At 30.3% G+C, this 57,671-nt stretch carries 51 protein-coding genes, 3 tRNA genes and 1 pseudogene (1 of these 55 running past the window's edge); 26 read left to right on the top strand and 29 right to left on the bottom strand.

Going from position 1 to position 57,671, the window contains the following annotated elements:
• From asnB to GQ540_RS01450, 5 genes are all read left to right on the top strand, one after another.
• On the top strand, positions 1-643 hold the 3' portion of the coding sequence (gene asnB, locus GQ540_RS01470) for an asparagine synthase B (protein ID WP_291796261.1). Its footprint begins 1,022 nt before the window's first position; only the last 643 of its 1,665 coding nucleotides appear in the window; the start codon falls outside the window, past its left edge; the stop codon is at positions 641-643.
• 279 nt (positions 644-922) lie between these two features.
• Positions 923-2,383 carry a DUF3360 family protein gene (locus GQ540_RS01465; protein WP_291796258.1) on the top strand — a complete coding sequence of 487 codons (1,461 nt, stop codon included), beginning with the start codon at positions 923-925 and terminating at the stop codon, positions 2,381-2,383.
• A gap of 166 nt (positions 2,384-2,549) precedes the next feature.
• On the top strand, positions 2,550-2,957 hold the full coding sequence (locus GQ540_RS01460; RefSeq protein WP_291796255.1) for a hypothetical protein: 408 nt from the start codon (positions 2,550-2,552) through the stop codon (positions 2,955-2,957).
• Between the two features lie 98 nt (positions 2,958-3,055).
• Positions 3,056-5,170 carry a DNA helicase RecQ gene (gene recQ / locus GQ540_RS01455; protein ID WP_291796252.1) on the top strand — a complete coding sequence of 705 codons (2,115 nt, stop codon included), beginning with the start codon at positions 3,056-3,058 and terminating at the stop codon, positions 5,168-5,170.
• A 118-nt stretch (positions 5,171-5,288) separates the two neighbouring features.
• Complete coding sequence (locus tag GQ540_RS01450) at positions 5,289-5,909, top strand: short-chain dehydrogenase (protein ID WP_291796249.1); 621 nt, start codon at positions 5,289-5,291, stop codon at positions 5,907-5,909.
• 7 nt (positions 5,910-5,916) lie between these two features.
• On the opposite strand, the gene GQ540_RS01445 is transcribed toward GQ540_RS01450, so the two are convergent.
• Complete coding sequence (locus GQ540_RS01445; RefSeq protein ID WP_291796246.1) at positions 5,917-6,357, bottom strand: Lrp/AsnC family transcriptional regulator; 441 nt, start codon at positions 6,355-6,357, stop codon at positions 5,917-5,919.
• Between the two features lie 143 nt (positions 6,358-6,500).
• On the opposite strand from GQ540_RS01445, the gene GQ540_RS01440 reads away from it, so the two are divergent.
• Complete coding sequence (locus tag GQ540_RS01440; RefSeq protein WP_291796243.1) at positions 6,501-6,872, top strand: hypothetical protein; 372 nt, start codon at positions 6,501-6,503, stop codon at positions 6,870-6,872.
• Between the two features lie 19 nt (positions 6,873-6,891).
• Here GQ540_RS01440 and GQ540_RS01435 read toward each other — a convergent pair whose 3' ends face one another.
• Positions 6,892-10,323 (bottom strand): methylmalonyl-CoA mutase family protein, encoded by a 3,432-nt coding sequence (locus tag GQ540_RS01435; protein ID WP_291796240.1) that lies wholly within the window; start codon positions 10,321-10,323, stop codon positions 6,892-6,894.
• Between the two features lie 141 nt (positions 10,324-10,464).
• Between GQ540_RS01435 and purU the strand changes: the two genes are divergently transcribed.
• The 5 genes and pseudogenes from purU (at position 10,465) to GQ540_RS01410 (ending at position 15,024) form a co-directional block, all read left to right on the top strand.
• Positions 10,465-11,319, top strand: coding sequence for a formyltetrahydrofolate deformylase (gene purU / locus GQ540_RS01430; protein WP_291796237.1), 855 nt, complete (start codon positions 10,465-10,467; stop codon positions 11,317-11,319).
• Between the two features lie 187 nt (positions 11,320-11,506).
• Positions 11,507-13,506 (top strand): annotated as a pseudogene (locus GQ540_RS01425) (urocanate hydratase).
• A gap of 18 nt (positions 13,507-13,524) precedes the next feature.
• On the top strand, positions 13,525-14,055 hold the full coding sequence (locus GQ540_RS01420; protein ID WP_291796234.1) for a DUF4136 domain-containing protein: 531 nt from the start codon (positions 13,525-13,527) through the stop codon (positions 14,053-14,055).
• Between the two features lie 64 nt (positions 14,056-14,119).
• Positions 14,120-14,290, top strand: coding sequence for a DUF5522 domain-containing protein (locus GQ540_RS01415; protein ID WP_291796230.1), 171 nt, complete (start codon positions 14,120-14,122; stop codon positions 14,288-14,290).
• A 32-nt stretch (positions 14,291-14,322) separates the two neighbouring features.
• Positions 14,323-15,024 carry a DUF4197 domain-containing protein gene (locus GQ540_RS01410; protein WP_291796227.1) on the top strand — a complete coding sequence of 234 codons (702 nt, stop codon included), beginning with the start codon at positions 14,323-14,325 and terminating at the stop codon, positions 15,022-15,024.
• Between the two features lie 135 nt (positions 15,025-15,159).
• Here the strand turns inward: GQ540_RS01410 and GQ540_RS01405 are convergent, their stop codons facing one another.
• From GQ540_RS01405 to GQ540_RS01380, 6 genes are all read right to left on the bottom strand, one after another.
• Complete coding sequence (locus tag GQ540_RS01405) at positions 15,160-15,732, bottom strand: peroxiredoxin (protein WP_291796224.1); 573 nt, start codon at positions 15,730-15,732, stop codon at positions 15,160-15,162.
• A 20-nt stretch (positions 15,733-15,752) separates the two neighbouring features.
• Entirely contained in the window at positions 15,753-17,810 is a 2,058-nt protein-coding gene (scpA, locus tag GQ540_RS01400) for a methylmalonyl-CoA mutase (RefSeq protein WP_291796221.1), read from the bottom strand.
• A complete protein-coding gene (locus tag GQ540_RS01395) occupies positions 17,800-19,155 on the bottom strand; it encodes a methylmalonyl-CoA mutase subunit beta (RefSeq protein WP_291796218.1) in 1,356 nt (451 codons plus the stop codon). Before GQ540_RS01395 ends, scpA begins: the two co-directional genes overlap by 11 nt.
• A 53-nt stretch (positions 19,156-19,208) precedes the next feature.
• Positions 19,209-19,526, bottom strand: coding sequence for a septum formation initiator family protein (locus GQ540_RS01390; RefSeq protein WP_291796214.1), 318 nt, complete (start codon positions 19,524-19,526; stop codon positions 19,209-19,211).
• Positions 19,527-19,529: 3 nt separating this feature from the next.
• On the bottom strand, positions 19,530-20,135 hold the full coding sequence (gene udk, locus GQ540_RS01385; RefSeq protein WP_291796211.1) for a uridine kinase: 606 nt from the start codon (positions 20,133-20,135) through the stop codon (positions 19,530-19,532).
• Positions 20,136-20,327: 192 nt separating this feature from the next.
• Positions 20,328-20,401, bottom strand: a tRNA-Thr gene (locus GQ540_RS01380).
• Between the two features lie 316 nt (positions 20,402-20,717).
• Here GQ540_RS01380 and GQ540_RS01375 point away from each other — a divergent pair.
• The 4 genes from GQ540_RS01375 (at position 20,718) to GQ540_RS01360 (ending at position 22,480) form a co-directional block, all read left to right on the top strand.
• A complete protein-coding gene (locus GQ540_RS01375) occupies positions 20,718-21,458 on the top strand; it encodes an ABC transporter permease (protein ID WP_291796208.1) in 741 nt (246 codons plus the stop codon).
• Complete coding sequence (locus GQ540_RS01370) at positions 21,459-22,226, top strand: ABC transporter ATP-binding protein (protein WP_291796205.1); 768 nt, start codon at positions 21,459-21,461, stop codon at positions 22,224-22,226.
• 62 nt (positions 22,227-22,288) lie between these two features.
• Positions 22,289-22,361, top strand: a tRNA-Lys gene (locus GQ540_RS01365).
• 38 nt (positions 22,362-22,399) lie between these two features.
• Positions 22,400-22,480: transfer RNA gene (locus GQ540_RS01360), tRNA-Tyr, on the top strand.
• A gap of 35 nt (positions 22,481-22,515) precedes the next feature.
• On the opposite strand, the gene GQ540_RS01355 is transcribed toward GQ540_RS01360, so the two are convergent.
• The 6 genes from GQ540_RS01355 to GQ540_RS01330 are packed head-to-tail and all read right to left on the bottom strand — an operon-like array spanning position 22,516 to position 28,898.
• Positions 22,516-23,934 carry a DUF389 domain-containing protein gene (locus GQ540_RS01355; RefSeq protein ID WP_291796202.1) on the bottom strand — a complete coding sequence of 473 codons (1,419 nt, stop codon included), beginning with the start codon at positions 23,932-23,934 and terminating at the stop codon, positions 22,516-22,518.
• 11 nt (positions 23,935-23,945) lie between these two features.
• Positions 23,946-25,022, bottom strand: coding sequence for a mannose-1-phosphate guanylyltransferase (locus GQ540_RS01350; RefSeq protein ID WP_291796200.1), 1,077 nt, complete (start codon positions 25,020-25,022; stop codon positions 23,946-23,948).
• Complete coding sequence (locus tag GQ540_RS01345) at positions 25,015-25,614, bottom strand: SprT-like domain-containing protein (protein WP_291796197.1); 600 nt, start codon at positions 25,612-25,614, stop codon at positions 25,015-25,017. Before GQ540_RS01345 ends, GQ540_RS01350 begins: the two co-directional genes overlap by 8 nt.
• Before the next feature lie 3 nt (positions 25,615-25,617).
• Positions 25,618-26,298, bottom strand: a complete 681-nt coding sequence (locus GQ540_RS01340) for an SDR family oxidoreductase (protein ID WP_291796194.1) — start codon at positions 26,296-26,298, stop codon at positions 25,618-25,620.
• Between the two features lie 4 nt (positions 26,299-26,302).
• Positions 26,303-27,823, bottom strand: coding sequence for a hypothetical protein (locus tag GQ540_RS01335; protein WP_291796192.1), 1,521 nt, complete (start codon positions 27,821-27,823; stop codon positions 26,303-26,305).
• 40 nt (positions 27,824-27,863) lie between these two features.
• Positions 27,864-28,898, bottom strand: coding sequence for a glutaminyl-peptide cyclotransferase (locus tag GQ540_RS01330; protein WP_291796190.1), 1,035 nt, complete (start codon positions 28,896-28,898; stop codon positions 27,864-27,866).
• A gap of 119 nt (positions 28,899-29,017) precedes the next feature.
• On the opposite strand from GQ540_RS01330, the gene GQ540_RS01325 reads away from it, so the two are divergent.
• Complete coding sequence (locus GQ540_RS01325) at positions 29,018-29,269, top strand: type B 50S ribosomal protein L31 (protein WP_291796188.1); 252 nt, start codon at positions 29,018-29,020, stop codon at positions 29,267-29,269.
• A 136-nt stretch (positions 29,270-29,405) separates the two neighbouring features.
• Here GQ540_RS01325 and GQ540_RS01320 read toward each other — a convergent pair whose 3' ends face one another.
• The 3 genes from GQ540_RS01320 to gcvP form a co-directional block, all read right to left on the bottom strand.
• Entirely contained in the window at positions 29,406-30,650 is a 1,245-nt protein-coding gene (locus GQ540_RS01320; protein ID WP_291796186.1) for a pyruvate dehydrogenase complex dihydrolipoamide acetyltransferase, read from the bottom strand.
• Positions 30,651-31,643, bottom strand: coding sequence for a pyruvate dehydrogenase (acetyl-transferring) E1 component subunit alpha (pdhA, locus tag GQ540_RS01315; RefSeq protein ID WP_291796183.1), 993 nt, complete (start codon positions 31,641-31,643; stop codon positions 30,651-30,653).
• 475 nt (positions 31,644-32,118) lie between these two features.
• Positions 32,119-34,968: an aminomethyl-transferring glycine dehydrogenase gene (gene gcvP, locus GQ540_RS01310; protein ID WP_291796180.1), complete on the bottom strand. Its 2,850-nt coding sequence runs from the start codon at positions 34,966-34,968 to the stop codon at positions 32,119-32,121.
• Between the two features lie 138 nt (positions 34,969-35,106).
• Between gcvP and GQ540_RS01305 the strand changes: the two genes are divergently transcribed.
• Together GQ540_RS01305 and GQ540_RS01300 are read left to right on the top strand one after the other, a co-directional pair.
• Complete coding sequence (locus tag GQ540_RS01305) at positions 35,107-35,946, top strand: hypothetical protein (RefSeq protein ID WP_291796177.1); 840 nt, start codon at positions 35,107-35,109, stop codon at positions 35,944-35,946.
• Between the two features lie 16 nt (positions 35,947-35,962).
• Entirely contained in the window at positions 35,963-36,772 is an 810-nt protein-coding gene (locus tag GQ540_RS01300; protein WP_291796173.1) for a bifunctional 2-polyprenyl-6-hydroxyphenol methylase/3-demethylubiquinol 3-O-methyltransferase UbiG, read from the top strand.
• A 49-nt stretch (positions 36,773-36,821) separates the two neighbouring features.
• Here GQ540_RS01300 and GQ540_RS01295 read toward each other — a convergent pair whose 3' ends face one another.
• Together GQ540_RS01295 and GQ540_RS01290 are read right to left on the bottom strand one after the other, a co-directional pair.
• On the bottom strand, positions 36,822-37,595 hold the full coding sequence (locus GQ540_RS01295) for a hypothetical protein (RefSeq protein ID WP_291796170.1): 774 nt from the start codon (positions 37,593-37,595) through the stop codon (positions 36,822-36,824).
• Position 37,596: 1 nt separating this feature from the next.
• Positions 37,597-38,691, bottom strand: a complete 1,095-nt coding sequence (locus tag GQ540_RS01290) for a Nif3-like dinuclear metal center hexameric protein (RefSeq protein WP_291796167.1) — start codon at positions 38,689-38,691, stop codon at positions 37,597-37,599.
• Between the two features lie 97 nt (positions 38,692-38,788).
• Here GQ540_RS01290 and lpxK point away from each other — a divergent pair, with 97 nt between their 5' ends.
• Complete coding sequence (gene lpxK, locus GQ540_RS01285; RefSeq protein WP_291796164.1) at positions 38,789-39,799, top strand: tetraacyldisaccharide 4'-kinase; 1,011 nt, start codon at positions 38,789-38,791, stop codon at positions 39,797-39,799.
• Positions 39,789-40,598 (top strand): purine-nucleoside phosphorylase, encoded by an 810-nt coding sequence (locus tag GQ540_RS01280; protein ID WP_291796161.1) that lies wholly within the window; start codon positions 39,789-39,791, stop codon positions 40,596-40,598. Before lpxK ends, GQ540_RS01280 begins: the two co-directional genes overlap by 11 nt.
• Positions 40,599-40,680: 82 nt before the next feature.
• Here GQ540_RS01280 and GQ540_RS01275 read toward each other — a convergent pair whose 3' ends face one another.
• From GQ540_RS01275 to GQ540_RS01260, 4 genes are read right to left on the bottom strand one after another with little or no spacing between them, the layout of a single operon-like run.
• Positions 40,681-41,577 (bottom strand): Ppx/GppA phosphatase family protein, encoded by an 897-nt coding sequence (locus GQ540_RS01275; RefSeq protein WP_291796282.1) that lies wholly within the window; start codon positions 41,575-41,577, stop codon positions 40,681-40,683.
• A gap of 5 nt (positions 41,578-41,582) precedes the next feature.
• Complete coding sequence (locus GQ540_RS01270) at positions 41,583-42,071, bottom strand: histidine phosphatase family protein (RefSeq protein WP_291796158.1); 489 nt, start codon at positions 42,069-42,071, stop codon at positions 41,583-41,585.
• Positions 42,072-42,102: 31 nt separating this feature from the next.
• Positions 42,103-42,750 carry a pyridoxamine 5'-phosphate oxidase gene (gene pdxH, locus GQ540_RS01265; protein ID WP_291796155.1) on the bottom strand — a complete coding sequence of 216 codons (648 nt, stop codon included), beginning with the start codon at positions 42,748-42,750 and terminating at the stop codon, positions 42,103-42,105.
• Positions 42,751-42,759: 9 nt separating this feature from the next.
• Positions 42,760-44,196, bottom strand: a complete 1,437-nt coding sequence (locus tag GQ540_RS01260) for a sodium:solute symporter (RefSeq protein ID WP_291796153.1) — start codon at positions 44,194-44,196, stop codon at positions 42,760-42,762.
• Between the two features lie 67 nt (positions 44,197-44,263).
• On the opposite strand from GQ540_RS01260, the gene recR reads away from it, so the two are divergent.
• Together recR and GQ540_RS01250 are read left to right on the top strand one after the other, a co-directional pair.
• Complete coding sequence (recR, locus tag GQ540_RS01255; RefSeq protein WP_291796150.1) at positions 44,264-44,875, top strand: recombination mediator RecR; 612 nt, start codon at positions 44,264-44,266, stop codon at positions 44,873-44,875.
• Positions 44,876-44,878: 3 nt separating this feature from the next.
• On the top strand, positions 44,879-45,982 hold the full coding sequence (locus tag GQ540_RS01250) for a glycosyltransferase family 2 protein (RefSeq protein WP_291796147.1): 1,104 nt from the start codon (positions 44,879-44,881) through the stop codon (positions 45,980-45,982).
• Here GQ540_RS01250 and GQ540_RS01245 read toward each other — a convergent pair.
• The 6 genes from GQ540_RS01245 to GQ540_RS01220 form a co-directional block, all read right to left on the bottom strand.
• Entirely contained in the window at positions 45,979-48,039 is a 2,061-nt protein-coding gene (locus tag GQ540_RS01245) for an acetate--CoA ligase family protein (protein WP_291796144.1), read from the bottom strand. The two genes, GQ540_RS01250 and GQ540_RS01245, sit on opposite strands and share 4 nt — an antisense overlap.
• 17 nt (positions 48,040-48,056) lie before the next feature.
• Positions 48,057-48,641: an indolepyruvate oxidoreductase subunit beta gene (locus tag GQ540_RS01240; RefSeq protein WP_291796141.1), complete on the bottom strand. Its 585-nt coding sequence runs from the start codon at positions 48,639-48,641 to the stop codon at positions 48,057-48,059.
• 10 nt (positions 48,642-48,651) lie between these two features.
• Entirely contained in the window at positions 48,652-50,268 is a 1,617-nt protein-coding gene (locus GQ540_RS01235; protein ID WP_291796139.1) for a thiamine pyrophosphate-dependent enzyme, read from the bottom strand.
• A 451-nt stretch (positions 50,269-50,719) separates the two neighbouring features.
• Positions 50,720-51,271, bottom strand: a complete 552-nt coding sequence (locus GQ540_RS01230) for a CopD family protein (protein ID WP_291796136.1) — start codon at positions 51,269-51,271, stop codon at positions 50,720-50,722.
• Positions 51,272-51,273: 2 nt separating this feature from the next.
• Positions 51,274-52,296, bottom strand: coding sequence for a ferrochelatase (gene hemH, locus GQ540_RS01225; protein ID WP_291796133.1), 1,023 nt, complete (start codon positions 52,294-52,296; stop codon positions 51,274-51,276).
• Between the two features lie 4 nt (positions 52,297-52,300).
• Entirely contained in the window at positions 52,301-53,014 is a 714-nt protein-coding gene (locus GQ540_RS01220; protein ID WP_291796130.1) for a helix-turn-helix transcriptional regulator, read from the bottom strand.
• A gap of 458 nt (positions 53,015-53,472) precedes the next feature.
• Between GQ540_RS01220 and hemA the strand changes: the two genes are divergently transcribed.
• The 4 genes from hemA to GQ540_RS01200 form a co-directional block, all read left to right on the top strand.
• A complete protein-coding gene (gene hemA / locus GQ540_RS01215; protein ID WP_291796128.1) occupies positions 53,473-54,738 on the top strand; it encodes a glutamyl-tRNA reductase in 1,266 nt (421 codons plus the stop codon).
• Positions 54,725-56,311: a hydroxymethylbilane synthase gene (gene hemC, locus GQ540_RS01210; protein ID WP_291796125.1), complete on the top strand. Its 1,587-nt coding sequence runs from the start codon at positions 54,725-54,727 to the stop codon at positions 56,309-56,311. Before hemA ends, hemC begins: the two co-directional genes overlap by 14 nt.
• A 12-nt stretch (positions 56,312-56,323) precedes the next feature.
• Complete coding sequence (gene hemB / locus GQ540_RS01205) at positions 56,324-57,289, top strand: porphobilinogen synthase (protein ID WP_291796122.1); 966 nt, start codon at positions 56,324-56,326, stop codon at positions 57,287-57,289.
• Between the two features lie 6 nt (positions 57,290-57,295).
• A partial coding sequence (locus GQ540_RS01200; RefSeq protein WP_291796119.1) for an aminotransferase class III-fold pyridoxal phosphate-dependent enzyme occupies positions 57,296-57,671 on the top strand: 376 nt, incomplete at its 3' end.

Raw genomic sequence — 57,671 nt, 5'->3', positions numbered from 1 at the left:
TGTAAAAATGGTGCTTTCAGGTGAAGGAGCTGATGAGTTATTTGGAGGTTATTTATATTTTCATAAAGCACCAAATGCTGAAGAATTTCACGAAGAAACAGTTCGTAAGCTAAGTAAATTACATATGTACGATTGTTTAAGAGCAAACAAAAGTTTAGCCGCTTGGGGAATTGAAGGGCGTGTTCCTTTTTTAGATAAAGAATTTATGGATGTAGCCATGAGAATTAATCCACAAGATAAAATGATTAATGGTGAGCGTATGGAGAAATGGGTGATAAGAAAAGCTTTTGAAAGCTATTTACCTGAAAGTGTTACTTGGAGACAAAAAGAACAATTTTCTGATGGTGTTGGATATAGCTGGATTGATACTTTAAAAGAAGTGGTTGATAAAGAGGTAACCGACGAACAATTGGCAAATGCCAACTATAAATTCCCAATTCAAACACCAACAAATAAAGAAGAATTTTATTATCGTTCAATTTTTAAAGAACATTTTCCTTCAGATACAGCAGCTTGGAGTGTGCCTCAAGAAGCATCTGTAGCATGTAGTACTAAAATTGCGTTAGAATGGGATGAAAGTTTTAAGAACATGAATGATCCATCGGGGAGAGCAATAGCCAATGTTCACGATGATGCGTATTAAAAAATACACTAACTAAAATTTAAATTAAAGAACATCCGGCGAAAGCCGGATGTTCTTGTTTTAAGTAAATAGTACAATCTGTTTTTAGGTATGTTTAATTATAAAAAATTAGCCTATTTAAGGTGTTAAATAAAAGAAATAAGCTTGAAACAGTTAAATTTCAATTCCATGTGTTTTTTTTATTACAATCTTTCTTTAAGTAGTATATTTGTCGCGCAAAATTATTCCCTCTTTAGGCGTTAAGAGTGAGAAGTAAATGTTAACATAAGGATACTATTAATGAGCGATAAAGAAGAAAATCAATCCTCTTACAAAGAAAAAAGGAAAAAGGCTAGTGAGTTTAAAACTAGGCAAGAATATTTAGAACATGAATTATCAATTATGAAATTTCGTCGTTGGCGGATTCATTTACCATTTAGAGATTTTCATGTTGAAATAGAGGATTTTGTGCCAGCTCTTGCTGCTACAATTGGTAAAGTTGTAATGGTTACTGCAATGGTTGCTGCATTTGCAACACAATTTGGACTATCTTCAGAATTTGTTGCCGAGAATGTTCGTTTTGAACTTCTTATTGCCGGCGGAATTTTTGTAATTCTATTTTCAGCAATCCTTAACCCAAGAGCTAATTTGGCAGGTACACACGGCCCTATGATTCCATTGATTCCTATTATTGCAGCAGCTGGTGGGCATCCGCTCGCTTTAGGAATTTTAATAGGTGTGTTTGGACTTGTGCTGAGTATTACTAAAGGAGGCTCTAAATTAATGACATTAACCGGAGTAGGTGTTAGAGGTGGTCTTCTTATATATCTAGGTGCTGTTGGACTTATTGATCAGATTACCAAACTAGAGAGTTGGGCGGAAAGTATTAATATTGGCACTATTTCATTTGCAGTTATTGGAGTTACCATACTTATATATGCATATTTAGCGCGTATAAATAAACGTTGGTTAGCTATTCCTTTATGTTCTGCACTTGCAGGGATTATTGCTTTTTCAATGGGAGCTGATTTCGAATTTTCTACGAAACCAGGTCTACCTAATATGAACCCGATGTGGTGGTGGGGTGAGAATACTGGTTGGCAGCTAGGTTGGCCAGATTTTGGGCACTTTGTAGCGGTTATCCCTTTTGCTATTCTTGCAGTAGCTATGTGGTCTCCAGATTATTTAGGACACCGTGTATTTCAGGAACTGAATTATCCTAAAAAAGCGAAAGATGTTCTAATGGATGTTGATGATACTATGACGGTAGCTTCTATTCGTCAAATGGTTGGAGCTTTTCTTGGAGGCGGTAATATAGCTTCATCTTGGGGTACTTATATGATTCCTGCGGCTATTGCAAAACGGCCTATTCCAGGAGGAGCAATACTTACGGCAATACTTTGCGTATTAGCAGCTGTTTTTGGTTATCCAATGGATTTAGCGATGTGGGAGCCTGTGCTAAGAATTGCATTAATTGTAGGTGTATTTTTACCTTTACTTGAAGCGGGAATGCAAATGGTTCGTAAGCATAAAGATTCATTAAGTGCTGGTACTTGTATTTTTGCTTGTGCTTTTGTAAACCCAGTATTTGGTTGGGCTTTAACGATGCTTCTAGATAATCTTGGACTGATTGGAGATCGTGAACGAGCGAAAGAATTAACATTAAAAGAAAGACTAATCATTCCTGGAGCTATGTTTATTGTATGTGTAGTTTCATTAGGTTTAGTAGGTCAACTTCCTGGGATACCAGGAATATTTTAAGTTCATTTAAGTTTAAATTGAAATAATTTTAGTGTAAGCACAATTTTCTTTGTTTTTAAGTTGTTTGAGGTTTCAAAAAAAAATGTATTTTAGCAATTGGTTCATTTTAAAATATCTCATGAACCTATTTTAATCTCGTATTTTAATCTAATCAATAAATAAAAAAATGAAAAAAGTAGTAGTAGTATTTGCAGTAATTTTTGCTGTTGTAGTAAGTTCTTGTAATTGTAATGATGATAAAAAGGCAGGGAAAGATGGTGTAACAACTGAAGCAGTTGCAAAAAAAGATTGTGACAAGAAATCTTGTAAAGGAGACAAACCTTGTTGTGCTGATAAAAGTGATGCAGAAAAAGCAGCTTGTAAAGCTGATTGTAAAAAAGCATGTTGTGCAGAAAAGAAAGAATGTGCAGCAGATTGTACAAAGCCTTGTTGTGCTGATAAAAGTGGTGCAGAAAAGAAAGAATGTGCAGCAGATTGTAAAAAAGCATGTTGTGCAGAAAAAAGCGAGGAAACTAAAATAGCTTGTGCGGCAGACTGTAAAAAAGAATGTTGTGCTGATAAAGCAACAATGTAAATAATTCAACATAAATTTGATTTTTTTAAAATCAAAACTTTATATTTAAAACCGTTCTATTTTTTAGAGCGGTTTTATTTTATCAAAATAATTAATTAATGCTATCAAAAGAAACACAAGAAAAATTATTTCCAACATTAAAAAAGTACTTTGGGTACGATACTTTTAGAGAACAACAGCAAGAAATTATTGAATCTGTGTTATCTAAAAAAGATAATTTAGTAATTATGCCAACAGGTGGTGGAAAATCTATGTGTTTTCAATTACCATCTTTACTTTTTGAGGGAATTACGTTGGTAATTTCACCTTTAATTGCATTAATGAAAGATCAGGTTGATGGAATGAACGCTAACGGGATTTCTGCAGATTTTTATAATAGTAGCCAAGAAAAAAGCGAACAACTAGCTATTTTTGATAAAGTAATACGTAAAGAAATAAAATTACTTTATGTTGCGCCTGAGAGTTTACAATTATTAGAGAATATTTTAAATGAAACTCATGTTAGTTGTATTGCTATAGATGAAGCGCATTGTATTTCTTCTTGGGGACACGATTTTCGTCCATCATATCAGCAATTAGGGTTTTTAAAAAAAATATTGCCAAATACACCAATTATTGCATTAACTGCAACAGCCGATAAAGCTACAAGGCAAGATATTATTCAACAGTTAAATATTACAAATGCCACACAATTTTTGTCGTCATTCGATAGGGCTAATATTGAGTTAGAAGTTCGGCCTGGAAATGATAGAATTGTTCAAGTGCTTAAATTTATTCGAGAAAAACCTGAGGAATCAGGTATTATTTATTGTTTGAGTAGAAAATCTACAGAGCAGTTGGCTTCAAAATTACAACAAAACGGAATTAAGGCAGCATCGTATCACGCAGGTTTAAGTTTTGAAGTACGAACACAAACTCAAGAGGATTTTATTTACGATAAAACTCAGGTAGTTTGTGCAACAGTAGCATTTGGAATGGGAATAGATAAATCAAATGTTCGTTGGGTAATTCATTATAATATGCCTAAAAATATTGAAGGTTATTATCAAGAAATTGGTCGTAGTGGTAGAGATGGAATTGAGTCAAAAGCATTGCTATTTCATAGTTATTCTGATGTGATTCAACTCCGTAAATTCACTGAAGGTGCAAGTAATAAAGAAGTTCAAATTGCAAAATTAGAACGTATGAAACAGTTTTCTGAAGCAACTACGTGTAGAAGGAAAATTTTATTGAGTTATTTTGGAGAATTGTTGGCTAAAAACTGTGGAAATTGTGATGTGTGTAAAAACCCACCAGAATTTTTTAACGGAACAGTAATTGCTCAAAAAGCACTTTCAGTAATTACTAGGTTAAAAGAAAAGGAAGGTGCAGGACTAGTGATTGACGTGTTAAGAGGCGCACATAATGCAATGGTTATTGATAGGGGATATGATAAATTAAAATCTCACGGTATTGGTAAAGATATTTCTTGGAGAGACTGGCAGCAATACATTATTCAGTTAACCAATCAAGGATATTGTGAAATTGCTTTTCATAAAAATAATGCCTTGCAATTAACCAATTTCTCTAAAAAAGTATTGTTTGAAAATGAAATAGTGAGTTTAACACGTCCAGTTGAAATTAAGGAACAAGTAAAAGCTCAAAAAGGAGCAACAACTAAAAAACCTAAAAAGGATACATTATTTGAACGATTGAGAAAACTACGTCAAGAAATTTCTTTAGCAGAAAATATACCAGCGTATTTGGTATTTAATGATGCAACATTAAAAGAAATGGAAAGAGCAAGACCAATGTGTGAAAGCGATTTATTAGAAATAAGTGGTGTTGGACAACGAAAATTAGAAGTTTATGGCGAAGACTTTATTGCTGAGATTGTTTCCTTTTCTAATGAGAAAATTGATAAACGTAAAAAAAATGATACTCATAAAGTAACTTTTGAATTGTATAAAGAAGGTTTAACCATTGATGAAATTGCTAAAAAAAGAAATTTAAAACCAACTACTATTTTTTCTCATTTGGCTAAATTATTTACAGATGGTGAGGATATTGATATTTATAATTTTGTTACAAAAGAAGAGGTTGAGACAGTTAGAAAAGCACAAGATAAATTAGAAAACCCACCAGCTTTAAAACCTTATTTTGAGTATTTAAACGAAAAAATGGAGTATTTTAAAATTCGTTTGGCACTAACAATTATTGATAAGGAGTCATAATCTTTTGCTATTTTGTTAAATTTTTCTAAAAAATGTTACTTGTGTAACAATTTGTTTCTTTTTAAAGTAAGAAAACAACTATTTTCGCAACTTAGTTAATAGAACTCCAAAAAAGTAAATGAATAATTCAAAAAAAAAATATAAGAAAAGCAAATTTGAACTGCTTCATCAATATTATTCGTATACGGGTTTTTATTCATTTCTTGGTACTAGTTTAAAAAAAGCATTGCTACCAATTTTTATTTTTATTTTAGTATTATTTTTATTTAATGAGTATGTTTACAATATTAACGATGGTTTACATGCTATAACAGCTACCTACGCAACTTCTCAAATACTCACCATATTTTTTGCTTCAGAAACTTTGTTAGGGTTAATTCCTCCAGAAATATTTATTGCTTGGTCTAAAAAAACGAATGACCCGATAGTTAATTTAATGTTGTTAGCAGGTTTGTCTTATGTTGGCGGTGTTTTATCTTATTTTATAGGAAAAACTGTTTTGAAAATGGATAAGGTTAAATGGTATTTTGAGAATAAAATGTCTAAACACTTAAAAAATACAAGTAAATGGGGAGGTTTTTTAATTGCTGTTGGAGCATTACTTCCAATACCTTTTTCAATAACTTGTTTAGCTGGCGGGATGATAAAATATCCACTAAGAGGAGTATTGCTATTTGGTTTATTGAGATTTGCACGTTTTGCAATCTATGGCGCTGCTATTTTTAATATTGTAAGTTAACTACGGGTTACTTTTCTACAATAGGGTTATTTTCAATTATATTAGATAAAACGATATGTGTACTAGTTTCTCCATAAGTTATCAGTTGGTCAATAAACTGTTCTAAATGCTTTTGATTGTTTAAAACAACCTCCATTACAATATTTTCATTTCCAGTTATTCTATAACAATTTATAACTTCATTAAAACTTTTTACTTTTTCAATAAATGGTTTTAGTCTACCCATAAAAGCGCGTAAAGTGATAATTGCTTTGAGTTGATGATCTGTTTCAAAATGTGAAACTTTAGCATGGTAACCCTCAATAATCCCAGCGTCTTCCATTTTTCGAATACGTTCTGCAACTGCAGGCGAAGTAATGCCAACTTTAGAGGCAATTGCAGTGTTAGATTGACGAGCATTTTGTTGCAAACAATTTAAAATTCCCCAATTGATACTGTCTATTTTCATTTTTTAAATATTTATCATATAAAATTATTAAATTATAAATGATTTTAACACTATAACTTTAAAAATTAAATATAAATTATCTATTTACTAATTAATTTTATAATATTATATATTGAAATATGTCTGTTTATAAAAATACAAACTTGAATCAATCAGTGATTTATCAAAAATCATTAGATATTTTTAAATTATCACGTCACGTAGCTACATATATTACAGGAGATAAAGATGTATTATCGATGCATAGATCTGGTAATAAATCAGATAATTATGCAGATAATTTAGTGATGAATGCTTATAGGTTGGTTCCTAAAATTGTTGAAGCTGAATGTGAAGAAAACCCTACGTTAAGAATTAAATATGCGAAAGCTATTCGGGTTTTTATTGACAGAATTTACAATGATTGCCTACAATTAAAATCTTTAAAAATAGACGGAACAGATTTTGTTGAATTACTTCAAACAGAATTAAAGAAATTACATAGAATTCATCGTCATTATGTAAAATCTATGTAGTAAATTTATTATTTCACCATTACATATTTCGTCTATACTGTCCTCCAACTTCAAATAAAGCATCAGTAATTTGTCCAATCGAACAAACTTTACAAGCTTCCATTAACTGTTCAAAAATGTTTTCGTTGTTGATAGATTTTTGTTTTAATAGTTCAACTTGTTCTGTAACTTTTTTGTTATTTCCTTTATTCAAATTTTCAATTACCGTAATTTGATATTGTTTTTCTTCTTCGGTTGCTCTAATTACCTCTTGTGGTAAAATAGTTGGTGAACCTTTACTGCTTAAAAATGTATTAACACCAATAATTGGAAACTCACCAGTATGTTTTAAGGTTTCATAATACAAACTTTCTTCTTGTATTTTACTTCGTTGATACATTGTTTCCATAGCTCCTAAAACACCGCCACGTTCAGTAATTCTATCAAATTCTACATAAATAGCTTCTTCAACTAAATCGGTTAATTCTTCAATAATAAATGATCCTTGAATTGGGTTTTCATTTTGAGTTAAACCTAACTCTTTATTAATAATTAGCTGAATTGCCATAGCTCTACGAACACTTTCTTCAGTTGGAGTTGTAATAGCTTCATCATACGCATTGGTATGTAAACTATTGCAGTTATCGTAAATTGCGTACAATGCTTGCAGCGTAGTTCTAATATCATTAAAGTCAATTTCTTGTGCGTGTAAGGAACGTCCAGAAGTTTGAATATGGTATTTTAACATTTGCGCTCTGCTATTTGCTCCGTACTTATTTTTTAGTGCTTTAGCCCAGATTTTACGAGCAACTCTACCAATTACAGCATATTCAGGATCAACACCGTTTGAAAAGAAAAACGATAAGTTTGGACCAAATTTATTAATATCCATTCCTCTTGATAAATAGTATTCAACATAAGTGAAACCATTTGCCAACGTAAATGCTAATTGAGAAATTGGATTTGCACCAGCCTCAGCAATATGATATCCTGAAATTGAAACCGAGTAAAAATTACGAACATTATTTGTAATGAAATATTCTTGAACATCGCCCATTAATCGTAAGGCAAATTCAGTTGAAAAAATACAGGTATTTTGAGCCTGATCTTCTTTTAAAATATCTGCTTGTACAGTTCCGCGAACTTTACAAATAGTTTCAGTTTTAATTTTTTGATACACTTCAGACGGTAAAACCTCATCACCCGTAACACCTAAAAGTAGCAATCCTAAACCATTATTTCCTTCAGGTAGTTTTCCTTGGTAAGCAGGTCTGGCAACACCTTTCTTGTTGTAAATTTCTTTTATTTGTTCTTCAATAGTATCTTCTAAACTATTTTCTATAATATATTTTTCACATTCTTGGTCAATAGCAGCATTCATAAAGAAACCAAGCATCATCGGTGCCGGACCGTTAATGGTCATAGACACTGAAGTCATAGGGTTTGTTAATTCAAATCCTGAATACAGTTTTTTAGCATCGTCTAAACAACAAATTGAAACTCCGGCATTACCAATTTTACCGTAAATATCTGGTCTACTATGTGGATCGTTTCCATATAAAGTAACCGAATCAAAAGCAGTAGATAAACGTTTCGCAGGCATTCCTAAACTTACATAATGAAAACGCCTGTTGGTGCGTTCTGGACCTCCTTCACCAGCAAACATTCTGGTAGGATCTTCACCTGTTCTTTTAAACGGAAAAAGACCAGCTGTGTAAGGAAATTCTCCGGGTACATTTTCTTCTAAAGACCATAATAAAATATCTCCCCAAGCTTCATATTTTGGTAATGCTATTTTTGGAATTTGAAGATGTGAAAGTGATTCGCTATGTGTTTTTATATTTATTTCTTTATTACGTACTTTATAGGAATACACATCTTTTTTATACGATTGTTTTTTTGTTTCCCAGTTTAAAATGAGTTGCCAATTGTGTGGATTTAAATCCATTTTAACTTTGTCAAATTCAGATAGTAACAATTCTAAAAAGTCTTTATTATTGTCAGTCTGAGCTTGTCGAAGACTTTCTTTATCTAATCCAAACTTCGACAGGCTCAGTTTGACACTAGAAACTGTTTCAATTGTTTTATAAATGCCATATAGCTTTTGAGCAACTTCTTTTTGAGATAAACTTGCTTTGCTGTACGCTCTATTATTTTCAGTAATTTCAGATAAATAACGTGTTCTGTTAGGAGGAATTATAAATTGCTTTTCACTCATTACATCAGAAATATCAAACTTACTATTGAAATTTGTTCCTGTTTTTTCGTCCAATTTATTCATTAAAACGTTGTACAATTCATTGGTGCCCGGATCATTAAATTGTGATGCAATTGTACCGTAAACAGGCATTGAATTAATATTGGTTTCCCATAAATTATGATTGCGTTGGTATTGCTTTTTTACATCTCGTAAAGCATCTAACGCACCACGTTTGTCAAATTTGTTTAATGCAATTACATCAGCAAAATCAATCATATCAATTTTTTCCAATTGTGTTGCTGCACCATATTCAGGAGTCATTACATACAATGAAACATCTGAATGATCTAAAATTTCGGTATCGCTTTGTCCAATACCAGAAGTTTCTAAAACTACCAAATCAAAACCGGCAACTTTTAAAATAGCAACAGCATCACTCACATGTTTTGACAATGCTAAATTTGATTGACGAGTGGCTAGTGAACGCATATAAACACGATTACTTTTAATCGAATTCATTCTAATTCTATCACCTAATAATGCACCTCCAGTTTTACGCTTTGAAGGGTCAACGGAAACAATTGCAATAGTTTTCTCAGGAAAATCAATTAAATAACGTCTAACTAATTCATCAACTGTTGAAGATTTTCCAGAACCACCAGTTCCAGTAATTCCTAAAACAGGAATAGCAGATTTTTTTGACTGATTTCTTATTTCTGAGATAAAACCGATATGTTTTTCAGAAAAATTCTCAGCAGCAGAAATTGATTTCGCTAATTGTATTGAATTTTTATTAGTTAACTCAGAAACTTTAAAATCTAGAACTTCTCCGGAAGGGAAATCAGATTGTTCAATCATATCATTTATCATTCCTTGTAAACCCATATATCTACCGTCATCAGGTGTGTAAATGCGAGTAACTCCATAATCCATTAACTCTTTAATTTCTTCAGGAAGAATTACACCTCCACCACCACCAAATATTTTAATGTGAGCTGCACCTTTTTCTTTTAGCAAGTCACACATATATTTAAAATACTCATTATGACCACCTTGGTAAGAAGTCATAGCAATAGCATTGGCATCTTCTTGTATAGCGCAGTTTACAACTTCTTCAACACTTCTATCATGACCTAAATGTATCACTTCAACACCTGTTGCTTGTATAATTCTTCGCATAATATTTATAGCAGCATCATGGCCATCAAAAAGTGAAGCGGCTGTTACAATTCTAACTTTATTTTTAGGCTTATAGGGTGTTATATTTTCCATTTCGTAAAATTATCTTCTAAATCACCTGCAATTTATGAATTTTTTAAAATTATTCACTAAAAATTAGTAATTAAGTAACTTTTCATACTTAAGTAATCTAAGCGCTTTTTTTGTATAATTTTGAAGTCTAATTTTTTTAAGATGAAACGGATAACTTTATTAATAAATTGCAATGATAGCAAAGGAATTATTGCTTCAATAACAAGTTACATTCAGCAACAAAAGGGTAACATTGTTTATATTGATCAACATGTTGATAGAGAGGACGTAATGTTTTTTATGCGCTTAGAGTGTGAGTTTTCTAAAGATATTTTTTTAATTGAAGATTTTAGAACACATTTTTCTAAAACTATTGCTGAAAAATTTGAGATGACTTGGCAATTATACGATTCAGATTTGAAACCCAAAATGGCATTGTTTGTGTCAAAATACGAACATTGTTTGTATGATATTTTAAGCAGATATAGTTCGGGTGAATTAGAAGTTGAAATACCTTTAATTATTAGCAATCATCCTAATTTAGAACATGTTGCTAAAAGTTTTAATATACCTTATTATTGTATTAAAGTTACAAAAGAAACAAAATCTGAAGCTGAAGATTTACAATTGAAATTGTTAAAAGAACACCAGATAAATTTTATTGTGTTGGCACGTTATATGCAAATACTTTCTAGTAAATTAATTGAAGATTATCCTAATAAGATTATTAATATTCACCACTCTTTTTTACCTGCTTTTCCTGGTGCAAAACCGTATCATTCAGCATTTAAAAGAGGTGTTAAAATTATTGGAGCAACAAGTCATTATGTTACTGAAGATTTAGATGAAGGTCCAATTATTGAACAAGATATTACACGTGTTTCTCATACACATACCATAAAAGATTTTATTTTAAAAGGAAGAGATTTAGAAAAAATTGTACTGTCTAGAGCAATTAAATTACATACAAAACATAAAGTTATGGTGTTTAAAAATAAAACAGTAGTGTTTATTTAACAACACCCAAAATTATCTCAATTTAAGTTATATTTGTATTTCAAAATAACTTAGAATATCTTGGATGTTTTTTACTTCACATATAAAAGGTGCATTGCATTAACTCATTTTAGAGTTGATATTCGTTATCCGTAGTTTATAATTTTAATTGATACTAATTAAAATATGAACTAAATTATCTAACATTATGACATTTAAAGAAGATATAAAACAAGGAATTCCTACTGAGTTACCTCCAAAAAAAGCGTATAATAGTGATATTAATCACGCACCAAAACGTAAAGAAATTTTATCAAGAGTTGAAAAAGAACTCGCCTTAAGAAATGCTTTGCGTTATTTTGATAAAAATCATCATCCTATTTTAGTGAAAGAATTTTCTGAAGAACTGCAAGAATATGGAAGAATATATATGCATCGTTTTCGTCCAGATTATAAAATGTACGCTCGTCCAATAAATGAATACCCTGGAAAGTGTGAACAGGCGAAAGCAATTATGCATATGATTCAAAATAATTTGGATTATGAAGTGGCACAACATCCACATGAATTAATTACTTATGGAGGCAATGGAGCGGTTTTTCAAAATTGGGCTCAATATTTATTGGCAATGCAATATTTATCTGAATTAGAAGGTGATCAAACATTAGTAATATATTCTGGTCATCCTATGGGAATGTTTCCTTCACATAAAAACGCACCAAGAGTTGTTGTTACAAACGGAATGATGATTCCAAATTATAGTAAACAAGACGATTGGGAAAAATACAATGCATTAGGTGTAACTCAATATGGACAAATGACTGCAGGAAGTTACATGTATATTGGGCCACAAGGAATTGTTCATGGAACAACTATTACTGTATTAAATGCAGGTAGAAAAATAGCTAAAAAAGGAGAGGGTTTATCAGGGAAGTTATTTTTAACATCTGGTTTAGGTGGAATGAGCGGTGCGCAACCAAAAGCCGGAAATATCGCAGGTTGTATAACAGTTTGTGCTGAAGTAAATCCAAAAATCACGGAGGTTCGTTTGTCTCAAGGTTGGATTGATGAAAAAATTACTGATTTAGATGCATTGGTTACAAGAGTTAAAAAAGCCAAAGAACGCAAAGAGATTATTTCGTTAGCTTATTTAGGAAATATAGTAGAGGTTTGGGAGAAGTTTGATGAAGAAAACGTATATGTTGATCTTGGTTCAGATCAAACATCATTACATAATCCTTGGGCGGGTGGTTATTATCCGGTTGGTATTTCTTTTGAAGAAGCTAACGAAATGATGGCTAATAAACCCGACTTATTTAAAGAGAAAGTAAAAGAAAGTTTGAGAAGGCAAACAACAGTAATTAATAAGCATACAGCAAGAGGAACTTACTTTTTTGATTATGGGAACGCATTTTTATTAGAAGCAAGTAGAGCAGGAGCAGATATTATGGCTGAAAACGGGTTAGATTTTAAATATCCATCATACGTACAAGATATCATGGGACCTATGTGTTTTGATTATGGTTTTGGACCATTTCGCTGGGTGTGCACAAGTGCAAATCCTTCCGATTTAGAAAAAACTGATGCAATTGCGTGTGAAGTTTTAGAGGAATTAAAGAAAAATTCACCTCAAGAAACTCAGCAACAAATGGCTGATAATATTCAGTGGATAAAAGGTGCTCAAGAAAATAAATTAGTAGTTGGTTCACAGGCACGTATTTTATATGCTGATGCAGAAGGTAGAATGAAAATAGCTGAAGCATTTAATAATGCAGTAAAAAGTGGGGAAATAACAGCTCCAATTGTATTAGGAAGGGATCATCATGATGTTTCTGGGACTGATTCACCGTACAGAGAAACTTCAAATATTTATGATGGTTCGCAATTTACAGCTGATATGGCAATTCAAAATGTTATTGGAGATAGTTTTAGAGGAGCTACTTGGGTTTCTATTCATAACGGTGGTGGAGTAGGTTGGGGAGAAGTTATAAATGGAGGCTTTGGTATGGTTCTTGATGGTAGTATTGAAGCAGAAAAGCGTTTAAAAAGTATGCTTTTTGGGATGTAAATAATGGAATTGCTCGTAGAAATTGGGCACGTAATAAAGGGGCAACTTTTGCAATTAAAAGAGCTATGGAAGTTGAACCAAAATTAAAAGTTACGTTACCAAATTTGGTGGATGATTCTTTATTAAAGGATTTGTTGTAACACTTAAAAATTATTCAAATGAAAGCTTTAAAGTTATTTTCAATAATGCTATTCTTCTTAATGGCATCTTGTAACTCGGTTAGAGTTACAACAGATTATGATACCAAAACAGATTTCTCCAATTATAAAACATTTGCTTTTTATAAAAAAGGAATTGATAAAGTTGATATCTCAGATTTGGATAAGAGAAGAATTTTGAAAGCAATTGAAAGTGAATTATTAGCAAAGGGATTTACAAAATCTGAAAATCCAGATGTTTTAGTAAATATATTTACAAAGTCTCGCCAAAAAGTTGATGTATATAGTAATAATATGTATTATGGTTGGCATCCTTGGTATTATGGTCCAAATTTTGGAATGCACATTTCAAAATATACTGAAGGAACTTTATTTATTGATTTAATTGATGCGAATAAAAAAGAATTAGCTTGGCAAGGAATAGGAAGTGGAGCATTAAATACTTCAGGAAACGTTATTAAAAAGGAAGAAAGAATTAAGGAATTTGTGGCTGAAATTATGGCAAAATATCCACCCGAAATATTAAATTAAACACTCAAGATTTATAAGTTGTAAACGTTCTGATTTTTCAGGGCGTTTTTTTTATGTTTGCACTATGGATTTTAAAAAACCAATCCCTTTAGAAGAAGGAGATTTTTATACAAATGAACAGGGTTATCGTGTTTTTACTGAACAATACCATTTAAAAAGAGGTTCTTGTTGTAAAAGTGGCTGTAAACATTGTCCGTTTGGATATGATAAAAAAACAGATAGTTTTAAAAAGTAAAATAATATATTAGCCAAAATCAACTTTAAAAGATGTTAAAAAAAATAGTATTAGCAGTCGTTATTTTTCAACTTACAGCTTGCGCTGAATTGCAACAAGTAATCACTCAATTACCAAACGGAGGAATAACAAATGATCAAATTGCAGGAGGTTTAAAAGAAGCTTTAAACAAAGGAATTAGCAACCAAGTAAGTGACTTAGCAGTTAAAGATGGTTTTTATAAAAACGAATTAACCAAGATATTACTACCTGAAGAATTGCAAAAAGTAGATAATACGCTTCGAAAAATAGGTTTATCTAAATTAGCTGATGAAGGTTTAAAAGTATTAAATAGAGCTGCAGAAGATGCAGTAAGTGAAGCAATCCCAATTTTTGTTGATGCAATAAAAGGAATGACTTTTACCGATGCTAAAAATATATTATTAGGTGATAAAAATGCAGCAACTCAATATTTAAAAACTACTACTTCTGAAGCTTTGTACCAAAAATTTAATCCAATTATAAATAATTCATTTAAAAAAGTTGGTGCTGATAAAATTTGGACTGATTTAATTACAAAATACAATAACTTACCATTAACAAAAGATGTAAATCCAGATTTAACAGATTATGTTACAGGAGAAGCATTAAAAGGAGTTTATAGAATGGTTGAAGTTGAAGAAAACGAAATAAGAACAAAATTTAGTAGCCGTAGTACCGATTTGTTGCGTAAAGTTTTTGCTTTACAAGATTAAATAATTTTTTATAAAATAAAAAAAAGGCTGTCTAGTAAGTATTGAAAACCGTCATTCTGAACTAGATTCAGAATCTCACCATACTGATAATCAATTATTATGAGAACCTGAATCAAGTTCAGGTTGCCGAAAATGTCACTTTTTAGATGACCTCTTAATTATATCTTTCACATTCTCACTATCCTCGGCAGCAGTAACCTGTGAGTTTTTGTAAATTATTTTTCGATTTTTGTCTAAGACAAAAGTCCATCGTGGAGTTGTAATTTCTCTAATTAATAAAAAGTATTCACCATTAATTTTACGGGTTATAGAACCTCCATCTTTTGTAGGAACCCCAAATGTTTTTGCTATGCTTCCATTTGTATCAGAAAGCAATGGAAAATTAAGTTGATACGATTCTTTAAAGTGTTTTAGGTTTTTAACCTCATCACCACTAACTCCAATAACAGTTACACCCAATTTGTCAAATGTAGTTTTAGTATCACGATATGCACAAGCTTGTTTTGTGCAACCGCTAGTCATTGCTGCAGGGTAAAAATAAACAACTAAAAAATCAGTTTTTAAATTTGAAGATTTCCATAATTCATTAGTGTCAGCTGTAGCTGAAAAATTAGAAACGACATCTCCTATATTTAGTTCAGTTGTATTTTGAGTAAAGCCTAAAAAAGTAATTGAAAGCAACAATAAAAAACTTAGTATTTTTTTCATTTCAGTAGTTTTAATTATTATTACACCACACTATCAATTAATATAGTTAAAATCTCAATAGCGGCTTTAGAGATTTTTGTTCCAGGTCCATAAACACCAACTACTCCAGCCTTAAATAAGAAATCATAGTCTTGCGCGGGTATAACTCCACCAACAATAATCATAATATCTTCGCGGTCGTATGATTTTAATTCAGCTATTACTTGAGGAACTAAGGTTTTATGCCCAGCGGCTAGTGAGGATATTCCAAGAATGTGAACATCATTTTCTATAGCTTGTTTTACGGCTTCTTTTGGTGTTTGAAACAAAGGTCCAATATCTACATCAAAACCTAAATCCGCATAACCGGTTGATACTACTTTTGCACCACGATCGTGACCATCTTGCCCTAATTTAGAAATCATAATTCTAGGGCGTCTTCCTTCTAATTTAGCAAATTTATTGGCTAAATTTTTCGCTTTTTCGAATTCTTTATCGTTTTTAATTTCTTTACTATACACGCCAGAAATAGATTTAATAGTTGCTTTATATCTTCCGAATATTGTTTCTAAAGCATCTGAAATTTCACCTAAAGTGGCTCTTTTTTCAGCAGCTTCCACAGCCAAATCTAGTAAATTTCCTTCACCTGATTTTGCACATTTGGTTAAATTTTGTAATGTAATGTTAACTTCTTCAGAATTTCTAGTTGCTTTTAATTTTTTAAGTCTATCAATTTGAGAGTTTCTAACAGACTCATTATCAACTTCTAAAATTTGTAGTGGATCTTCTTTTTCCAGTTGATACTTATTGACTCCAACAATTGTATCCTGATTACTATCAATTTTAGCTTGTTTTTTTGCAGCAGCTTCTTCAATACGCATTTTAGGAATTCCTTGTTCAATGGCTTTTGTCATTCCGCCGAGTTCTTCAACTTCTTGTAATAAATCCCAAGCTTTATTTACCATTTCTGCTGTTCTCTTCTCAATAAAAGTAGCCCCAGCCCAAGGGTCAACTGTTTTAGTAATATTGGTTTCTTCTTGAATATAAATTTGTGTATTTCTAGCAATACGAGCAGAAAAATCTGTAGGTAAAGCAATTGCTTCATCAAGTGCATTTGTGTGTAAACTTTGAGTGCCTCCTAAAGCAGCTGCCATTGCTTCAATAGTTGTACGAGCAACATTGTTAAAGGGGTCTTGTTCAGTTAAACTCCAACCGCTAGTTTGACAATGTGTACGCAATGCAAGTGATTTTTGATTTTTAGGGTTGAATTGCTTTACAATTTTTGCCCATAACATTCTTGCAGCACGTAATTTTGCAATTTCACCAAAATGGTCCATTCCAATTGCCCAGAAAAATGATAATCTAGGAGCAAAAGAATCTATATCCATGCCGCTTGCAATACCTGTTTTTAGATATTCTAATCCGTCAGCCAAAGTATATGCTAATTCAATCTCAGGTGTTGCTCCAGCTTCCTGCATATGATAACCAGATATTGAAATAGAATTAAATTTTGGCATATTTTTGCTGGTATATTCAAAAATATCAGCAATAATTTTCATAGATGGTGTTGGAGGGTAGATGTAAGTATTACGCACCATAAATTCTTTCAAAATATCATTTTGAATTGTTCCAGCTAATAATTTTTTATCAACACCTTGTTCTAATGCAGCAACAATATAAAACGCCAAAACGGGTAAAACAGCACCGTTCATGGTCATTGAAACGGACATCTTATCTAGTGGTATTTGATCAAAAAGTACTTTCATATCTTCAACCGAGTCTATGGCTACGCCAGCTTTTCCAACATCACCTTGTACACGTTCGTGATCGGAATCGTACCCGCGATGAGTCGCTAAATCAAAAGCAACAGACAAGCCTTTTTGACCAGCGGCTAAATTTCTTCGGTAAAATGCATTACTTTCTTCTGCAGTTGAAAAACCTGCATATTGACGAATTGTCCAAGGACGACGAACGTACATTGTTGAGTAAGGCCCACGTAAATTTGGAGCAGTTCCTGCAATATAACTTTCGTGTTCAAAATAAATGTCTTTCTTATTTTGGCTTTCTATAGTTAGTTGAGAAAAATTTTTACGCTTCATCTTTCAGCCTTTTAAGTTCTAATTCTTCTGATAAACGTTTTGGAATTATAGGAATTATCAATGTTTTTTTAGGGTTTCGTTTTACAAAAGGGTGTACTTGTAAATTGTGTTTCATTTTATCTTGTTCATTCGGGTATTTATTGGTCCCTAATAAAATTAACTCTCCGGCATTAAATTGAGCTTGTTCTTTTTTTGCGCTTTCTACAATTTTTCGTTGAATAGTCCCTTCTTTTAGTTGTTGTAAAAAACCACCGCTTTTTTCAATTTCTTTGAAAATTAGTAATGATTTTTCGGCTATTTGTTTGGTGATAGATTCAATATAATAAGAGTTGGTTGCAATGTGTTGCGCATTGGTAAAGTAACTTTCTTCTTTTAAAATTAACAACTGATTTCGAGAAATTCTATCTCCAAATTCATTCGGATTATGGAAAGTAGTGTCGTAAGATGCGTTTGAAATAGTATTTGCTCCACTTAAAATAGCACTCATACTTTCGGTAGTGGTTCTTAGCATGTTTACATTATAGTCGTACAAAGTTTTGTTTCGCAAACTAGGTTTTGTAAATATTTGAGCATTTGCATTGGTGTTATATTCAGAAAGTATTAAATTATAGAGGTATTTAAATGCTCTAACTTTAGCGATTTCGAAAAAATAATTCCCGCCTATAGCAAAGTTAAACTGAATTTTAGTTGCTATTTCACTTCCTAATTTTGTTAAATATTCATTTGCATGTGCTAACGCATATGCAACTTGCTGCACTGTGTTTGCTCCTGCATTTTGATACAAATCTACATTAACGCTTAAAATAAATTCAGTGTTATTTTTTTGAGTGAGCGTTTCTACAATCTTGAAGTCTTCATTTAAAGATGCATACCAATTTCCACTTTTTGATAAATTTCCAATAATATCTATATTGTAGAATACGGTTTCAGTTTTAAGAAATTTAGTAAGTTCAGCAATAAATTCTTCTGATAAAAATTCAAACTGAAAATGAATTTCTATATTTTCATTTAAAAGGTTTTCAAATAAAATGGATGAATTAAACTTATTTTTAACAACAAATTTTAAGGCATTTACACCTCGTTTTATAGCTTCAATTGCAATTTTATTTGCTTCATCTTCTGAAGAAGTATAAATTGTTTGGCAAATTTTAAAATCTTTTTCTGAAATGGGAATATCTAATTTTTCAAAATCATCTAAATGATAAAAAGGTTTAATTGTAATCCCTTCATTTGTTTTTGTTAGCAGTGTTTCATTATAATCAGCTCCTTTTAAATCAAATTGTATTTTTTGTTTCCAAGCAGCTGCTGAACTAGGTTCAAAATCTTTAGTTATAAAGTTGCTCATAATTATAAGTGTATTAAATTAAACCTAGAAAAATAGATAATAAACGATTGCTATTATTTTTTCAGCGTATCATACTCTATCAAATAAATTTCTTCATTTTCTTTTTTCATATGATATTCTTCTCTAGCAAATTTTTCAAGATCATCTTTGTTTTCAAGCTTTTTAATAAGTTTATTGTCTTGTTTAATTTCATTATTTAAATAATCTCGCTCACTTTTAAGCTTGTTAATTTCTTTGTTAAATTCTCTATGATTTATAATTGAGTTTTCATCAAAAAACACCATCCAAACAATAAATATAGATAATATGATTACATATCTATTTGTAATAAATTTAACTAAAGGTTTATTTTTGAATTGCTTAAAAGTCATGTATTATAATTTGTTGCTAATTACAGTTCTAACAATATCTATTGCTACTGTATTGTACCTGTCGTTAGGTATTATAATGTCAGCATAATTTTTAGTTGGCTCTATAAATTGCTGGTGCATAGGTTTTAACGTGTTTTTGTAGCGTGTTATTACTTCGTTAACATCACGACCTCGTTCTTCAATATCTCTTTTTAAACGTCTAATTAATCGTTCATCAGTATCAGCATGAACAAATATTTTTATATCAAATAAATCTCTTAATTCTTTATTGTTGAAAATTAAAATTCCTTCAACAATAACAACTTTCCTTGGGTGTGTAATTAAAGTATCTTTTGTGCGATTATGAGTTACAAAAGAATAGACAGGTTGCTCAATTATTTCATTTTTTCTTAATTCATTTAGATGAGACACAAGTAGCTTAAAATCAATAGCTTTTGGATGGTCAAAATTTATTTTAGTACGCTCTTCATAGGATAAATTTTCAGTTTGATTATAGTATGAGTCTTGTGAAATTACACAAACTTCACCGGCAGGAAGCTCATGTAAAATTTGATTAACAACAGTAGTTTTTCCGCTTCCAGTACCTCCAGCAATTCCAATAATTAGCATATATAATAGTTGAGTTAGTTTTTTACAAATTTAATGAATATATAATTGTAGAAAACGAATTTTATTATTTTTTGTGTTGAATTTTAAATTACTGTTAATAAAGTTAATTTGAAGGTGTCCTTTTTAAATTTAAATGGGAATGAAGAAATGGATTAAAAATAAAAAAGCCTCTTCATATGAAGAGGCTTTTAGAGCCGATGGAGGGACTCGAACCCACGACCTGCTGATTACAAATCAGCTGCTCTAGCCAGCTGAGCTACATCGGCTTTTATGCGGGTGCAAATTAAAATACTTTCCAATTAATACGCAACTATTTTATCATTTATTTTTGAAGATTTTTCATGCTTTTATTTTGGTTTTAGTAATAACTTAACAATCAATTATTAGCAGAATTTTAAAGTGTAAATAGTTCACTATTCTAAATACGTTAAAATGAACTATTTTTTTATAAAAAAGTCAATTAAATTACTACTAAGATTAAAATTTAAATGTAATTTTATCTCTAAATCAGGATAGCAATTTTATTTTTTAAAGCTATAAAAGGTAGTTTTATTTTAATATTTTAGCCAAAAAGAAATTTTAATGAATTATCTAAAGCATATTGGAAAATATTTTTTAATGCTGAGACAGGTTTTTAGGAAACCTCAAAAGTGGAGCGTTTTTAGAGAGTTATTTTTTAGAGAAGTTGAAGATTTAGGCTTAAAATCATTAGGTATAATTATGTTTATTTCTTTTTTTGTTGGTGGTGTTGTAGCTATACAAACTGCTATGAATATTGATAGTCCTTTTATCCCAAAATACTTAATAGGATTTGCTACGAAGCGTGGTATTATTTTAGAATTTGCACCAACATTTATGTCAATTATTTTAGCTGGTAAAGTAGGTTCTTATATTACATCAAGTATGGGAACTATGCGTGTTACAGAGCAAATTGACGCACTTGAAGTTATGGGTATAAACTCATTAAACTATTTAGTTTTACCAAAAATATTGGCCGCACTGTTTTTTTATCCGTTATTAATTTTATTGTCAATGTTTTTGGGGATTATAGGAGGTTATTTTGCAGGTGTAATTACAGATTTATTTTTTAGTGAAGACTATATTTATGGCATTCAATTAGATTTTGACCCTTACTTTATTAAATATGCCTTAACAAAAACAGTTGTTTTTGCTTTTGTAATTACTACAATTCCGGCATATCATGGTTTTTATGTTAAAGGTGGTTCTTTAGAAGTTGGTAGAGCAAGTACAAAAGCTGTAGTTTGGACAAGTATTGTGATAATTTTATTAAATTATTTTTTAACTCAAATGATACTAGGGTAAATGATAGAAATTGAAAATTTATATAAAGAATTTGATGGAGTTCCAGTTTTAAAAGGAATTTCAACAACCTTTGAAAAAGGTAAAACTAATATGATTATTGGCCAAAGCGGTTCAGGTAAAACAGTACTTTTAAAATGCTTATTAGGCTTGCATACACCTGAGAAAGGTATAATATCATTTGACGGAAGAATACATACAGAACTTGGAATAAAAGAACGTAGACAATTAAGACAAGAAATTGGAATGGTTTTTCAAGGAGGTGCTTTGTTTGATTCTTTAACTATTGAAGAAAATATATTATTTCCTTTAAAAATGTTTGCAAATAAGCCAAAGTCTGAAATGCTTGACCGAGTTAATATTGTTTTAAACAGGGTTAATTTAGAAAATGTTAACAAAAAGTACCCTGCTGAACTTTCAGGAGGAATGCAAAAACGAGTAGCTATAGCAAGAGCAATTGTAATGAATCCTAAATATTTATTTTGTGACGAGCCAAATTCTGGTTTAGATCCAAGAACAGCAACTGTAATAGATAATTTAATTCAAGAAATCACCAAAGAATATCAAATAATTACCATTATTAACTCACATGATATGAATTCTGTTATGGAAATTGGAGAAAAAATTGTGTTCTTACAAAATGGTGTAAATGCTTGGGAAGGTAGTAATGAGGAAATATTTAAAACTGAAAATGAGGCGGTTGTAGATTTTGTGTATTCATCTAATTTATTTAAAAAAGTTAGGGAAACATATTTAAGTAAAACAAAATAAAAAAGAAGTTTGTTTTATTAAAATATACGTTTATATTTGCACCCGCTAAAAAGGAATAAATTGACCTGGTAGCTCAGTTGGTAGAGCACCTCCCTTTTAAGGAGGTGGTCCTGGGTTCGAGCCCCAGCCCGGTCACAAAACTTCTCAAGTTGAGAAGTTTTTTTTGAAATAATGGTGAGATACTCAAGTGGCCAACGAGGGCAGACTGTAAATCTGCTGCGCAAGCTTCGAAGGTTCGAATCCTTCTCTCACCACAAAAAAACCTCAAACAATTTGTTTGAGGTTTTTTTTATTCTTTTTTTACCACAAGCGTATCTAATTTCAGCCTAATTTTAAGCCAATTTTTTAAGAGTATTTCTTGTTGTGAAGCATTGGGTACAGAATCGTACCATTTTGCGTTAAAAACGGTGATAGTATCTGTAGTATTAAAATTTGTGTACACCATTTTAGCATAACTTAAGCTAGATAAACCATTGTAATTAGATTGAGCTTCTTTACTTATTTGAATAAACGGAATTTGAGTATCATAATATTTAGATAATTCACTTTCAAGTAATTTAATTCTATCTTCTTTTTCTTTGATAGATTCATCTCTTGAAGAAATTATTTTTTGATTTTGAATATATAAATCAGATAAGTTTTTTACTTCAAAACGTAAATCAGAATCATCAACTCCTTGTTGAATTATTAATTTAGTTTGTTCTAAGCCATAATCAGGAAGTTTAGCATTCCAACTTTCTTCTTTTTCTTTAGATATTTTATTTCCATAAATAACCAATTTTATACTGTTATTCTGATAATTTATATTTTTATCATCTTCATCAATAATACTAATGCCGCTTTCTTTAATATCATCTATTAAATGTTGAGCAGCTTGTTCAAATTGATTTTCTTTGAAAAGATTAAAAAACAGGTAAATACTTCCAGAAAACACAATAATTGCAACAAAAGAAGCTAGTTGTGCAATCCGTTTTCTTTTAGCTGAATTTATATATTTTAGCATTGGGAATTTTAAAAACTTAACTATTACAAATGTTGCTAAAGCTATAAAAATGGTATTTATAGTAAACAAGAACATGGCACCGCCAAAGTAGTTTAAATTACCTGTAGCAAGTCCATAACCCGCAGTACAAAGCGGTGGCATTAATGCTGTAGCAATTGCAACACCAGCAATAGTATTGGTTTGTTGACTTCTTCTACTTAATGCAATAATTAATGCTAAACCACCGGAAATTGCAATGAAAACATCACGAACATCAGGAGCTGTTCTAGCTAAAATTTCAGGAGTTTCATCTCTGAAAATAGGAATTAAAAAGAAAATGAATGATGTAGCTAAACTTAAGCCAACCATTACGCCTAAGTTTATTAAAGAGCGTTTTAACGTATCAATATCATTAATTCCGATAGATAAGCCAACACCTAGAATTGGACCCATTAAAGGAGATATTAGCATTGCTCCAATTACAACTGCTGGAGAACTAATATTTAAACCAATTGAAGCAATTAAAATTGAAAAAATTAATACCCAAGCTGTATGGCCTTTCATTGAAATATTATCTTTAATATCTTCAATTGTACCTTTCTTGTCAGTATCTTGTCTAATATCTAGCAATTCAAATATGAACTGTTTTAAGTTAGTCCAAATACTTTTAATATCGTTATTTGAAGTGTTATTTGAATTTTCAGAAGGTTGGTTTAAATTCTCCATTGTTAACTGTTTTATACAAATTTATCTCCAAATTTTGTTTTTACATCTGAAGTAATTTGCTTTATTTCTTGTTCTTCACTTTTAGGACAAATAAGTAACACATCGTCTTTTTCAACCACAATATAATCTTTTAAACCTTGTATTACTACGCGTTTTCCAGCTTGTGTTCTTACTATGTTGTTTTCAGCATCTCTGTAAATAACGTGTCCACCAACTGTTGCATTTTGGTTATTATCTTTGTCTAATTTATTGTATAATGAGCCCCAAGTCCCCAAATCATTCCAACCAAATTCTACAGGTAATACGAATACATCAGATGCTTTTTCTAGAATCCCAAAATCAATTGAAATATTTTCTGAGCACGCATAATTTTCTTCAATAAATGTGTTTTCAGCAACTGTATTATAACTTTTTTTACCTTTAGAAAATAGTGTATACATTGTTGGTAAATGAGTTTCAAAAGCTTTTAAAATACTTTTTACGCTCCAAATAAAAATACCAGCGTTCCATAAATAATTTCCTTCTTTAATAAATTGAATGGCAGTTTCTAAATTTGGTTTTTCAGTAAAATTTAAAACTTTTGTTATGTCATTCTCTGAATCTTCATGTTGAATATAACCATATCCTGTATTTGGTGAAGTTGGTTTAATTCCAAGTGTCATTAAAGCCTCATTTTCTGCACAAAAATCAAATGAAGATTGTATGTTGTTTAAAAACTCTTGTTCATTGTCAATCCAATGATCTGAAGGAGCAATAATCATAATTCCATCAGGGTTTTCATTGTAAATTTTAAATGCACTATATAAAATACAAGGCGCAGTATTTCGCATTGCAGGTTCTAACAATAATTGTTTTGAAGTAACTTTTGGAAGTTGTTTTTGGACTAAGGCTTCATATTTTTTATTGGTTGCTATTAAAATATTTTCTGAAGGAATTAAATTCTCAAAACGATTAAATGTTTTTTGAATTAATGTACTTCCTGTTCCCAACATATCATGAAATTGTTTTGGTAACTCTTGTGTACTTAAAGGCCAAAACCGTGATCCAACACCACCGGCCATAATAACTGCGTAATAATTTTTATTCATCGTGTTTTAATAAATTTACTTCGGCATTTTGATTAAATAAATAGCGTTTTCTGCTGTTTATTTCAACACATTCAAATCGTGTTCTTCTTTTGTTTCCTTTTTTGAAGGCTTTATTGTTGAACGTAAAAACACTTCCGTGTGCTAATTCAAATATAAAACTCTTTCCTGACATTTCATCATACTGTTTTAAAGCAAATGTTAAATTTACATCTGAACCAGTACTAGCTTTCGGGTTTTTAAGATAATTTGCTATAACTGGAAGTAATTTTTCAGGATAAATTGTTGGTTGTAAAAAAGGTAACATTAAATGTTGAAAGTTTAATTTCCATTCAATACCGTGTGGTTTCACTCTTTTACTTTGTTTATAGGTTATAAAATGTGCGATTTCATGAATAAGCGTTAATAAAAATTGATATTCATTTAAGTTATTGTTAATCGTAATTTGAAGAGAACCGTCTTTAAATCGTTTAAAATCACCGTGTTTTGTAACTCTGTTATTTACTATTTTTATGTGAATTGGGTGGTTTGTAAGAATTTCTTTAACCAAATTAACTGAATTCTTAGGAATATATTTTGAAAGTAATTCAATCATATATTATGGTGTTGTTGAAGAAACTTGTAATATTTTCCCGTTATAAAATTTGTTACCCGTTATCGCAAAATTAAAAATATAATTAGCCATTTCACTTGCAGAAACTGGCGCTTTGTAGCCTGGGAAAGCTTCTTCTAACATTTCAGTTTGAACAGCGCCTAATGCTAATGTGTTAAACATGATTTGTTGTTCTTTGTATTCTTCAGCCAATAATTCGGTTAGTGTTATTAAAGCGCCTTTAGATGAGCTATATGCAGCTAAACCTGGGAATTTTAAACTCCCTTGAACGCCACCAATACTGCTAATATTTACAACGTGACTTCCTTTTTTAAAATATGGAATTAATTGGCGTGTTAATTCGGCAACTGAAAAAACATTCACCTTAAAAACCTCTAAAAAATCTGAACTTGTTAGTTTTTCAAAAGGTTTATTTATTAATTTTCCCGCATTGTTGATTAATATATCAACCGTTTTCCAATTGGTCGAAATAAATTTTGTTACTTTTTTTAAATCTTCTTCAATTGATAAATCGACAGAAATAGTAATAATATTTTTAATATTTAAGTTTTCTAAAGATTTTGAGTTTCTTGATAATGCCAAAACTTGATATCCGTTTTTTGCGAATAATTGAGCTAATTCAAAACCAATTCCTCTGCTAGTTCCTGTAATTATTACGTTTTTCATAAATCTAATTAAATTGAATATGTTGATATGCGCCAATATCTGCAGGAGAACTTCTTAACATTCCCAAAATATCATTTGGAACTAAAAGTGTTCCAGAATTATTTGAATTTTGAATGCCTTCAGAATTTTCACCAATAATTAATTCATTTGTAAAAGGAGATTTAAAATCAGCGTTTCCATTTAAAATATTTTCAGAATAATGATTTTCATCTTCAAAATTGTACTCAGGAATATCAATATATGAATTATTAAAGTCGTTAAACCTAATCAAGTTGTTTTTAAAGGAATAATTAAATTGTGAACCTTCAACTTTGTCAATTGCTAATTCTAAATTGTTATTTCCATCAATAATGCAGTTGGTGAAATTTGCAGCTAATAAATCTCGTGTTTCAATAACTTGGTTATTGTTTTCATCATACGTAAAAAAATTATTGATTAAAACACTTGGATACTGACGCAAACTATTATTCCAAAAATTAGCAAATGTAGAGTGTGTAAAATTGTACGTGCCACCAATTATACAAGCTAAAGATGCTTGTCCGCTATTATTAATTACCAAATTTTCTCCTTCAATATTTGTTTCTCTACCTAAAATTCCAAAGTTTGAGCTGTTGTAAATTTGTGTATTTTTAATTGTTAAAGTAGGCGAGGTGTTACTTCCAATAGAATCCATAATAATTCCTGCGGAAGCATTTTTTATAATTGCGTAGTTAATGTTGTGGTTTTTACTTCCTGCTCGTAGCCAAATTGCTCCCCATTGGCCAGGAAGATTACTAAAGTGAGGCTCTAATCTGTCACCTTCTATCACAACTTCATTAGTAAGTTCACCTTCAATAGTTAATGTTGCGTTTTTATTAACTATTAAGCCTGAGTTTGAGTGAAAGTGAATATTTGCACCAGCTTCAATAGTTAGTGTTTTGTTTTCTGGAACGGCACAATACCCGTAAACAACATAAGGTTTTTCGTTAGTGAAAGTTGTATTATCGTTTAAATAAAATCCGTTTACATTTAATTCATTTCCGTCTGTATCAATACCAATATTTATGGTTTCAATAAGTCCGGTAGCATCTTTTGAAGGGAATAAAAAATGAGCATCTTTTACTAGTGTAATTAGATGTACATCTTGCAAATTTTCTCCGTTATCAAAAATAATTTCATCTGTATAAATTGGGTTAGTAACTTGTGTGTAATCTATAGTAGTTTCAATAAAAATATACAGACTATCTTTTGCTAAAATTTCAACATCTTCAAATATTTTACCAGGAGTTCCATCAACATTTAATCTGTAAAATGAATTCTCTCCTTTGCCTAATTGAATAGAAGGAATTGAAATTGCGTTGCTACTTTTGTTGTAAACTTTTAAGTTGTAAGTACTTGATCCAATATTTGTAAATACGGTGTCTAAATAAACGGTATCTTTTGAAAATATAAGATTACCAGAACTTAATTCGGCTGAAAAATCTTTTCTACATGATGAAAAAATCACCAAAAGTAGAGCAATCAGAAAAGTTAGTGGATAACGCATTTAGGTTGTTTTTGTAAATGTAAAAATAATTTATTGAAGATTATTTTTTTATTAACTCAATTTCATACAATTTACTCCAATGTTTACCTGTTACAAAAATGCGATTATTTTCTTTGTCGAAAGCAATTCCGTTTAAAACTTCATCACTGCCATCTAAAGTTTGTTCTTTTAAAATTTCAGATTTTAAACTGTTTAAATTGGCAACTCCTTCAACTTTACCTGAAGTTGGGTCAACAATTAGAATGGAGTTTTTTTGCCAAATATTTGCGTAAATTTTTCCGTTTATATATTCAAGCTCGTTTAGTTTTTCAACTTTTTGCTTGTTTGTGTAGGCTTCAATATAATTTTCTTCTAATAATGTTTCGGGGTTTAAAAACCAAATGCGTTCTGTACCATCAGTTTTTATCAATTTTTCGCCATTATTTGTCAATCCCCAACCTTCACGACTTTTAGTGTATTTAAATTCTTTTTCTTTTTCAAAAGTTTCTAAATTATAAATAAATCCAATACCGCTTTGCCAAGTAAGTTGATACAATTTATTATTGAAAATAGTAATTCCTTCACCAAAATATGCAGCATCTAAATCTTGTTGCTGTAAAACTTTACCGGTTTTTAATTCTACTTTTCGAATAGATGAAGTTCCTTTTCTTCCGGTTCCTTCATATAAAAAACCTTTATAAAACTCTAAACCTTGCGTGTAAGCCTCTTTGTCATGAGGATACGTATTTATTATTTTGTACGTATAAACATCTGGAGCAATATCAGCCATGAAGTATACTGGTTGAGTTACTTTTTTAGTTTTATTTTCATAAAATACAATAGCAGTAATAGAGTGTTTTCCTAGCGTGAAATCACTAATTTTTAATGTAACTGTGTTGCCATTACTTTTTAATTTTTTTGAACCTATTGAAAATTGAACAGAGTCAATCGGTTTATTTCCTTTTTCAGAAATTGAAATTGTTAATTCTTGGTTTGTTTGTATTTTTTTAGGACTATTTATAACAAATTGGTATTCACTTTTACATGAGAATAGTGTAATAAATAGGAATAAACTTAAAAATGACTTGTAAGACATGGTTTAAATAGCGTTTTATGAATTTTTATGTAAATAAACTAAATTATTTGTTTGAAGTTTCAAAAATATAGTTAAATTTGCAGTCTTAAAAATAAAAATAGATTTAAAACGAGTTTACGATGAGAAAAGGTATACACCCAGAAAATTATAGAATGGTAGCATTTAAAGATATGTCTAACGAAGATGTGTTTTTAACTCGTTCAACAGTAAATACTAAAGAAACTTTAGATGTTGATGGTGTTGAATACCCTTTAGTAAAATTAGAGATTTCAAGAACTTCACATCCTTTTTACACTGGTAAAACTAAGATGATTGATACTGCTGGACGTATTGATAAGTTTAAAACTAAATATGCTAAATTTAAAAAGTAATTATTTAGTACTATCATATAAAAAAATCCTCAACGAAAGTTGAGGATTTTTTTATGCTTTAATATTTCATGTTGTAAAAAAAATAAACCCAATGCGATTAAACATTGGGTTTTAAAATTTATAAGTAATTTAAATCTTAAGCTAACATAGTAACCGGATTTTCAATAAATTGTTTTAAAGTTTGTAAAAAAGCTGATCCTGTAGCTCCGTCAACAGTTCTATGATCACAAGCTAAAGTTACTTTCATAGTATTTCCAACTACAATTTCATCATTTTTAACAACTGGTTTTTGAACAATTGCTCCAACAGATAAAATAGCTGAATTTGGTTGATTTATAATAGAAGTAAACTCAGAAATTCCAAACATTCCAAGGTTTGAAACTGTAAAAGTGCTTCCATCCATTTCTGCAGGAGTTAATTTTTTTGATTTTGCTCTTACAGCCATATCTTTTACTTCAGCACCAATTTGAGTCATGCTTTTTTGATCTGTGAAAGGAATAACAGGTACAACCAGTCCATCCTCAACAGCAACAGCAACACCAATATTTACGTGGTGATTGATACGTGTTCTATCATCAAACCATTGTGAATTTACTTTTGGGTGTTTTTTCAATGCCATAGCACTTGCTTTTACAACAATATCATTAAAAGACACTTTTGTGTCAGGAATTTCATTGATGGCTTTACGTGAAGTTATAGCGTTATCCATATCAATCTCAATCATTAAATAATAATGAGGAGCTGTAAATTTAGATTCTGCTAATCTTCGTGCAATAGTTTTACGCATTTGAGAATTATTCGTTTCCTCAAAGCTTTCTTCGCCTAATGAAATTGAAGGAGAGCTAGTTGTTGAAGCAGCAACAGGTACAAAATTCTCAACGTCAGATTTTACAATTCTTCCGTTTTCACCAGTTCCTGAAATAGTAGCCAAATTTATTCCTTTTTCTTCAGCTATTTTTTTTGCTAATGGAGAGGCTATAATTCTACCAGTATTAACAATTGCAGCTTGCTGTGAAGCTTCAGCAACAGCTGGAGCCTTTTTTGTGGGTTCTACAGTTGCAGTTTTAGGTTCTACAGTTGAAGTGTTTTCTGGTTCATCAGTTTTTATTTTGAAATCTTTAATAATAGTATCAATATTTTCATTTTCTTCACCAATAATTGCTAAAAGTGAATCTACAGGAGCGCCTTCACCATCTTTTAAACCAATGTACAAAAGTGTACCTTCGTTAAAAGATTCAAATTCCATGGTTGCTTTATCTGTTTCAATTTCAGCTAAAATATCACCTTCAGAAATTTTATCACCTACTTTTTTTAACCACTGTGCTACAACTCCTTCTGTCATTGTATCACTTAAGCGGGGCATTGTTATAATTTCAGCCATTTATTTATGTTTTAAAAAAGGATAGTCTTCTTGTTCGTATACCATATCGTATAAAAGTTGTTTGTCTGGGAATGGAGATTCTTCCGCAAATTTTTGACATTCTTCAACTTTGTCTTTTACTTCTTTATCCCACTCTTTGATTTGTTTATCCGATGCGTATTTTTTCTCTTTAATTACATCTAAAACTTGTGTAATTGGATCAATTTTACGGTACTCATCAACTTCATCTTTCGTTCTGTACTTTTGAGCATCACTCATTGAATGTCCTCTATAACGATATGTTTTAATATCTAATAAAGTTGGCCCGTCACCTCTTCTGGCTCTTTCAATAGCTTCGTTCATAGCTTCGGCAACTTTAACAGGGTTCATACCGTCAACAGGTCCACAAGGCATTTCATACCCTAAACCTAATTTCCAAATATCTTCATGGTTTGAAGTTCTGCTAACTGAAGTTCCCATAGCATAGCCATTATTTTCACAAATAAATACTACTGGTAATTTCCAGTTGATAGCCATATTAAAAGTTTCGTGTAATGATCCTTGACGAGCAGCTCCATCACCAAAATAGGTTAGTGTTACACCATCTCTTTCAAAATATTTATCAGCAAATGCTAAGCCAGCACCTAAAGGTATTTGACCACCTACAATTCCATGACCTCCATAAAAATTATGTTCAGGAGAAAAAATATGCATTGATCCTCCCATACCGTGTGAAGTACCAGTATCTTTTCCTAATAATTCAGCCATAATTCTTTTAGGATCTACGCCTAAACCAATTGGTTGTACGTGATTACGGTAAGCAGTAATCATTTTATCATTTTCTTTCATTGCATGTAAAGCGCCTGCTAGTACAGCTTCTTGTCCATTATATAAATGTAGAAAACCTCTAACTTTTTGCTGAATATATAATGCAGCTAATTTGTCTTCAAATTTTCTCCAAAAAAGCATGTCTTTATACCAATTGATATAAGTTCCTTTGGTTATTTTTTTCATTTGATAAAAACTATTTTAATTAAGTCGAATTGCAAAAATACTATTTTGGATTTTAGTATGTTACTAAACAGCTATTTTTTTTACTACAATGTTTTCGTAAATTTGCAATTAATTGAAAAAATATTAATAACTTTAAAGGTTTATTAAAATAAAATTATGAGATGTCTATTATTAGGCGATATATTTTATAAGTATTTATTTAAATAAAAATTAAACAAATAAAGTAATTTTTTGAAAATCTTTCAGTTATAATTATTGAGATTAAAGATAGATACTACAGTTGTGGGGACGACGATTTCTTTAATTTATTGTAACTGCTAGTTTTCTAATTATAGTATTTGTAAAAGATAAAAAATAATATACTACCGTTGTGGGGACGACAATATTATTACTTTTATGTAATTGCTTAATTGGAAAAGAAAAGTCTCGAGGAAACTCGAGACTTTTTAATTTAATAGTATGTAATTAAGAATATCTATTCTTCTATATAATCTTCAATTGGGTTACATGAGCACATTAAATTTCTATCTCCGTATGCGTCATCAACCCTTCTTACTGATGGCCAGAATTTATTTTCTTTTAAATAAGGTAATGGAAAGGCAGCTTCTTGACGAGTGTATGGATAATCCCATTCATTAGCTGTTAACATTTCTTCAGTATGTGGAGAGTTTTTTAAAGCCGAATAGGTGTCTCCACTTTCCATAGCATCAATTTCTCCTTTAATGCTAATTAACGCATCACAAAAACGATCTAATTCAACTTTGTATTCACTTTCAGTAGGTTCAATCATTAAAGTTCCTGCAACAGGAAATGAAACAGTAGGAGCGTGGTAACCGTAATCCATTAGTCTTTTAGCAATGTCAGTTACTTCAATACCTTTAACTTTAAATTCTCTAAAATCAACAATCATTTCGTGAGCCGCAAAACCATTTTCACCTGCATATAAAATTTTATAATGTTTTTCTAAACGTGCTTTTATATAATTTGCGTTTAAAATAGCATTTATAGTTGCTAACTTTAATCCGTTTGTGCCAAGCATTTTAATGTAACTATACGATATTAATAATACTAAAGCTGATCCCCAAGGAGCAGATGAAACTGCACTTATAGGAGTTTCTCCACCAGTTGGAATTATTGGGTTTGAAGGTAAAAACGGTGCTAAATGTTTGGTAACACAAATTGGACCAACTCCAGGGCCTCCACCACCGTGTGGAATTGCAAATGTTTTATGTAAATTTAGGTGACAAACATCTGCGCCAATTGTAGCTGGGTTTGTTAAACCAACTTGCGCGTTCATATTTGCACCATCCATATAAACTTGTCCGCCACGTTCGTGAATTATTTCAGTAATTTCTTTTATTGTACTCTCAAAAACACCGTGTGTAGATGGGTATGTAACCATTAATGCGGCTAAATTATCTTTATGTAATTCAGATTTTTCTCGTAAATCATCAACATCAATATTACCAGCCTCGGTAGATTTTGTAACAATTACTTTCATTCCGGCCATAACTGCTGAAGCAGGGTTTGTACCGTGAGCTGAAGAAGGTATTAAACAAATGTTTTTATGACCGTTGCCTTGGGATTCGTGATATGCCTTAATAACTAATAATCCAGCATATTCTCCAGATGCTCCTGAGTTTGGTTGTAATGAAGTTGCGTAAAAACCTGTAATTTCATTTAATGAAGCTTCTAGGTCTTTAAAAATTTCTTGGTAACCTTCAGCTTGTTCAATTGGAATAAAAGGGTGTAAATTTGCCCAGTTTGGCCAACTTAGTGGTAGCATTTCCGTGGCTGCATTCAGCTTCATAGTACACGAACCTAAAGAAATCATAGAATGGTTTAACGATAAATCTTTTCGTTCTAATTTTTTAATATAACGCATCATTTCAGTTTCTGAATGGTAATTTTCAAAAACTTCATTGGTCATAAATGGAGAAGTTCGTTTTAAATCTTCAGTTATTTTATATTCTTCAATTGAAGAGGTAGCAATGGTTTCTTTTCCTTCAGCTTTTGCTAAAATTGAAAGAATTTCATTCACATCATTTAAACTAGTCGTTTCATTTAGTGAAATAGCGACTAAATTTTTGTTTGGGTAGAAAAAATTAATGTGATTATTTTCAGCAATTTCTTTAACTTTAGAAATGTTATTAACTTCAACAATTAGAGTGTCAAAAAATGTAGTATTTTGTTGTTTTAAATTTAATTGAAATAAACCGTTGTTTAAAGTAGCTGTTAAATTTTGAATTTTATGCGCAATATAAATCAATCCTTTTTGGCCGTGATATACAGCATACATACCAGCCATAACGGCTAATAAAACTTGTGCTGTACAAATATTTGAAGTTGCTTTTTCACGTTTAATATGTTGTTCACGAGTTTGTAAAGCCATACGTAAAGCACGGTTTCCATCTTTATCTTGCGTAACACCAATAATTCTTCCGGGAAGTGAGCGTTTGTAAACTTCTTTAGTAGCAAAATAACCTGCGTGTGGTCCTCCATAACCCATAGGAATTCCAAATCTTTGTGTGGTTCCAACCACAACGTCAGCGCCCCATTCTCCAGGGGGAGTTAATATAGAAAGGCTTAGTAAATCAGCTGCTACTGCAATTTTTGCATCAACAGATTTTGCTTTTTCAACAAATGTTTTATAATTGTAAACCTCACCATTTTTTGCTGGATATTGAATGAGCGCACCATAAATATTTTCTGAAAATTCAAAAGTTTCATGATTTCCAAAAATCAATTCAATTTTTAGAGGAGTAGCACGTGTTTTTAAAATATCAATGGTTTGTGGTAAAACTTCATTTGAAACAAAAAACTGAGAAGCATTTATTTTCTTTTGATTACGTGATCTTGAATTAAATAACATAATCATTGCTTCAGCAGCAGCAGTTCCTTCATCTAATAATGAAGCATTTGATAATTCCATTCCGGTAAGTTCAGTTACCATAGTTTGGTAATTCAACAAGGCTTCTAAACGGCCTTGAGCAATTTCAGCTTGGTAAGGTGTGTAAGCTGTGTACCAACCTGGGTTTTCAAGAATATTTCGTTGAATTACACCTGGAAGTATTGTTGGATGGTATCCTAAACCAATATAATTTTTAAATAATTTATTTTTTGTGGCAAGCTCTTGGATATGAGTCATATATTCAAACTCACTCAATGCTTTTGGTAAATTTAGGTTGTTTTTTAATCGTATATCTGAAGGGATGGTTTTATTTATAAGCTCATCTACAGATGAAACTCCAATAGTTTTTACCATTTCTTTAACTTCATTTTCACTTGGACCAATATGTCTTAAAACGAATGAATCTGTTTTCATTGATGTGTTTTGTATATAAAATTTAAACGTTCCCAAAATTACTTAAATTTCAGGAATTTAAATGTTCTTTTTATTACTGAATACTAATATTTTGTTAACCAAAAATAAAGTAACTTAACAAATACTTACATTTGTGAAATGCAATTTTTAAGAAAAATACTAGACTTTTATATTTTTAGTAATATTCATGTAGCATTATCAGGGTTTTGTTTAACAAAAATAACCTTGCTAAAATTTGGAATTCAATCTAATTTAACACCTTTTTTTGTCGCCTTTTCTGTTTTAATTTCATATAATTTTATTCGTTTTTTTGAAATTAAAACAAATAGATTAAATTGGTTTAAACAGTGGTTTTTTGTGCACAAAAGTGGGTTGTTGTTAGTTTCTATCTTATCAAGTACTTTTTTAGCGTACATTATATTTTTTAGCAGTTTTAATTTAAAAGCAATTGTAATTCTTCTTCCTTTTGCTTTTGTAACTTTTTTTTATGTTGTGCCAATTTTAAAAAAAGAGAAACTTGAATTTTCTTTTCGAAATTTTCCTTCAATAAAAATTTTTAGTATTGCCGTTTCTTGGGCTGGTGTTACAGTATTTTTCCCGTTGTTTGAATTTGGTTATTCATTTACTTCAAATGTGTATATTGAATTTGTTCAACGTTTATTTATACTCATAGCCATAACACTACCTTTTGATATTAGAGATGTAACTGTTGATCCAAAAACATTAAAAACTTTACCACAAGAATTGGGTGTGAATAAATCTAAAATAGTTGGTTATGTGTTGTTGCTTCTTTTTGTGATTCTTGAAGTTATACAACGTAATTATTTTAATTCAAAAATAGTTATATCAATAGTTATTGTTTTTATAACAGCGTTGTTTTTAGGTTTTTCAACACCTAAAAGAACTCGTTATTATACTAGTTTTTGGGTGGAAGCAATTCCAATTTTTTGGTTTGTTTTAATTGCACTATTTTTATGAAATTAATAATAGAATTATGAATAAAAAGTATGCATCTTATTTTGAAGTGAATAAAGAAACTTGGGATAAAAAAGTCGCTATTCATGCTAAATCTGAATTTTATAATGTTGATGGTTTTATGAAAGGTAAAACTTCATTAAACAAATACGAACTAGAAGAATTAGGTGATATAAACGGAAAATCATTATTGCATTTGCAATGTCATTTTGGTCAAGATACTTTAAGTTTAGCAAGATTAGGAGCTAAATGTACCGGAATAGATTTATCTAGCGAAGGCATAAAACAAGCAAAATTATTGAATAATAAATTAGGGCTTGAAGCTATTTTTATTGAGTCTAATTTATATGATGTGCCAAAAAATGTAAAAGAACAATTTGATATTGTTTTCGCATCTTATGGCGTTATAGGCTGGCTGCCAGATTTAAAAACTTGGGGAGAAATTATAGCTAGTAAACTTAAAAAAGGTGGCTTTTTTTACTTAATTGAATTTCATCCAATTGTTTGGATGTTTGATTTTTTACAAACACCACCAAAGTTAACTTATCCATATTTACAAAGCGAGGCTATTTACGAAGAATATAAAGGAACGTATACGAATAACGATGCTGATATTGTTAGTAAAGAATATGGTTGGAATCACGGTTTAGGCGAAGTTGTTTCAGCGCTAACTTCTGCAGGTTTACAAATTGAATTTCTTCATGAATTTGAAAAATCACCGTATAATAGTTTTCCTGAAATGGAAAAAACTGAAGATGGAATGTTTGTGTTAAAAGAAAATCAACGAATGTTTCCATTATTGTACTCAATGCGAGCTACCAAAAAATAAAAAGGCTTCCATTTAGGAAGCCTTTTTTATTTATAGATTATAGTTATTGCTAACTTAATAATTTGTCTAGTTTTTCTTTTTCTTCTTCAGCTAAAGCACCATCAACTAAAATTCTACCACTGTGTTCATCAATAATAACTTTTTTACGACCAGCAATTTCAACTTGTCTTTGTGGTGGAATAGTAAAGAAAGAACCTCCAGAAGCTCCTCTGTCAATTGAAACAACAGCTAAACCATTTTTCACAGAAGATCTAATTCTATTGTAAGCTTTTAATAAATGATCATCAATTAATTCGCTATATTCTTTAGACATTTTAAGTAATAAAGCTTCTTCCTTAATAGTATCACCCATAATATCGCTTAATTCATCTGATTTATGTTTTAGTAAATCATCTTGTTTTGCAATATTCTCTTTTGTAGTTTCAACTACAATATTTTTTTGTTCAATTTTAACTTTGTATTCTTTAATTCTTTTTTCAGCTAATTCAATTTCAAGTTCTTGATATTCAATTTCTTTGGCTATTGAATTGAATTCTCTATTATTACGAACATTTTTTTGTTGCTCAGTATATTTTTTTGATAATTCTTTAGAATCATCAATTACAATTTTTTTAGCAGTAATTTCACTTTTTAAGTTAGTTACATCTTCATTTAAATTTGAAAGCCTTTTGTTTAAACCTACAATTTCATCTTCTAAATCTTCTATTTCTAAAGGTAGTTCACCTCTTACATTTTTAATTTCATCAGCTCTTGAATCAATTAATTGTAAGTCGTAAAGAGCTCTTAATTTTTCTTCAACAGTAACTTCTTTGCTTTTAGCCATATTATAAGTAATAAATTGGGTTTGTGTTTCTATTTGATAAAATGATGGCAAAATTAAGGAATTTTTTTGTAAGTATATCAACTAAAAGATTTTTTGTGAATTGTTCACTTTCAAAATGTCCAATATCTGCAATTACAAGTTTGTTCTCAGCTTTGTAAAATTCATGATATTTTATGTCTGAAGTAATATACATATCAGCACCAGCGTTTATAGCTTTTTCAATTGCAAAACTTCCTGAACCTCCTAAGACGGCGACTTTTTTAACGGGTTTTCCAATTAATTTTGAATGCCTAATACCTTTAGCATTCATTGTTTTTTTTATAAAATTTAAAAAGTCTAATTCACTTCTTTTTTCTTGTAATTCGCCAATCATTCCAAGTCCAATTTCTTGATTTAAATTTGCTAATGGTACAATATCAAAAGCAACTTCTTCATACGGGTGTGAATTAAAAAGCGCTGTTAGTATATTTTTTTCTTTATGTTTTTCAAAAATAACACTGATAAAAGTTTCATTTTCAGTGTGTAATTTCCCTTTTTCACCAATTACAGGATTTGAATTTTCGTTCCCTTTATAAGTTCCAAAACCTTCAGTATTAAAACTGCAATTATCGTAATTTCCAATACTACCAGCACCTGCATTAAAAAGCGCTTGCCTCACTTCTTCAGCATTATTACTTGGAACGTACGTTGTTAGTTTTTTTATGGTATTTTTTTGTGGAATTAAAACTTTTTTGTTTTGCAGCCCAAGTATTTCACAAATTTTAGCATTTACACCTTCAAAAGAGTTGTCTAAAGCCGTGTGCATTGCATAAATTGAAATATCGTTTTTAATTGCTTTTAGCACTACGCGTTCTACATAATTAGAGCCGTTTAATTTCTTCAATCCTGAAAATATAATTGGATGAAAGCTAACAATTAAATTGCAATTTTTCTCAATTGCTTCATCAACAATTACTTCCAAAGTGTCTAGTGTTACTAAAACTCCAGTTACTTTAGTTGAATAACTTCCAACTAGTAAACCAACATTATCAAAACTTTCAGCATAATTTAAAGGAGAAATTTCTTCAATACAATCTGTAATATCTTTAATTATCATAGTAGAAATAGAATTTGTGTAACAAAGATATATTTTAGATAAGAAAGTTGACCTATTTAGGTATAAATTTTTAATTTGTTTTGTATTTTAGCTTTTAGTGAATTTTTTTAGAAAAATACTGTTTCCGTTTTCATTATTGTATGGATTAATTACAAGTGTTCGTAATTATTTGTATCAAATAAATGTGTTCAAATCAACCAAATTTAAAGTTCCAACTATTGTTGTTGGGAATTTAAGTGTTGGTGGAACTGGAAAAACACCACAAATTGAGTATTTAATTAGGTTGTTGCAAAACAATTATAAGATTGCAGTTTTAAGTAGAGGTTACAAGCGTAAAAGCAAGGGTTTTATTATTGCTGATGAAAATTCTTCTTCGGAAGTTATTGGAGATGAACCATTTCAATATTATAAGAAGTTCCCTAATATTATAGTTTGTGTTGATGCAGATAGAACAAATGCTATTCAAAAGCTAGAAACCTTAGAAAATCCACCAGATATAGTTTTGTTAGATGATGCTTTTCAGCACAGAAAAGTACAAGGAGGTTTTAATATTTTACTAACTTCTTTTAGCGATTTGTATGTTGATGATGTACTATTGCCTACAGGAAATTTAAGAGAATCTAAGTCCGGAGCTAAAAGAGCACAAGTTATTATTGTAACAAAATGCCCAAGTACAATTTCTGAGGCTGAGCAGTTAGAGATTATAAATAGATTAAAACCAAGCTTAAATCAGCAAGTATTTTTTACAGCTATTGAATATGATAATGAGTTGAAAGGTTCTTCAACCTTAAATTTATTAGAATTAGTGAATAAAAAAATAATACTAATTACAGGAATTGCAAATCCGGCACCTTTAACAGATTATTTAAAAAGTCTAAATATTAAATTTAAACATTTAAAATACCCTGATCATTATAATTTTAAAAAGCATGAAGTTGAGAAAATAAATGCTTTAACTTTAGATAATAATAATTGTGTTATAACAACAGAGAAAGATTATGTTCGTATCTTTGTAGGATTGCAAAATTTGAGATATATATCAATACAAACAAAATTTGTAGCTAAAAGTACAAGTTTTGATAAATTAATAAATAAATATGTGGAATAAAGTTCAAGATACAGTTAAATTTCTTCAAGAGAAAGGAATAACAACACCAGATTATGGAATTATTTTAGGAACAGGTTTAGGGAATTTGGTTGATAAAATCAGCGTTGAACTTACCATTCCTTATGAGGAAATTCCAAACTTTCCAGTGTCAACAGTTGCTGGGCATTCAGGACAATTAATTTTTGGAACAATAGGAGATAAAAAAGTAATTGCAATGCGTGGGCGTTTTCATTATTATGAAGGTTGGACTATGGAACAAACAGTTTTTCCAGTGCGTGTAATGAAATATTTAGGCGTTGAAAATTTAATTGTTTCTAATGCTTCTGGAGGTGTTAACCCGGCTTTTAAAGTTGGAGATATTATGTTAATTACAGATCATATTAATTTTATTCCTGAACATCCTTTAAGAGGGGGGAACGATGATCGTTTTGGACCAAGATTTGTTGATATGCACGAGCCTTATAGTTATAAAATGATAGCTAAAATGGAAAAAATTGCAGCTAAAATGGATGTAACACTTCAAAAAGGAATTTATTTAGCTTTGCAAGGTCCTACTTTTGAAACTCCTGCAGAATATAGAATGGTGAAATTAGTTGGCGCTGATGCTGTTGGAATGTCAACCGTTCCTGAAGTAATTGTGGCAAAACACATGGGAATGACTTGCTTTGGAATTTCAGTAATTACAGATTTAGGTGTTGAAGGAATTGTTGAAGAAGTTTCTCATGAAGAAGTTCAAAAAGTAGCTAAAGTTGCTGAGAAAATTGTAGGTAAATTAGTTGAAGAATTTGTAAAAGCATAAGTTTAGAAGCATAAATAAATTTATAAAAAGCTATCATTCTGAATTTGGTTCAGAATGATAGCTTTTTAAGTAAGTTGTTGTTTTATAGTTTGTTGTAGTATAGGCTTTTTACAATACCATCAGCCAATCCAATTTTTGGAACGTAAATTTTAGTTGCTCCACTCCATTTCATGGCATTTATATATATTTTGGTAGCGGGGATAATTACATCAGCCCTATCCGGATTTAAACCCATTTCTGAAATACGTTGCTCGTAAGTCATTTGTTTTAAAAATTGATAATGAGCTTTCATGTAAATTAGCGACAATGGTTTTCCTAATTGTTTGCCAGATAATTTATATATCTTATTTATATTTCCACCTGAGCCAATAAGTGCAACTTTTTTTAAATCTTTAGTGTTTTCTCTAATCCAAATTTCAATATCCTCCCATATTTTCAGTGCTTCATCTTTGCTATAGTTAAGTAATCTAACAGTTCCTATTTTAAATGATTTTGAATTAACAATTTCGCCATTTGAAAATAACGTAAACTCTGTGCTTCCACCACCAACATCAACATAAAGGTACGGTTTATCACTTTCAATAACATCACTTAAATCGGTTGAAAAAATAATAGCGGCTTCTTTTTTACCATCAATAATGTTGATTTTCACTGAAGTCTGCTCAAAAATTTCATTGATAACATCATTTCCATTAGAAGCATCTCTCATAGCTGAAGTAGCACAAGCATAATACTTTTCAACACCGTGAACTTCCATTAGCAATTTAAAAGCGTTCATAGCTTTAATCATTCTAATTTTATTTTCTTCAGAAATTACACCTTTAATAAATGAATCAGCACCTAAACGGATTGGCACACGTACTAACGCAGATTTTTTAAAACTTGGTTTCTCATCTTTTTCAGTAATTACATTGGTAACAAGTAGGCGTACAGCATTTGATCCAATATCAATTCCAGCAAGTTTTTCAATTTTCAAAATCGTAATTATTTATAATTTTTAGGGAATTCAGTTAAAAATGTTTCTCCAGATTTAATGTTTTTCCAGTGGTTAGAATCAAATTTAATTCCAATAACACCACAAGTTGGTACATGATTTAGAAACTTATTTCCAAACTTATTTACAAAATCGCTAATTCCATGGTCATGGCTAAAAATAATAGCAGAATCAAAACCATCATCTAATGCTTTCACGGTTTTAATTAAATACCCATCACTAAAACTATATAGTGATTTGCTAATTTTAAGATTTGCTAGCGGGTAATTAAAGGTGTAACTAAAAATCATAGCAGTGTGCAATGCTCTATTTGCACAACTAGACACAAAAACATCTGGACTGGCTATTTTTTTTTCTAACACATTAGAAATCAAATAAGCATCATTTATCCCTCGTTTTTTTAAAGGACGGTCAATATCTTTAACTCCTTCGTATTCCCAAGAAGATTTTGCGTGTCTAACAATGTAAAGTGTTTTCATTTGGCGTTGGTTGGAGGTTCAAATATAAAAATTAAGGAGCTAATCTTTCAATTTTCCAATTAAAATCTTTTTGTAAAGTGTATTTAATTCTGTCGTGCATTCTATTTGGGCGTCCTTGCCAAAATTCAATACTTGTAGGCTTTACAATAAAACCACCCCAATTTTTGGGCCTTGTAATTTCTTTATCTTTAAACTTATCTTCAAAAGAAGCTAAACGATCATCTAAAAATTTACGTGATGGTACAACTTTACTTTGGTTTGAAGCCCAAGCACCAAGTTTACTTCCATCAGGCCTAGATTCAAAATATCCGTCTGATAAGTTTTCTGAAATTTTTTCAGCTTCTCCTTTTATAATTACTTGTCTTTCAATGTTATTCCAAAAAAATGATAAACAAACATTTGGGTTTTGTTTTATGGATTTCCCTTTTTCGCTATTGTAATTGGTGTAAAAAATAAATCCTTCCCACGTATATTTTTTTAAGAGAACAACTCTGTTTTGTGGAGTTCCATTCGTGTCAACTGTAGAAATTGTCATGGCGTTTGCTTCCGTATTCCCACCAAACTCTTCAACTTCAAAAAACCACTTTTGAAATAATTCCATAGGATTTTCCGGAACTTCTTTTTTAGAAAGCTCTTTTTTTTGGTAAACTTTTCGGTAATTACTTAAGTCTTTCTCCATACTACAAATTTAATTTTTCTTACTGAATAATAACAAGCCTAAGAAGGTTAAAAGGCCGTTTATAATTAATATAAAGAAGCCAAAATCAAAATTAAACCATTTTTTTGAATAAAAACTAACAGCAATTGTTACTATTGGTGCAAGTATAGCAATAAATGGTACAGCTTTATCCTTAACATTAAGTTTAGTAAATAACCCGAAAGCATACAATCCTAATAATGGGCCATAAGTGTAACCTGCAAACTGAAATATTTTTGAGATAACACTTTCATCAGTAATAAAATATTTGAAAATTAAAATGGTAGCAACTAAAATAAATGAAAAAAGAATATGTACTTGCTTTCTTATTTGTACTTGTTTTTTTACCGATTTATTTTGGTCAATTTCTAAAATGTCAATACTAAAAGAAGTAGTAAGTGATGTTAAAGCACTATCAGCGCTTGAATATGCTGCGGCTATAAGACCTAATAAAAAGAAAAGCGAAACTCCTAAACCTAAATCACCCAACATTGCAATGGTTGGGAATAGTTCATCTTTATGTGCGTTAATTTGGTTTGCAGTTGCATAATCGGTTAAAAGAACACCTAATGAAAGGAAGAAAAAGTTTACAATTACTAAAACAATGGTAAACCAAAACATGTTTTTCTGAGCATCTTTTAAAGTTTTGCAGGTTAGGTTTTTCTGCATCATATCTTGGTCAAGGCCAGTCATAACAACAGCAATAAAAGCACCAGTAAAAAATTGTTTCCAAAAGTAATTACCAGCCTTAATATCTTCAAAAAAGAATGTTTTTGAAAGTTTATTTTCAGAAATATAGCTGAATAAATTATCGATTTTTAATGCATCAGAAATTGTATAAATACACACTCCAACAGCAATTAACATAAATAATGTTTGTAAAGTATCTGTCCAAACTATGGTTTTAATTCCTCCTCTAAAAGTATACAACCAAATGAGTAGAATTGTAATTACAACCGTAACCCAAAAAGGAATTCCATAACTATCAAATAAAATTAACTGCAATACATTTGCTACTAAAAACAATCTAAATGATGAACCAATAATTCTTGAAAGTAAAAAGAAAGAAGCGCCAGTTTTATAACTATAATTCCCAAATCTATCTTTTAAATACGTGTAAATTGAAGTAAGGTTTAAGCGGTAATACAACGGTAACAAAACCAACCCAATAATTGCATAACCAATAATGTAACCCAATACCATTTGCATGTATGCAAACTGACTACCTTCAATCCAACCAGGAACTGAGATAAACGTAACGCCAGATAGTGATGCGCCAATCATTCCAAAAGCAACAACATACCAAGGTGATTGTTTATTAGCTTTAAAAAAAGTGTCGTTACTTTCGTTTTTTCCTGTTAAAAATGAAATTAAAATAAGAACACTAAAATATCCTATTATTAATAAAATGATATGTATTGGCTGCATAAATTGATATTTTAACAAAGAAACTAAAATTATTGAGAATATCATTTCCTAATTGTACATTTGCTGCATGAATTTTTCTTCAAAACTTTTAGAAAATGCCGTAAATGAGGTTTCTCAGTTGCCAGGAATTGGTAAAAGAACAGCGCTTAGATTGGTGTTGCATTTGTTAAAACAACCAACTTCACAAACGCATCAATTATCAAATTCATTGACTAATTTAGTTGATGAAATAAAATTGTGTAAAAAATGCCATAATATTTCTGATGTTGAAGTATGTCAGATTTGTGCTAATCCATTAAGAAATTCAAAAATTATTTGTGTTGTTGAAGATGTAAGGGATGTAATGGCCATTGAAAATACAGCTCAGTTTAAAGGCTTGTATCACGTTTTGGGTGGGAAAATTTCACCTATTGAGGGTGTTGGGCCTCATAATTTAACAATTCAAAGTCTGGTTGAAAAGATAAAAAGTGGAAGTATAAACGAAATAATTTTTGCGTTAAGTTCAACTATTGAAGGAGATACTACAAACTTTTATATATTTAAGCAAATTGAAGGGTTTAATGTGAAAACTTCAACTATTGCTCGTGGTATAGCGGTAGGAGATGAACTTGAATACGCTGACGAGATAACTTTAGGAAGAAGTATTGTAAATAGAATTCCCTTTGAAAAGTCATTTTAATTGATGGATTTATCTGTAATAATTGTAAATTATAATGTTCAGTATTTTTTAGAGCAGTGTATATTAAGTGTGCAAGCTGCTTCTAAAAATTTACAGACTGAAATTATTGTGATTGATAATAATTCTACAGATACTAGTTGTCAATTAATTTTAGAAAAATATCCTGAAGTAATTCTTATTCAAAATAAAGAAAATGTTGGTTTTTCAAAAGCAAATAACCAAGGAGTTAAAATTGCTAAGGGGGAATATATTTTAATTTTAAATCCTGATACTGTTGTTGCAGAAGATACATTTACTCAAATTTTAGCATATGCAAAAAGCAAACAAAATTTAGGTGTTTTAGGTGTTAAATTAATTGATGGCTCAGGGAAGTTTTTGCCAGAAAGTAAACGGGGAATACCAACACCACAAGTTTCGTTTAATAAACTTTTTGGAATTTCAAGTAAACGAACTGGGAAATATTATGCAACTCATTTAAATGAAAATGAAACAGGAGTTGTTGATATTTTAGTTGGTGCTTTTATGTTGGTGAAAAGATCAGTTTATAACGAAGTAAATGGTTTTGATGAAGCATATTTTATGTACGGTGAAGATATTGATTTAAGTTATAAAATTTTAAATAAAGGATATCAGAATTATTATTACGCAAACTCGCAAGTAGTTCATTATAAGGGTGAAAGCACAAAAAAAGACATTAAAAATTTAAAATATTTTCACGAGGCTATGAAAATATTTTATAAAAAGCATTTTAAGCTAAATCGTATTTATGATTTTATAATGAGCTTTGGAATTGAATTGTGGTTTTTATTAAAATATTTTAAATTTTCACAACCTAAAAACGGTTTAAAGGATAGCTTTAATATATTAAATATAGATAAAAATTTAATTGATGATTTTGAGCAAATTAAAACCTTAATTAGAAAAAAAGCTATTGATACACTTATTTTTGACAATGCAATTATTTCTAACAAAAAAATAATTACACATTTTCAAGAGCTTAAAGATGAAAATGTTATTTTTAAAATTCAACCAAAAAACACTAATTTTTTAATTGGAAGCATTAATGCTTCCAATATGGGGAAAGTTGATTTTTTTGAAAACAATTAATTTTTTTCAATTCTAATTCTTGCATCAACGGCAATAACCTCTTTTGAATTTCCTAGAAGAGGATTCAAATCTAATTCACTTATTTCAGGAGCTATTTCAACTAAATTAGCCACTTTTGAAATTATTTCAGCGAATAAACTTTCATTAATACCTTCTTGATTTCTAGCGCCTTGCAAAATTTTATATGATTTTAAATTTTGAATCATTTCACTAGCTTCACTTTTTGAAATTGGAGCCAAAGCAGCACTAATATCTTTTAAAACTTCAATGTAAATTCCACCTAAACCGCATAACACTAAATGCCCAAAATTGTCTTCTTTTTTTGCGCCAATAAATAATTCAATCCCTTTTTTCATAGGCTGAATTAAAACAGCAGTTGCTCCATCAATTTGTATTATTTTATCATAGGATTCGTTTAGTTTTTCTTCTGAAGAAATATTTAAAATAATCCCTCCAACATCACTTTTATGAACTGGACCAACAACTTTCATTACCACAGGAAAACCTATTTTTTGAACTCCAAGCAAACAAGTTTTTTTAGTTTTACAAATTGCTTCTTGCACTATTGGAATTCCTGCAGCAGTCAATAGTTCTTTTACTTGTTGCGGATGTAAATAACCACCGTTACTTTTATCAACAATATTCCTTATGGTATTTTTATAAACTTTAAATTCTGAATTTTTAGGAGTACTTGGTTTTGGAGTTGCGTAAATTTTACCTAAAGCATTTCCAAAAATAACTTCATCAGGAAAATTGATATTTCCTTTTGAAATAAAATAATCAATCTCATTTTTCACATTCACAACTGAAGGTAGAACAGGGAAAATTGGTTTTTTGCAAGTTTTCATTTTTTTATGAAGAACATCATAAACGTCAAACACTTCAAATAAACCAGGGCTTCCAAAAATTACAACCATAGCATTTATAGTTGGAAATTTATTTTCGCAATAATCAATAATTATTTCTAATTGTTCGGCAGTTCCAGTCGCTAAAAAATCAATAGGATTAGAAACGGATGAGCCAACGTATAAGTTGGTTAACAATTCTTCACTTTCTTTACCTGTAATTTCAGGTATATTTAAACCATTTTTTGAAAGAGCATCTGTTAACATTACTGCTGGTCCGCCTGCGTGTGTAATAATGGCAATATTTTTTCCAGTTAACTCAGGACGTGTAAAAATTGAAGCTACTGTGATTAACTCATTTCTTCCAAAACATCTAATAATTCCGGCTTTTTTGAACAACGCATCTACGGCAATATCTGAATTAGCTAAAGCGCCTGTGTGTGAACTTGCAGCTCTACTTCCTTCATCTGAACTTCCTGCTTTAATAGCTGCAATTTTGCAACCTTTATTAATTAAAGAAGTTGCGTGTTTTAATATTTTTTTAGGATTGTTAATACTTTCAATATAAAGTAGTTTTATGGTTGAACTTGTTTTAGAATCAAAAGTTGTGTCTAAATGTTCTAAAATTTCTTCAATGCCAATTTGAGCTGAATTACCAACAGAATAAACACTCGAAAATGTGAGTCCAGTAGCCATTGCTGCTTCAATAATAAAAACAGCTGTAGCTCCAGAGCCTGAAATAAAATCAACTCCTTTTGGATTTAATTTTGGAATTGGAGTTGTAAAAACACCTGCATAATTCTGATTTATTAAGCCAATATTATTAGGCCCTAATAAAGATCCGCCAACAGCACTTATTTCATTAACTATTTGTTGTTCTAATTTTTCACCTTCTTCATCTTTTTCACTAAAACCTGCTGAAAAAATAATAAATCCTTTGGTGTTTTTTTGCTGTGTTAAAACTTTTATTGTTTCTAAAATATACTTTGAAGCAATTGCTATAATTGCTAAATCTACTTTAGGAATTTCAGTAATGTTTTTATAACATTTAACTCCTTGAATTGTTGTTTCTTTTGGATTTACAGTAACTAATTCACCTTTAAAATTATGGTCAATTAAATTTTTAAGAACTCTCCCGCCAGGTGTTTGAATATTATTTGAAGCGCCTACGATAGCAATACTTTTGGGATTGATTAAATTTTTATGAAGCATTTATAAATATACGTTTTTTATGAAACAATTTCTAGCGCAATTTCTTTTCCTTTATTATAAGCTTCTAAATTTTTTCTTACAATTTTTTCGCCTTTGCGTTCAAAAAGTGTTTTAATTGCTTCTTGCAAACTTTCATCACTTAAAGGAAGTTGTGCAGCTGCAGCACCTAATAAAACTATGTTTGTAGCTTTTGAATTCCCTAAGCTTTTAGCAATGGTTTTTGCATCAATTAGCAAGCTGTTTGGATGTGTTTTAATTTCATTATATAATGCTTCTAACTCCGGATAATTAGTAATATTTACAAATGGATTTATATCTGTTACCAATAAACCATCTTTTTTCAAAAAAGGTAAATAACGTAATAATTCCATAGGTTCAACAGAAATTATCATATCTGCTTTTCCCTGCGGAATTAAATCTGAATGTATTTCTTTATCTGAAATTCGAACATGAGATTGTACAGCACCACCACGTTGACTCATTCCGTGAACTTCAGATTGTTTAATATTTAAGTTGGAAGCTAAAGCCGCAGTGTCTAAAACTGCTGCAATAGTTAAAATTCCTTGTCCGCCAACACCGGCTAATATGATATTTGTTTTCATTTGTTTACAATTAATTTAATGAAACTTTTTTAAGGTTTTTAAGCTTGTCCTTTTTTTCTTTTGGTAATTGAACACAAGGACGTTGCGCAATTACAACTGAAACGCCTTTGTGGTTAATTTCATTTCTAATCAAATCAATATTTTTGTCTAAATTTTTATGCAACGGATTGATTAATTTTAAATGATTTTCATCAACACCAAGTCCTTTACAAATGTCTATCAATCTACCAGAAGCTGAAGAGTCTTGAGCGCCAGTCATAGCAATTGCTGAATTGTCTGAAATAATAACTGTAATTGGTGAGTTTTCAATAACGGCTTCTAACAAGCCTGTCATACCTGAATGTGTGAAAGTTGAATCACCAATAATAGCAACTGAAGGATGAATTCCAGCATCAGAAGCACCTTTTGCCATAGTAATTGAAGCTCCCATATCAATTAGTGTATTTATACTTTCATATGGTGGTAAAACACCCAAAGCGTAACATCCGATATCACCAAAAACTTGCTGATTGCTATTTTCTTTACTTAGTTGATTTACAGCTTCAAATAAATCTCTGTGTGCACAACCAACACATAATTCGGGTGGGCGACCAGTTACAATTTTAGGCATTTCAGTAAAGTGTTTTACTTCAAAACCTAAAGCTTCTGAAATATTATCAGGGTTTAGTTCTCCAACTCGGTTTAAATGCCCAGTTAAACGTCCAATTACTTTTTTATTTTCACTAAAATAATCAGCAACTAATTCTTCAATAAAAGGAGATCCATCTTCTAAAACTAATATTTTTTTACACGTATCAAATAGCTTTTTAACTTGCTTTTTAGGTAATGGGTATTGTGATATTTTTAATATTGGGAATGGACAATCACCATCATCAAAATTTTCCATTAGATAATTATATGCAATTCCTGAGGCAATAATTCCCATAGAAGTATTTGGGCCATCAATAAATGTATTGAAATAACTATTTTCTGAACTTTCTCTTGTATCGCTTTGAATATCCACTAAATGCTGATATCTGTTTCTTGCATGCATTGGGATTAGTTGAAACTGATGTGGGTTTTTTGGTAAATGAATATTGTTTTGTAATTCACCTTTACTTGTCTCAATTCCGGCTCTAGAATGAGATAAGCGCGTAACCATTCTTACCATAACAGGTAAGCCCATTTGCTCAGATAAATGAAAAGCATATCTTGTAATATTATAGGTTTCTTGTTGGTTTGAGGGCTCTAAAATAGGAATCATAGCAAATCTTCCATAATTACGAGAATCTTGTTCGTTTTGTGAAGAATGCATGGATGGATCATCAGCAACCACCACAACTAAACCGCCGTTAATTCCTGAAACGGCCATATTCATAAATACATCAGCAGCAACATTTAAGCCTACATGTTTCATAACTGTTAGTACTCTTTTTCCTGCATAAGACATACCAAGTGCAGCTTCCATAGCTGTCTTTTCATTTACTGACCATTGTGAATGAATATTTAAGGTTTTTGCAGTTTTTGATTTCTGTATATATTCTGTAATCTCTGTTGAAGGAGTTCCTGGGTAGGCATAAACACCTGATATTCCTGCATCTATTGCAGCTTGTGCTAATGCTTCATTACCTAATAGAAGTTTTTTCATAAAATTCTAGTTTGAAAATTGTTTTAGTAAAGCAGTAAATTTACGAAAGCGTTTTCGAAAGAATTATGACTTTAATCATAATGTAACAAGTAACACATTGAAAAAGAGTGTTTTAATTATGTAATAAAACTAAATAAACATTACGATTAAATGAAGGTATTTTAGAAAAACATTGAATAATATTCAAAAAAATAGTAAAGAGTTTGTTGGAACGATAAATATAGTTATTGTTCCAATTATTGTTTTTTTGAATATTTTTATACAATTATAAATTTGTCATTCCTGCGAAGGCAGGAATCTAATCCAAGCTGTTAAAAAAGTAACGCCCTAAGTAATATAAAACTTAGCCTTTTTAAAGTTTTGTAGAGTTAAGATCTAATTATTTAGTTGTGGTTAATATTTTACTGTTTTATTTTGGATTCCTGCTACGCAGGAATGACAGCAATATTTTTTACGGTTTATCCCAACTTTTTTTAGCTCTTATTTTTTTATATAGTTTAATACCTAGCATTAATAGTACAGACACACTTACAATTCCAGCAACACCAAAAATCCAACCAAGTGAAGTTTTAAGGATTACTAAAAATACACAGGCAAATAATATGATAGTTGCTACTTCATTCCAAATTCTTAAAGCAAATGAAGAATATTTTAAAAACCCTTTTTCAACTTGATTGTATAAAATTTGGCAAGACCAATGATATGCGAAAAGTGCTGCAACAAACCCTAGTTTAATAAGCATCCAATTTTGTTGTAACCAACCAGGCTGTAAAACCAATAACCAAATAGCAAAAAGTGTTGCTAAAACTGCTGAAGGCCAAGTAATAATATACCAAAGCCTTTTAATCATTAATTTGTATTGTTTTAATAAAATATTTTTTTCTATTTCGGTTTTTTCTTCAGCCTCTTTATAATAGATAAATAATCTAATAATATAAAATAAGCCTGAAAACCAGGTTGTTATAAAAATAATGTGTAACGATTTTATATATAAATAATCCATTATTAATTTGTTTTTTTACTCCAGTTGTTAATCCATCCTGAAAGTGTTTTTGCCCAAGTATCGTCATCATTTAGGCAAGGAACTGTATTGAATTTTTTTCCACCATTCTCAATAAAAGAGTGTTTAGCTTCCATGCCAATTTCTTCTAAAGTTTCTAAACAGTCTGAAACAAAAGCGGGTGTAACAACTACTAAATTTTTAACACCATCTTTAGCAAAATTATCTATAGTTAAATCAGTGTAAGGTTGTAACCAAGGGTCTCGACCTAATCTAGATTGAAATGAAGTACTGTAGGTTCCTTCTTTCAAGTTTAATTGTTTCGCTACTAATTTTGTTGTTTCATAGCATTGATGTCTGTAGCAAAACTCATGCGCTTTAGAAGGTGTGTTGCAGCAACTGCCATCTATTTTGCAATGAGATTTAGTAATATCAGATTTTTTTATGTGCCTTTCTGGAACTCCGTGATATGAAAATAACAAATGGTCAGGTTTCAATATCTCAAGTTGCTTTTGAATGCTTTCTCCTAAAACTTGAATATAATCTTCATTATTATAAAATGCAGGAACAGTAGTTAGTTTAATTTGTGGGTATTTCTTTTTTATAATCTTTTCAGCTAAAACAATGATGGTTTCAGTTGTAGCCATTGCAAATTGTGGATATAACGGAATTAACAAAATTTCGGTAACACCTTTATTAGCTAATTTTTTAATGCCGCTTTCTATGGATGGATTTCCATAGCGCATTGAAAGTTCAACAGGAATATCTAAATTTTCTTGTACTTTTTTGTGTAATCTTTCAGAAAGCACAATTAAAGGAGAGCCTTCTTTCCACCATATTTTTTTATAAGCTTCTGCTGATTTTTTTGGTCTTGTATTTAAAATAATTCCTTTTACAACAAATGCCCGAACAAGATAAGGAGTGTCAATAACTCTTTTGTCCATTAAAAATTCATCTAAATAATTTTTTACATCTTTTACTGAAGTACTGTTTGGTGAACCCAAATTCACAAGTAAAGTTCCTTTCATTTAATTATGATTTTGAGAATTGTTTAGGCGTAATTCCATATGTTCTTTTAAATGCTGCAATAAAATGGCTTGATGCACTATAACCTAAATGAACAGTTATTTCGTTTACGTTTAATTGATTTTCTATTAAAAGTTTTTTTGCAAGTTCCATTTTATAATTTAATAAAAATGTAAAAACAGGTGCGCCGTAAAATTCTTTAAATTCAGTTTTTAATTTTTTAATATTTAGTCCAACTTCTTTTGCTAAATCTGGTAGCGAAGGTGGATTATTCATGTCTTTAAGAATTATTTGTTTGGCATGTTTAATTTTGGTAATAGTTTCTTCAGTAGCAATATACGGACAAGATTCATTATTGCTTTCTGTTGGTTTGCTAAAATAATAACTTAATAACTCATAAATTTTTCCTTTAATAAAAATAGGTCTAAGTGTATCATTAGTCTGCTTTGTTGTAAGCTGGTTTAGAATTAATTTTAAGTTGGAATTAATTTCTTTTGGTTCAATAATAGGGTTTTCTCCTTTTAGGCTGTTGTAGTTAAATAAAACAGTACCGTCAATTGAAAAAAGTGAATGAAAATATTCAATAGAAATTAGTACAACTGTTAATTCAGCATCTGGAGGTAAATTAAAAAGAACATTCATTTGTTCATCTTTAAAATAGACCATGCTAGAATTATCGGCAGTTAAGTTTATGGCACAATGCTCAAAATTAAAAGCCACTTTACATTCGTTGCGATTGCAAAAATAAAGTTGAATGCAATTGTTTTTTAATTGACACTTAAATAATTCAGAGTTAGAAGTTAAGTTGTTGAAATGAAATACTTTAAAAGTGTTGCTTTCTGTAAAAATAAGACTGGTACTTTTATCGATGTTTTTATAGCTTTCTAATGAGAATTTCATACGTTGTTTTTGCCAATTAACTTATAGATGTATGCAAAAGTAACAATTAAATTTAATATAAAGAAATTATAAATTTTATAGTGAAACTGACAAATGTCATATTTTTAAAGACCTATTTTTACTGACATTTGTCAGTGTTTTTATTAAAATCTACTAATTTAGAAACATTCTAAATTAGTAGTGATAACTTATGTCGACAATAAAAGTACTTTTGTCGATATTTTGTAAGAATATATATTAGTACTTTTGTCGATACTTATTGGTAATACCATTTTTTTATGAGTCAAGAAAATTTACCTACAAAATTATACAATGTAGGATTAAGTTATAAAAAAGCAGATGTGAAAGTCCGTGGAGCTTTTAGTGTAACTAAAGAAAATCAAAAATTATTATTAAAAGCTGCTAAAGCTAATGGGATTGATGGGATTTTTGTTTTATCTACTTGTAACAGAACCGAGATTACTGGTTTTGCAAAGCATCCTTTTGAGTTAATTAGTTTATTAATAAAATATTCAAACGGAAATGTTGAAGATTTTATTGAGGTTTCTAATGTGTATAAAAATAAAGATGCAGTAAAGCATTTGTTCAATATTGGCACAGGTTTAGATAGTCAAATTTTAGGTGATTATGAAATAGTTGGTCAATTGAAAGAGGCTTTTAAACTGGCTAAAAAAATGAAAACAACTAACGCTTATTTAGAGCGTTTAATGAATTTGGTTTTACAGGCTAGTAAAGATGTTAAAAACAATACAAAATTAAGCTCAGGTACAACTTCAGTTGCCTATGCGGCAATTCAATACATTGTTGAGAATATTGAAGATCATTGTTCAAATAAAATTCTAATTTATGGTTTAGGTGAAATTGGTAAAAACACTTGTAAAAACGTGTTAAATTACACTTCAAACAAGCAAATTACTTTAATAAATAGAACACATGAAACAGCCTTGGGTTTTGTTGAACAACATCCTGAAGTTAAAGCTGGGAATTATTCAGATTTAAAAAATCAAATTCAGAATACTGATATATTAATAGTTGCAACTGGTGCAAGTACGCCTACTGTAACAAAAGAAGATTTAAGAGAAAATCAAAAATTATTAATTTTAGATTTATCAATGCCAGAAAATGTTGATGCATCAGTAAAAGAACTCTCAGAAGTAACACTGGTAAATGTTGATGAACTTTCTAAAATTACCGATAAAACAATTAAAGTTCGTGAAAGTGAAATTCCGGCTGCTGAGAAAATAATTGAAAAGTATAAAGAAGAGTTTAATGAATGGATTTCTCTTCGTAAATTTGTACCTGCTGTGAATGCTTTAAAAAAATCGCTTCTAGCAATACAACATGATGAAATTGATTTTCATTCTAAAAAAATAAAAGATTTTAATGTTGAACACGCTGAATTTGTAACTTCGCGTATGATTCAAAAAATCACCACACAATTTGTGAAACACTTAAAAGATGAGGACACAGCCATTGATCAAAGTATAGGTGTTATTAGCAAAATGTTTAATATTAAAGAGTTAAGTTTGAATGAGAACGATTAAAATAGGAACTAGATCAAGTGAATTAGCCCTTTGGCAAGCAAATACAGTTTCAGGTCAATTGGAACACTTAGGTTACAAAACTGAAATAGTTAAAATAGATTCAATAGGAGACGTAGTTTTAGATAAACCTTTATACGAATTAGGAATTACAGGTGTTTTTACAAAAAATTTAGACATTGCATTATTAAACGGTAAAGTTGATATTGCTGTGCATTCATTTAAAGATGTGCCTACAAAATTACCAAACGGTGTTGTGCAAGCTGCAATTTTAAAGAGAGGTGATTTTAACGATATTTTAGTGATTAAAGATGATGAAAATTTCTTCGCAAATGACTCTGCAATAATTGCAACTGGAAGTTTACGTAGAAAAGCACAATGGTTATATCGTTACCCGCATCATACAATTACAGGTTTAAGAGGAAATGTAAATACACGTTTACAAAAATTAGAAGACAATGATTGGGATGGAGCAATTTTTGCTGCTGCCGGATTGAAAAGATTGAAATTACTACCAGAAAAAGAAAAGCACATTAAATTAGACTGGATGATTCCTGCACCTGCACAAGGAGCGGTTATGATTGCTGCTTTGGAAAAAGATGAAGAACTTCTTGAAATTTGTAAAGAGTTAAATGATGAAAATACAGCAACTTGTGTTGGAATTGAACGCGAGTTTTTAAGAGTTTTAGAAGGTGGTTGTACTGCGCCAATTGGTGCTTTGGCAATGATTTGGGATGAAGAAATAAAATTTAAAGGTGTTTTGTTTAGTCCTGATGGAAAAAATAAAATTGAATTTTATAAAGAAGTACCTGCAAATAACGCAACTGATTTAGGAGAATATGCTGCTAACTATATTTTAGAAAGAGGTGGGAAAAAGTTAATGCGTGAAGTAATTACTATTGATAAAGAATTAAATATTTATTCAACAAAAAACCTTTCTTTAGATCAAAAAAGTAGTTTAATAACTAAGGTTGGTGTTTCAATGAGTGATTTTATTACAACTAGAAGCAACCGTTTAAAAGTAAAAGTTGTAAAAAATAAGATTGAAAACGTAGTAATTACAAGTCAAAACACAGTAGATGCTTTATTAGATAATTTTTCACCTGTTGAATTAAATTTCACCAATATTTATTGCGTTGGTAAAAGAACAAAACGGTTGATTGAAAAGAAAATAGGAAAAGTTACACACGTTGAAACTTCAGCAGTAAACTTGGCTAATTTTTTAGTGAAAAATATAAAAGAAAAAGAAGTTACTTATTTTTGTGGGAACAAAAGAAGAGGTGAACTTCCAACTATTTTATCAGAAAATAATATAGAGGTAAACGAGGTGGTGTCTTACCAAACGCAATTAACTCCAAGAAAAATTGGAGCAAATTTTAATGGAGTTCTTTTTTATAGTCCAACAGGTATTGAAAGCTATTTAAAAGACAATCAAACAAGTGATAGTACTGCATTTTGTATTGGTGAAACAACCGCGTTAGAAGCAAAAAAATATTTTAAAAACGTGATTGTAGCAGCAGTTCCAACTGTAGAAAGTGTGTTGAAGTCTGTAAATGAATATTATCAAGAATCATAAAATTAAAGAGTTATGAATAGAACAAGACGTTTGCGTAAAACAGAAAATATTCGCCGTTTAGTTAGAGAAAACAAACTAACAATTGATGATTTAATTTACCCGTTATTTATTGAAGAAGGTGAAAATATTGAAACTGAAATAGTTTCAATGCCGGGTATAAAAAGATGGTCATTAGATAAAATTTCAAAAGAATTAGATGAAGTTGTTGAGTTGAACATCCCTGCAGTATTACTTTTTGGAATTCCTACAGAAAAAGATGAAGTAGGTTCAGAGACGTGGAATGATGATGGAATTATGCAACAGGCAGTTCGTTTTATCAAAAAAAATTATCCAAGTTTATATGTAATTACTGATGTTTGTTTCTGTGAATATACAAGTCACGGTCATTGTGGAATTATTCACGAGAATGATGTTGATAATGATGCTACTCTTGTAAATATAGCTAAGCAAGTTATTTCTCATGCAAAAGCAGGTGTAGATATGGTTGCGCCATCTGGAATGATGGATGGAATGATTGAAACAATTAGGCAAGCACTAGATAATACAGGTTTTTCAAACCTTCCAATTATGTCGTATGCAGTAAAATATTCTTCTGCTTTTTATGGGCCTTTTAGAGATGCAGCAGATTCTGCACCAACATTTGGAGATAGAAGAACGTATCAAATGGACCCTTCAAATAGAGATGAAGGAATGCGTGAAGCTACTTTTGATGATCAAGAAGGGGCAGATATTTTAATGGTGAAACCAGCATTATCATATTTAGACATCATTAGAGATTTAAAAAATGATTTTGACAGACCAATTGCTTGTTATAATGTAAGCGGTGAATATGCAATGGTTAAAGCTGCTGCTGAAAAAGGATGGATTGATGGTGAACGCGTAATGATGGAAAGTTTACTATCTATGAAAAGAGCTGGGGCTGATATAATTATCACGTATTTTGCTAAAGAAGTAGCAAAAGTATTATTGAAAAAATAGAAGATTATGAAATTAGAAAAATCAATAGAATTATACACAAAAGGGAAAAAACATTTAGTTGGCGCAGTAAATTCGCCTGTTAGAGCTTTTAAATCTGTTGGAGGTGTTCCTTTGTTTATTGATAGAGCCAAAGGAAGTAAAATTATTGATGTTGATGGGAATGAATATGTAGACATGGTGTTGTCTTATGGCCCAATGATTTTAGGCCATAGAAACAGCGTTGTTGAAAGTACTATAAAAAAATACTTAAAAAAAGGGTACACTTTTGGAGCTTCAACAAAAGGTGAAATTATTTTAGCTGAAATGGTTTGTAATGCTTTTCCTGGAATGGATAAAGTTCGTTTTGTAAACTCAGGAACAGAAGCTGTTTTTAGTGCTATTC

This window comes from Lutibacter sp. (assembly GCF_013139515.1).
In the GTDB taxonomy this organism is placed as follows: domain Bacteria; phylum Bacteroidota; class Bacteroidia; order Flavobacteriales; family Flavobacteriaceae; genus Lutibacter.
Note: the sequence above shows the minus strand (reverse complement) of the source record. Positions and strands in the feature narration are given on the sequence as shown.

What these genes read in the sequence shown, in the direction of transcription:
- GQ540_RS01465 (WP_291796258.1), top strand. Translation starts at nt 923, where the DNA reads ATGAGCGATAAAGAAGAAAATCAATCCTCTTACAAAGAAAAAAGGAAA.
- GQ540_RS01460 (WP_291796255.1), top strand. Translation starts at nt 2,550, where the DNA reads ATGAAAAAAGTAGTAGTAGTATTTGCAGTAATTTTTGCTGTTGTAGTA.
- recQ (WP_291796252.1), top strand. Translation starts at nt 3,056, where the DNA reads ATGCTATCAAAAGAAACACAAGAAAAATTATTTCCAACATTAAAAAAG.
- GQ540_RS01450 (WP_291796249.1), top strand. Translation starts at nt 5,289, where the DNA reads ATGAATAATTCAAAAAAAAAATATAAGAAAAGCAAATTTGAACTGCTT.
- GQ540_RS01445 (WP_291796246.1), bottom strand. Translation starts at nt 6,357, where the DNA reads ATGAAAATAGACAGTATCAATTGGGGAATTTTAAATTGTTTGCAACAA.
- GQ540_RS01435 (WP_291796240.1), bottom strand. Translation starts at nt 10,323, where the DNA reads ATGGAAAATATAACACCCTATAAGCCTAAAAATAAAGTTAGAATTGTA.
- purU (WP_291796237.1), top strand. Translation starts at nt 10,465, where the DNA reads ATGAAACGGATAACTTTATTAATAAATTGCAATGATAGCAAAGGAATT.
- GQ540_RS01420 (WP_291796234.1), top strand. Translation starts at nt 13,525, where the DNA reads ATGAAAGCTTTAAAGTTATTTTCAATAATGCTATTCTTCTTAATGGCA.
- GQ540_RS01415 (WP_291796230.1), top strand. Translation starts at nt 14,120, where the DNA reads ATGGATTTTAAAAAACCAATCCCTTTAGAAGAAGGAGATTTTTATACA.
- GQ540_RS01410 (WP_291796227.1), top strand. Translation starts at nt 14,323, where the DNA reads ATGTTAAAAAAAATAGTATTAGCAGTCGTTATTTTTCAACTTACAGCT.
- GQ540_RS01405 (WP_291796224.1), bottom strand. Translation starts at nt 15,732, where the DNA reads ATGAAAAAAATACTAAGTTTTTTATTGTTGCTTTCAATTACTTTTTTA.
- scpA (WP_291796221.1), bottom strand. Translation starts at nt 17,810, where the DNA reads ATGAAGCGTAAAAATTTTTCTCAACTAACTATAGAAAGCCAAAATAAG.
- GQ540_RS01395 (WP_291796218.1), bottom strand. Translation starts at nt 19,155, where the DNA reads ATGAGCAACTTTATAACTAAAGATTTTGAACCTAGTTCAGCAGCTGCT.
- GQ540_RS01390 (WP_291796214.1), bottom strand. Translation starts at nt 19,526, where the DNA reads ATGACTTTTAAGCAATTCAAAAATAAACCTTTAGTTAAATTTATTACA.
- udk (WP_291796211.1), bottom strand. Translation starts at nt 20,135, where the DNA reads ATGCTAATTATTGGAATTGCTGGAGGTACTGGAAGCGGAAAAACTACT.
- GQ540_RS01375 (WP_291796208.1), top strand. Translation starts at nt 20,718, where the DNA reads ATGAATTATCTAAAGCATATTGGAAAATATTTTTTAATGCTGAGACAG.
- GQ540_RS01370 (WP_291796205.1), top strand. Translation starts at nt 21,459, where the DNA reads ATGATAGAAATTGAAAATTTATATAAAGAATTTGATGGAGTTCCAGTT.
- GQ540_RS01355 (WP_291796202.1), bottom strand. Translation starts at nt 23,934, where the DNA reads ATGGAGAATTTAAACCAACCTTCTGAAAATTCAAATAACACTTCAAAT.
- GQ540_RS01350 (WP_291796200.1), bottom strand. Translation starts at nt 25,022, where the DNA reads ATGAATAAAAATTATTACGCAGTTATTATGGCCGGTGGTGTTGGATCA.
- GQ540_RS01345 (WP_291796197.1), bottom strand. Translation starts at nt 25,614, where the DNA reads ATGATTGAATTACTTTCAAAATATATTCCTAAGAATTCAGTTAATTTG.
- GQ540_RS01340 (WP_291796194.1), bottom strand. Translation starts at nt 26,298, where the DNA reads ATGAAAAACGTAATAATTACAGGAACTAGCAGAGGAATTGGTTTTGAA.
- GQ540_RS01335 (WP_291796192.1), bottom strand. Translation starts at nt 27,823, where the DNA reads ATGCGTTATCCACTAACTTTTCTGATTGCTCTACTTTTGGTGATTTTT.
- GQ540_RS01330 (WP_291796190.1), bottom strand. Translation starts at nt 28,898, where the DNA reads ATGTCTTACAAGTCATTTTTAAGTTTATTCCTATTTATTACACTATTC.
- GQ540_RS01325 (WP_291796188.1), top strand. Translation starts at nt 29,018, where the DNA reads ATGAGAAAAGGTATACACCCAGAAAATTATAGAATGGTAGCATTTAAA.
- GQ540_RS01320 (WP_291796186.1), bottom strand. Translation starts at nt 30,650, where the DNA reads ATGGCTGAAATTATAACAATGCCCCGCTTAAGTGATACAATGACAGAA.
- pdhA (WP_291796183.1), bottom strand. Translation starts at nt 31,643, where the DNA reads ATGAAAAAAATAACCAAAGGAACTTATATCAATTGGTATAAAGACATG.
- gcvP (WP_291796180.1), bottom strand. Translation starts at nt 34,968, where the DNA reads ATGAAAACAGATTCATTCGTTTTAAGACATATTGGTCCAAGTGAAAAT.
- GQ540_RS01305 (WP_291796177.1), top strand. Translation starts at nt 35,107, where the DNA reads ATGCAATTTTTAAGAAAAATACTAGACTTTTATATTTTTAGTAATATT.
- GQ540_RS01300 (WP_291796173.1), top strand. Translation starts at nt 35,963, where the DNA reads ATGAATAAAAAGTATGCATCTTATTTTGAAGTGAATAAAGAAACTTGG.
- GQ540_RS01295 (WP_291796170.1), bottom strand. Translation starts at nt 37,595, where the DNA reads ATGGCTAAAAGCAAAGAAGTTACTGTTGAAGAAAAATTAAGAGCTCTT.
- GQ540_RS01290 (WP_291796167.1), bottom strand. Translation starts at nt 38,691, where the DNA reads ATGATAATTAAAGATATTACAGATTGTATTGAAGAAATTTCTCCTTTA.
- GQ540_RS01280 (WP_291796161.1), top strand. Translation starts at nt 39,789, where the DNA reads ATGTGGAATAAAGTTCAAGATACAGTTAAATTTCTTCAAGAGAAAGGA.
- GQ540_RS01270 (WP_291796158.1), bottom strand. Translation starts at nt 42,071, where the DNA reads ATGAAAACACTTTACATTGTTAGACACGCAAAATCTTCTTGGGAATAC.
- pdxH (WP_291796155.1), bottom strand. Translation starts at nt 42,750, where the DNA reads ATGGAGAAAGACTTAAGTAATTACCGAAAAGTTTACCAAAAAAAAGAG.
- GQ540_RS01260 (WP_291796153.1), bottom strand. Translation starts at nt 44,196, where the DNA reads ATGCAGCCAATACATATCATTTTATTAATAATAGGATATTTTAGTGTT.
- recR (WP_291796150.1), top strand. Translation starts at nt 44,264, where the DNA reads ATGAATTTTTCTTCAAAACTTTTAGAAAATGCCGTAAATGAGGTTTCT.
- GQ540_RS01250 (WP_291796147.1), top strand. Translation starts at nt 44,879, where the DNA reads ATGGATTTATCTGTAATAATTGTAAATTATAATGTTCAGTATTTTTTA.
- GQ540_RS01245 (WP_291796144.1), bottom strand. Translation starts at nt 48,039, where the DNA reads ATGCTTCATAAAAATTTAATCAATCCCAAAAGTATTGCTATCGTAGGC.
- GQ540_RS01240 (WP_291796141.1), bottom strand. Translation starts at nt 48,641, where the DNA reads ATGAAAACAAATATCATATTAGCCGGTGTTGGCGGACAAGGAATTTTA.
- GQ540_RS01235 (WP_291796139.1), bottom strand. Translation starts at nt 50,268, where the DNA reads ATGAAAAAACTTCTATTAGGTAATGAAGCATTAGCACAAGCTGCAATA.
- GQ540_RS01230 (WP_291796136.1), bottom strand. Translation starts at nt 51,271, where the DNA reads ATGGATTATTTATATATAAAATCGTTACACATTATTTTTATAACAACC.
- hemH (WP_291796133.1), bottom strand. Translation starts at nt 52,296, where the DNA reads ATGAAAGGAACTTTACTTGTGAATTTGGGTTCACCAAACAGTACTTCA.
- hemA (WP_291796128.1), top strand. Translation starts at nt 53,473, where the DNA reads ATGAGTCAAGAAAATTTACCTACAAAATTATACAATGTAGGATTAAGT.
- hemC (WP_291796125.1), top strand. Translation starts at nt 54,725, where the DNA reads ATGAGAACGATTAAAATAGGAACTAGATCAAGTGAATTAGCCCTTTGG.
- hemB (WP_291796122.1), top strand. Translation starts at nt 56,324, where the DNA reads ATGAATAGAACAAGACGTTTGCGTAAAACAGAAAATATTCGCCGTTTA.